This is a genomic window from Alkalimarinus coralli (assembly GCF_023650515.1).
Taxonomy (GTDB): Bacteria; Pseudomonadota; Gammaproteobacteria; order Pseudomonadales; family Oleiphilaceae; genus Alkalimarinus; species Alkalimarinus coralli.
In genome coordinates this window covers 2,350,690-2,408,360 of the sequence record NZ_CP096016.1, presented here as the reverse complement: position 1 = coordinate 2,408,360, position 57,671 = coordinate 2,350,690, and the positions used below count along the sequence as shown (strand labels likewise).

Below are 57,671 nucleotides of genomic sequence, written 5' to 3'. Positions count from 1 at the left end.
GGATAGCTTTTTAAGCGAACGTATAGGTGTGGCGACACCGTTGAATGATGTGTCGCTGGAGTCTGTGGTTGCCAAAGTACCTGCTTCTCGCATTCCAGAACACCCGTTAATTGTTACCACTGAAGAAGATCGGGTACGTCATGCGAGAGGGCAGAGCCTTCCCGATTTGCTTGCAACACGCAGTGGTGATTTCGGCGTCTTTCCTGATGGTGTTGCTTATCCAGAAACCAGTGATGAAGTGGCGGAGTTGCTCAAGTTCTGTAGCGAGAAAGATGTTCTGGTAATCCCTTATGGCGGGGGAACCAGCGTTGCTGGACATATTAACCCTTTCCAGTCTGAAAAACCTATCCTGACCATAGATATGGGGCGTATGAACCGCTTGATGGATCTTGATGAAGAGAGCCTGATTGCGACATTCGGTGCCGGGACTCCAGGCCCTCAAGTTGAAGCTCAACTGCATGCAAGGGGCTATACCCTCGGCCACTTTCCACAGTCATTTGAATTGGCAACGTTGGGCGGCTGGGTAGCAAGTCGTTCAAGCGGCCAGCAGTCATTACGTTATGGCCGAATTGAACAGCTATTTGCAGGGGGACGGATGGAAACCCCTAAAGGCCGAATGGATATACCCACGTTCCCAGCCTCGGCTGCGGGGCCTGATGTGAGAGAAATGGTGTTGGGTTCTGAAGGGCGCATGGGCATTATCAGTGAAGTGAAGGTGCGCGTCTCCAAGCTGGCTGACCAGGAAAATTTCTATGTGATTTTCTTCCCTGAGTGGACTAAAGCAAAAAATGCAGCAAAAGCTCTGGTGCAGTCTCGTATCCAGCTTTCAATGCTGCGTTTAAGTAATGCCATTGAAACAGAAACCCAGTTGGCACTAGCGGGCCACGAAACGCAAATTGCGTTAATGGAAAAAGCGCTTTCGTTTAAAGGCGCATCGACTGGGAAATGCATGATGACGCTGGGGCTAACTGGCTCTAAAGCGCAGTGTAAGGCGTCACTGTCTCAGCTTAAAAAGATTATTAAATCATTCGATGGTATTTATACCGGAACCATGCTGGGCAAAAGATGGGCAGAAAAGCGTTTCACCATGCCTTATCTACGTGAAGCGCTGTGGGAAAAAGGTTATGCGGTTGATACGCTCGAAACGGCAACCAACTGGGAGAATGTAGATAACCTGTTGAATAAAATGGAAGAAAACCTGAGAACCGCATTGCAAGATCAAAATGAAAAGGTTCATGTATTTACTCACCTTTCACACTTTTATGGTCAGGGTTGTAGCATCTATACAACCTATGTTTATCGCACGGCGGACAGTTATGAGAAGACGCTGGATTGGTGGGCAAAACTGAAGCATTCAACGTCTGACGTGATTGTTAACAACCGAGGCACAATCAGCCATCAACATGGCGTGGGTAAAGATCATGCACCTTTCCTTCCTGTCGAAAAAGGTGAGTTGGGTATGTTTGCTATTCGTACCTTGTGTGATGCGTTTGATCCGGAGAAAAGAATGAATCCCGGCACGCTATTGATGGACGAATAACAACACGAATTGACCTAAATGGCGAGGCGTTCTCGCCATTTAACGTTCGTTATTTAATCCGTTATTGAATAGAAGCCTCAAATTGAGGGTGTGCTTCACTTATCCAGCTCAAGGCACCGGAGATAAACATGAGTGAGTCGGTTTGGTCACCAGGGTGGCGGGAACAGCAAATAAGCAAGCTGCGACTACAGCCTGAAGAAAAACAGTGGGATCTAATTGTGATTGGTGGCGGGATAACCGGCGCAGGGGTGATGCGTGAGGCAACCCGGCGTGGTTTGAAGACCCTGCTGATCGAGCAAAAAGATTTTGCATGGGGAACATCAAGTCGATCATCGAAAATGGTTCATGGTGGTTTGCGGTATCTTGGGTCAGGCCAATTTGGGCTGACACTGGACTCGGTCAAGGAGCGACAGCGATTGCTCGAGGAAGCGCCTGGGTTGGTTGATCCCCTTAATTTTTTAATGGGACACTACAAAGGCGGGTTTCCTGGCCCCTTTATTTTTAATGTGCTGCTGACAATTTACGACTGGATGGCCGGCAAGAGAAACCATCGCTTTATTAAACGGGCAGTGAAGGATTTTTTTGCACCGGGCATGAAAAGCAGCAACCTTAAAGGTGCAACGCAGTTTGCTGATGCCGTAACTGATGATGCGAGGCTGGTGCTGAGAGTTCTGCATGAGGCTAACAGTGAAGGTGGCGTGGCGCTTAATTACGTATCCGCTCAAGATACCGTCCGAGAAGGCGGCCGCGTTAAAGGTGTGCGTGTTAAAGATGAGTTGAGTGGTGCCAGTTTTGATATTTATGCCAGCGCGGTCGTTAATGCGTCAGGAGCCTGGACTGATGAATTGCGTGCTCAAATGGGGGCTGAGTCGGTTATTCGCCCACTGAGAGGCAGTCATTTGGTGGTGCCATCCTGGCGTTTACCGACTGCCTATTCGGTGAGCTTTTTCCACCCCAAAGACAAGCGTCCTGTTTTTGCCTTTCCATGGGAAGGGGTTACTGTTATTGGCACCACTGACCTTGACCATAAGCAGGACATGAAAAAAGATGCCAGCATCACCCAGGAAGAAGTCACCTACTTGATTGATGCAGTGAATGAGCAGTTTCCCGGTGCGCATATTAACGAAAATGATGTTGTAGCGTCTTATTCCGGTGTTAGACCTGTGGTTGGCACAGGTTCGCTTAACCCCTCCAGCGAAAAGCGAGAACACTCCATTTGGGATGACCAAGGGCTTATCAGCGTGGCCGGTGGAAAACTGACCACATTCAGGTTAATCGCGTTAGACGTGCTTGATGCGGCAAAAGAGTATTTGCCTGCCCATACTGCAAATAGCAGCGACGCGGCAATTTTCAAAGAAATTACCCCCTATGTAGGCGATGTGCTCACCAAATCCAAATTAACTCCTCATCAGATCAGGCGGTTAAAAGGACGATACGGGCGTCATTATGGGGCTGTAACTACAGGAGTCTCCGAGGCAGAACTTGCGCTGGTTGAGTCAACAGAAACCTTGTATGCGGAGCTTCGCTGGTCACTTGAGAATGAAACTATCGTTCACCTTGAAGATCTTTTATTGCGCCGAACTCGGCTTGGTTTGTTGATTGGTAATGGTGGAGAGGCCATTTTTGACCGACTCAAGCCGCTTTGTCAGTCGATACTTGGCTGGGATGACGAGCGTTGGAATACTGAGTTGGCGAGCTATCAGAAACTCATTGAAGAGTGTTACTCATTGCCCGCGCGTAAAGCGGCAAGGGGGGCATTATGAGCGAGCGTTATATACTGTCTATCGATAATGGCACCCAGAGTATTCGCGCGCTGTTATTTGATACAGAAGGGAACCTTATTGGTAAAGGGAAATATGAGTTAGAAGCCTATTTTTCTGAAAAGCCCGGCTGGGCTGAGCAACATCCTGACTACTACTGGACATCTCTTAAAAAAGCCTGCGATAGACTTTGGTCAACGGTAGATATCGACCGTACCAAAATTAAGGGAATGTCAGTCACAACCCAGCGCGGAACGGTGATTAACCTTGATAAGGAAGGCAAGCCGCTAAGGCCTGCCATTATATGGCTCGACCAGCGACATGCGGAAATAGAAGGGCCGGTAAAAGGCGCTTGGGGACTGCTGTTTAAAATTGCTCGGGTAGGCGATGTGATAAAGCGTTTCCGTGAGAAATCTCAAGCAATTTGGATTAAACAAAACCAGCCTGAAATATGGGATAAAACTCACAAGTACTTGTTGCTATCGGGCTACCTAACCTATCAGCTGACAGGTCAGTATGTGGACTCTGTGGGTTGTCAGGTCGGCTATATTCCGTTTGATTACAAAAAACTCGACTGGGCGGGCAAGTCTGACTGGCGTTGGAACTTGCTGTCGTTAACACGTGATATGCTGCCCAAACTTGTTCAGCCAGGCGAAAAAATGGGCAACGTAACGGCTCAGGCTGCCTTACACACAGGTATTCCAGAAGGAACACCTGTATTGGCCTCTGCGTCTGATAAAGCATGTGAAATTATAGGCTCTGGAGGTAGCGCTCCGCATATTGGTTGTATGAGTTATGGCACAACGGCCACGATCAATACCACCAGTGATCGTTATGTAGAGCCTATTCCCTATATGCCCCCATATCCTTCAGCGATTCCCAAATTCTTTTGTACGGAAATCATGATCTATCGTGGCTTTTGGATGGTGAGCTGGTTCAAAAAGGAGTTTGGGCATCGTGAGCAAAAAATTGCAGATGAGAGAGGCATTGAGCCAGAGCAGCTGTTTGATGAACTGGTCAATCAGGTGCCAGCTGGTTCGATGGGCCTGATGCTGCAACCTTATTGGTCGCCGGGAGTAAGAGATCCGGGGCCAGAAGCGAAGGGCGGCATAATTGGGTTTGGTGATGTGCATACCCGCGCACATATCTACCGGGCTATTCTCGAAGGGCTTGCCTATGCACTTAGAGAAGGCAAAGAGAGAATCGAAAAAAGAAGTGGCCGTAAAATCACCAAGTTAAGAGTGGCGGGTGGCGGCTCCCAGAGCGATGCCGCGATGCAGCTAACTGCGGACATCTTTGGTATTCCGGCGGAAAGGCCTCATACCTATGAAACATCTGGTTTAGGTGCCGCGATTGATGTTGCAGTGGGGCTTGGTATCTATCCTGATTTTGATACGGCTATTAATAAAATGACCCGTGTCGGTCGAGTATTTGAGCCTGACCCGGAAACCGCTGAGAAGTATGATCGTTTGTATAAAGAGGTGTATCTGCAAATGTATAAACAACTGCAGCCACTATATCGATCTATTAGGGACATCACCGGTTACCCGAGTTAATAGTTTTTAAATAATCTATGCAGGCCGGACATTTTACGAAGAGGGGTTCAGAGTCGAGAATGGCGTGATGGTTCGTTTAGCATAGCGAACGGCATTTGCCATTAAGCAATATAAACGGCCGCTACTGCGGCCGTTTTTATTTGTCTGTAACGATGTAGAGTGCGTCTAAAGCTCGTATTGCAGGCATAAAAAAAGCGGGTGACCTGGGTCATCCGCTTAAAGAAATAAAAGGCATGAAAACAAAAACTGTCGGATTGTAGTCCTCATTATGCGCATCACTGCATAAGCCCATAAAAACAGCGGAGGTACTACTTAACCCTCCGCTTATGGGGGATACTACTCAAATCCACAATTAAAGAATAAGCGCTGAGAGCCGAACTTTCTACGATAGATTGGTAATCAACTGTTTTTAAACGTTAATGTAGTGTAACGCTGTGTAAGTTGAGCTGGCCTATCGACTTTACTTATATAGGGTGCTCCGCGCACCAGTGTGGGTAAGTAGAATGGCTTCGTTAGGTGCGCAAGCACACCCAGTAGGAGGTGGAGCTATTAGAACGTGGAGCCATGCATGATGTACCTTAAGGGGGGCGCATGCCTCCGTGTTGGCAATAACTCTAAGCTATTTCTTCGGGAGCGCTTTTCCACCGGTTGATAGAAATGGTGCCCGTATCGTAAGAGTATTGCAGCTTATTGAGTGCAGTGCGTTCAACCTCCTGAGCTTTTGGAGGGGATTGCTCGCTACTAACCGCACAAACGCTCGTACCCGCTTGTACTGATACAAAGCCGGCGGTTGTTTTAAATGCTTTCAGGTTGATGCCATCGTGTATTCGTCGGTAGCAGCTTGTTGTGCAGTGGTCGATATTATTAAAGTTTGCGATGACGGCAAACTGACTTTCACTGACCCTGCATACGGTATCAAGCGGTCTGATCAAGTGACGCAAGCGTCGAGCAATGCCTAACAGAATTTCTTCTTGCACGGTGTGGCTATAATTAGTCCTGATCTGAGCCCAGTTTTTCACACCGAGCAGCAAGTAACTGGTCGCGCCGCCTCTGGACTCTGCATGCACAAGGTTGCCGGATAGCTTCTGCTCTGCGAACTTCTGGTTACCGAGCCCGGTTTGCAGATCTATCACGTTTTTCGCCTCCAGCTCCCGGTTATTGTCAACCAGTAACTGATTTGCGATTAACAGTGAGTTTTGCAGGTCAACAATACGGTCCGCAGCATATATACGCGGCAGTAGCTGTTTGTTCATGTCAGACTTATAGATAAAATCATCGACGCCTCTGTCAAAGGCTTCTGAAAGTGCCTCGACGCCTTCTTTTGCTGTGAGGAGAATGATGTAGGTGTAATGGTTGATCTGCTCATCAAACTGTCTCACTCGACCAGCCATTTGCAGGCCATCCATTTCTGGCATGAGCCAGTCTGCGACTAAAACGCTGACCGCTCTTTCTTCCATCATTTTCAGCGCGGCAGCAGCACTATTGGCAAAGCGAATGTCTCTATAGCCAGCTAATTTAAGTGTTTTTCCAATAATAGTACTACTGAATTTTGCATCATCAACAACAAGAATGGGTAAGTCTAAATTAGGCATATTTAAAGCGTCTAAAAAGTGATCTATAGATAAGTTTTCAATGGGCAGATTTCTTTTGAGACGTTTTCTCGACTACTGCGCTCGCAAATACAGCGTTTAAAAACGGCATTGCTTCGCTCATGACGTCGTGCAAGGGTCTCTTTTTGGTATATCCAGGAAAACTAATTCAATACAGGTATTAATCTATTACCTCTAATACCCGCTTGGAATATAAACAAGTCCAACACAGCATAGTGGGATTATTGTTTTCTGTCTACGCTCAACTTTAATTGAAGTGAACTGTATCTCTCATATTAAAAAAAACAAACGATTCGTTATAATGCTTTATGCTAGTTAAATCGTATTTACTAATATCTATCGGAGTCATGGAATGCCATCATTTGATACTGTTTCAGAAGTAAACATGCACGAAGTCACCAACGCAATTGATCAGGCAAAGCGAGAGATGGGCAACCGTTGGGACTTTAAGAAAGTCGATTCAAATATCGAGTTTAAAGATGAGACTGTAATCTTAAGTGCAGAAGAAGAGTTTCAGCTCGATCAGCTATACGACATACTGTTAATGGCATTTGTTAAGCGCAAGCTGGATGGCCGCTCTCTGGCAGAAGGCGAAGATAGTAAATCCGGTAAACAGGTTAAGCGAAGCTATAAGCTCAAGCAGGGTATAGATCAGCCAACCGCTAAAAAAATTGTCAAAATGGTTAAGGATGCAAAAATAAAAGTGCAAGCCGCCATCCAGGGTGACAAGGTGCGTATGACGGGCAAAAAGCGTGATGATTTACAGGAAGTTATGGCTTTTTTACGCGAAGCGGATCTGGATACCCCCTTACAGTTTGACAACTTTAGGGACTAAAACAACCTTTACTGATCTTTGAACGCAGCATGACGCTGAATAAAATAGATTAGCAGTAAGACTGGAACCCCCATTAAGCTGGCGATTAAAAAGAACGTAGGGTAACCCAGATTATCAACCATGCTGCCTGAATAACCGCCAATCATTTTAGGCAGCAGTGTCATTAAAGAGCTGAATACGGCGTATTGCACCGCAGTGAATGAAATATTCGTCAGGCTCGAGAGAAACGCTACAAATGCCGCGCTTGCCAAGCCTGCGGTAAGATTGTCAGCGGAAATGACCAAGTATAATAATGGTAGATTGTGACCGGCCCCAGCCAGCAGCATAAACAAAAGATTGGTCGCGACGGTTAATGCCGCGCCTAAGTATAAAATTCGAATGATGCCATAGCGCATAGCCAGCAGCCCGCCTAAGAAACCTCCGGCAATGGTCATGAACAGGCCAAATGTTTTAACAACGGTGGCAATTTCTGACTTTGTAAACCCCATATCTTGAAAGAAAACATTTGAGATAACGCCAAGCACTATGTCTGATATGCGATAAAAGCCGATGAAGGTGAGCAGCAGAATGGCGAGTTTAATGCCGTAACGGCTAAAAAAGTCAGCAATGGGGTCTATGTAAGTCTCTTGAACCAGCTCGCGCTCATATAGTGGGGTGTGTGACATGGCTTTGATAAAGCCAATTACGAGTAAAAAACCAGAGATTAAGCGCCCAGCCTCAACCAGCAAGTTGGCGAGTACGCTATTGTGAGTGATCTCTTTAAACTGTATTTTTAGAAGCACTGCTTCACTCGCGGTATGAAGATAAGTCAGCACGAAAATAGTGACGCTCATGGCGAATATTGACAGGAATTTCAGGTACTGCTGAGTGCTATACTGGTGGGTTGCAGTCGGCTGGCTGCATGGCTCTTTAATGACAAATGTCGTGATAAGGCCAACCAACATAGATAAGCTCATACAGAGGTAGGTCACTTTCCAGGCATCATAGCTGTAGGCGCCCGAAGTTGACCCCAGATAGCTTGCCAGTACCAGAGCACCTGCTCCTGACGTTAGCATGCCTATCCGGTAGCCAGCAATGTATGTGGATGACATGAGTGCTTGCAGGTCTTGTTCTGCTGACTCAATTCGATAAGCATCAATAACGATATCTTGTGTGGCTGCGGAAAACCCCAATGCAACAACAGCTACCGCCATCAGTTCTAAGGCGTTCTCCTGCACAGGATTCACCATTCCGATCAAGGCGATAGATGACATTATGGCGAGCTGGGAAACCGCGAGCCAGCCCCGGCGACGCCCAAGTATGCGAGTCAGAAAAGGCAGTGGCATTCTGTCGATCAGAGGTGCCCACAAAAACTTGAATGAGTAGGCGAGTGCTGCCCAGCTGAAATAAGTCACCGTTGAGCGTTCTACACCGGCTTCGCGGAGCCATAAAGAAAGTGAGGAAAAAATCAAAAGTAGTGGAATACCAGCAGAGAACCCCAGGAACAACATCGTTATGACGCGAGGGTGCTGAAATGATTTTACTGATTGAAGCCAGTTATGATGCTGATGCATAAAGTTTTGTTCGCACACGAAAAAGTGCCGCTATCATAACCACTTTTACCAGGCTTTGCGATTGTCTTCACCACGGGTGGGCAGATAGACTGACCTTGCCTGTTGCGGAAAATGAAACGCCTTCAGACTCTAACCTTGATCTTTGTTCATTATATTTATCTGAGTTTGCCGGAAACGAAATCAGGCCTTTGGCATTAAGAACCCGGTGCCAGGGGATAGTTGTGTTTTCTGAAAGGTTGCGCAGGACATAACCTACATGGCGGGCGTAACCGGGAAGGCCCGCTCTTTTTGCTACGTCACCATAACTGGTGACTGAACCGTAAGGGATTTGACTGATGACAGTCAAAATAGATTGTGTCGCGTCGCTATTTGCCATGAAATCACTCATAGGCTTCATGAGGTTACCAATGAAGCCGCTTCAAGAATGAAGCGGCCTCTTTTGCTTTATAGACTAAACTCTCAACCCACCATCGACTTCGATAACCCGGCCGGAGAGGTAATCATTTTCGAGAATATACGCGATGGTTTGCGCTATTTCATCTGGCTCACCCATGCGACGCAATGGAATCTGGCTTGCCATCATTTCCAACGCTTCTGGTTTCATTGACGCGGTCATTTCGGTAGCGATGAAACCAGGAGCAACGGCCATTGAACGAATGCCATAACGGGCAAGTTCTTTTGCCCATGTTACGCTCATCGCCGAAACACCGGCTTTAGCAGCAGAGTAGTTGGTTTGTCCCATATTTCCTGCCTGTGAAATGCTGGAAATATTGATGATGCAGCCTTGGTTGTTATTCTGAATCATTTGGGTCGCGGCTTCTCTACCACATAGAAATACGCCAGTAAGGTTGACATCGATAACGGATTGCCACTGTTCAATCGACATGCGCTTTACAATTTCGCCATCTTTGGCTTTGATTAGCAAACCATCCCGCAGGATTCCAGCATTATTAACCAGTCCATTGAGCTGGCCAAAATCACGAGAGATAGCGTCGAAGGTTGAGATAACGTCATCTTCTTTGGCGACATTGCATAAATAGGATTTGGCCTCGCTGCCTGCCTTTTCACAGAGTGCAACGGCCTCATCAAGTCTGTCCTGATTTAGATCGATAAGTGCAAGCTTAACGCCTTTGCTGGCTAAATAGACAGCCATTGCGCGACCTAACCCTTGCCCGCCACCGGTAATTGCTACAACAGAATCTTGAAGTTTCATATTTGGCCTTAATATATAGAGATATATGGATTGAAAATATAATGAGACCTATGCACGGCTACTGCGCTTACAAATTCTTCGTTAAAAAATGACTCAAAATGCTCATTTATTTAATATAAACTGCGCTTTTTCGTCACTTTTTGCCTTGTCTTTGTTTCGCTCATAACACCGTACAAAGGCCTCAAAATGATGTTTGTGAACGTCACGCACGGCGCGGTATTATGTCAGTAATCTCCACATCTGGCCATACAATCAGGCTGCTTTAAACTATAGAGCATACTGAGGGGTTTGCCTTGCCTCTTGTTTGTGGGCTTCCACTTTATCTAACGCTAGGATTACTATGAAAATTTTATTTATTCTCTTTATCGTCATGCCCATTGTCGAAATGACTGTACTGATAAAGGTGGGGTCCTTGATCGGGGTTTGGCCAACCATATCGTTTGTTGTCTTAACAGCGGTTATTGGCGCATCAATGTTGAAACGCCAAGGGCTTAGCACCTTGATGCGTGCTAATCAGAAAATGAATGCCGGTGAAATTCCCGCTAAAGAAGTGGCAGAAGGCTTTATGTTGGCTGTTGGTGGTGCTCTATTACTCACGCCAGGGTTTGTTACCGATGCGATTGGGTTCTCGCTTTTGATGCCGGGTATCAGAGGCATAATGATTAATCAGTTGATGAAAAAAATGGTGGTAGCGGGAAGCCAGCAGTTTTCACAGACTTATACCTCAGCAGGTGGCCCTTTTACTCAAACACGAAGCACATATAGAACCTATCAAGATCAGGATGGCGTTATTATTGAAGGGGAGTTTGTTAAAGGGGAAGGCCAGGACGAGCCTTCGCAGCATGGCTCGCACTCAGAGCAGATAGAAAAAAAATAATTATTTTTTACCTTTCTCTATTGAAATGAATTTAAGCAACCCCATTTATAGAGCCACCACTGTTCAACTGACGTTAACTTGCTAACCGTGGCCTGATCAGTCAGTGCTTTTGGTGACTTGTTAACGTTAATCGTTGATTAGTTAATATTGATTTTTTTCGGATTAATAACCTAATTTTGGAGAATCTGTGAAATGAAGATCCGCCCGTTACATGATCGTGTAGTTGTACGTCGCAAAGATGAAGAAACTACGACCGCAAGCGGCATCGTACTTCCTGGAAGTGCAGCTGAAAAACCATCTCAAGGTGAAGTTGTTGCTGTAGGCACTGGACGCATTATGGATAATGGCGACGTTCGTCCATTAGCCCTTAAAGAAGGCGATACCGTTGTATTTGGTCAGTATTCAGGTAACACCGTTAAGGTTGATGGCGAAGAGCTGTTAATCATGAGTGAAAGTGAAATCTTTGGCGTACTTGAAGACTAATAAGTCCGGGTTTTTGAGCTTTTAACAGGTTATATATCAAAGGTTAATAGGAAGGATAAAATATTATGTCAGCTAAAGACGTTAAATTTGGTGATTCAGCACGTAAGCGCATGCTTGCTGGTGTAAATATTCTTGCAGACGCAGTAAAAGTAACGCTCGGACCAAAAGGCCGTAACGTGGTACTGGATAAGTCGTTTGGTGCACCTACCGTTACTAAAGATGGTGTTTCAGTTGCTAAAGAGATTGAACTGAAAGACAAGTTCGAGAACATGGGCGCGCAGATGGTTAAAGAGGTTGCGTCTCAAACTAACGATGCAGCGGGTGACGGTACGACGACTGCAACCGTATTGGCTCAGGCCATTGTAAACGAAGGTCTTAAAGCGGTAGCTGCGGGTATGAACCCTATGGATCTTAAGCGCGGCATCGACAAAGGCGTTCAGGTTGCTGTTGAAGAAATTAAGAGCTTTTCACGCCCTTGTGAGAACAACAAAGAGATTGCTCAAGTAGGTACGATTTCTGCGAACAGTGACACTGTTGTCGGCACTATCATCGCAGAAGCAATGGATAAGGTGGGCAAAGAAGGCGTTATCACTGTTGAAGAAGGTAGCGGCTTGGAAGATGAACTGGATGTTGTAGAAGGTATGCAGTTTGACCGAGGCTACTTGTCTCCATACTTCATCAACAATCAAGATAATATGTCTGCTGAGTTGGATAACCCATATATTCTTCTTGTTGATAAGAAAATCTCAAACATTCGTGAATTATTGCCTGTATTGGAGAATGTTGCAAAAGCGAGCAAGCCTTTGTTGATCATCTCTGAAGATGTTGAAGGCGAAGCATTGGCAACCTTGGTTGTTAATAACATGCGCGGAATTGTTAAAGTTGCTGCGGTTAAAGCGCCAGGATTTGGTGATCGTCGTAAAGAAATGCTTCAGGACATTGCAATCCTGACTGGTGCGACCGTTATCTCTGAAGAAGTTGGTCTATCGCTTGAGAATACGACGCTTGATGACCTGGGTACAGCTAAGCGAGTCAACATCAGCAAAGAAAACACCACTGTGATTGATGGTGTAGGTGCTGCTGCAGACATTGAGGCGCGAGTAGCTCAGATTCGCAAGCAGATCGAAGAAAGCTCTTCTGACTATGACCGTGAGAAATTGCAGGAACGCGTAGCTAAGTTGGCTGGCGGAGTTGCGGTTATCAAGGTGGGTGCTGGTTCAGAAGTAGAAATGAAAGAGAAAAAAGCACGTGTTGAAGATGCACTTCACTCAACGCGAGCAGCAGTAGAAGAGGGTGTTGTTCCTGGAGGTGGTGTTGCGTTGGTTCGTGCACTCCAGTCAATTGCTGATCTTAAAGGTGATAACGAAGATCAGAGCGTTGGTATCAACTTGCTACGCCGAGCAATGGAAGCACCTATGCGCCAGATCGTTGAAAATGCTGGAGGCGAAGGCTCTGTTGTAATCGATAAGGTTAAACAGGGTGAAGGCAGCTTCGGTTACAATGCCGGTAATGATGAGTACGGTGATATGCTTGAGATGGGTATTCTTGATCCTGCAAAAGTAACCCGTACCGCATTGCAATCAGCTGGTTCTATTGCTGGTCTAATGATCACGACCGAGTGCATGGTTACCGAGCACCTTGAAGAAGGTGGGGCTGCGCCTGCGATGCCTGATATGGGCGGCATGGGAGGCATGGGTGGCATGGGCGGCATGATGTAATTCATCCCCTTACCGCTTGATCTGATAAACGCACTTAGCCTGCGTTTGTCAGTCGCTCTTTTTAAAAGCCCCTTTAAATGTAAAGGGGCTTTTTTCGTTACGGCATCCCGCCCATAATGTAGCAAAAATGAGAAAGTTCTACTTTTAGGTATAAATATCTGATAAAAGCTGGATTTAACGTTAGAATTAGGCTGTAATTTATTGAAGTTAGACGCTCGCTTTGGGGCACTGAAGAAGAAACTGATCAAGTGTTTAAGAAAATATTGTTATTTTTACTGGTGGGGGTGATCTCTTATATCTCCTTTTTGATTGCAACTCTTCCTGCCAGTTTTGTATGGAAATATCTATCGCCTCAATTACCTTTGAAACCTCTACAAATTAATGTCAAAGGGCTCTCTGGCACAGTTTGGGATGGCGAAGCGTATGTTTCTTCAAAGGGGATAGAAGGAGTATTGGATTGGGATATATCGTTAACTGGGCTTTTTGCCGGCCAGCTACCGATTCAGCTTGCAGTAAAAAGCTCTGCAGGCACACTCAATACGGACATCAGTGTATTTTCGAATGGTGTGGAACTTAGTGGCACCAAAGGAAAAATTAATCTCCAGGCTCTAAATACGCTGTTTAAGAGACAACGAGTCACACTTAACGGCGATCTAACTATTAGTAGTTTGGAACTGGGGTATTTTGACCGCGCTGTGACATCAGCGACTGGGCAGTTTGATTGGAGTGGTGGAAGAGTAGAGTATCCGGCAGGAAGAGAGATGCATGGTAGTCAATTTCCGCCATTTATTGGCAAAATAAGCCAAAAAGGCGATATCGCACTCATGCACATTAGCGACACTGAATCTTCTGTGAATGCAATTGAAGCACAATTGGATCGAACAGGTACGGCGACACTCAGGGTTAAGCGGAGGCTGCTCGATTTAGCTAATGAACCATGGCCAAAAAACTCGTCAGAAAATGATGTTGTATTCAAAGCCAAAAGAAGGATTATGTAGTACGATCCTCCGTCGCTGTGAAACGAGCGATTACAGGTTGAAGAACGGGCCAGCGATGAAATAGTAATCCGCAGTTAGCTAAATGAGTTATTTAAAAACATAGCTATTTGAAAACATCGCTATTCGGATAAGCCATTAAAGAACAGAAAGAGTGAGCGCTAGAACGTGGCAACAGAGAAATACAGCAAATTAACGTCACAAGACAAGCTTCCACAATGGATGCTTGTTATCTTGCTGTTGTGCTTTGTGATTTATTGCTCCAAGCTGCTGGCAGAACTCACATGGAATGTATTAACGGAAGATCAGGCACTGGTAGGCGCGACAAGTTGGGTGAGTGATAATCGAGCACCCTCTTCACGCAGCACGGTAGACAGCTCTATACTGTTAACACAGAGTTTATTTGGGAAAGAGGACTCTTCACGGCCGACTCAGCAGTTGATGAAAAACGTTGAAGCACCTAAAACCAAGTTGCAGCTTCAGTTAAAAGGTGTCTTTACAGCTGAGCGCGAGGAAGAATCTAGTGCTATAGTTGCTGAGAGAGGAAAAAAGGGAGAGTACTTTAAGATTGGAGATAAACTGCCAGGAAACGCTGAACTTGTGGCTGTTTATAGTGATCGAGTACTGTTAAAACGCAATGGAAGACTTGAGACCCTTAGCTTTGAAGATACCAAGAAAGGTGGAATTGCTAAGGTTAAACCTAGCTTTAATAGAAAACAGATATCATCTCCTGAACAGTTTGTTGATGTAGCAGAAAAAAGGTTAGCTGAAAGCCCCGCGACGGCTTTAGCCTCGGTGGGATTGCGGCCTGTCAAAGAGGGTTCTGCTTCAGGTTATGTTTATGATGGCAATAACCCAATGTTAGCCGGGATGAACTTAAAACCTGGTGATGTGGTGCGTTCAGTAAATGGAAATCCACTGGGTGATATTAATAAAGATAAAGCATTGCTTAAACAGTTGTATCAAGAAGGTAGCCTGGAAGTCGAGGTTGAGCGAGATGGAACCAGTTTCTACATAAACTACCCATTACGCTAGAACAAGTTACAAGCAATAATAAAACAACCAAAATATTTAGAAACGTGGGAATACAGTTTTCGATGAAGCGGTTTATTTCAGTTAGTAGTGCAATTATTCTGAGCTTTTTGTTTATGTTCTCTCAGCCGACATGGTCTGAAGAGCAGACGTGGAAAGTGAATCTAAAAGATGCTGACATTCGAGCATTTGTAACTCAGATTTCTGACATTACCGGGTACAGTTTTGTTATTGACCCCAGGGTTAAAGGTAAAGTAACCGTAATATCTAATGCACCAATGGATCGCGATGCGGTCTACGAAATGTTCCTCTCGGTACTTCAGGTTCATGGCTTCTCAGCTATCCCATCCGCAGGCGTTATCAAGATCGTTCAACAAAATGAGGCAAAGCAGAAAGCAACTAATCTTAGGTTGCTTAAAAGAGTGCCTTCAGAGCAGCTAGTCACCCGTGTTATTCAGGTTAAAAATGCAAATGCGTTAGAACTTGTTCCAATTCTTCGCCCAATGGTCGCCAAATATGGCCACTTAGCAGGGGTCGCGGCGGCAAATGCGCTGATTATTAGTGATCATATTTCTAATATTAAACGAATTAGCCAGATAATTGATGAGCTAGACAGCCCATCGAAGTATGAGCTAGAAGTGGTTCAGCTGGATGAGGCATGGGTTGGTGATATGGTAAAGCTCCTGGAGGAGTTGGCACCATCCGAGTTGGGTAAGGCGGGTGCTAAGGCATCGACGAAGAAGTTCAGTGTTGTTGCAGATGAGAGAAGCAATCGCTTGATCATTAAAGGCGATGAAAACTTTCGTGAAAAAATTAAAAAGCTTATCACAAAGCTCGATCAACCAGCGGCTACCTCTGGAACAACCAAAGTTGTTCGGTTGAAGCATGCAGATGCAAAAGAGATGGCCGAATTGCTGAAAGGCTTGATGGGGGATATCAGTTCAGAAACCAAAGATCAGGGAAAGAAAAAGAGCAGCAGTACCTCAGCGACTGTTTATGCGGATGAAGGTATCAATGCGCTGGTGATACGTGCTGAACCGTCTGTATTGCAGGAAACAGAAGAGATTATTCGTCAGCTGGATGTTCGACGTGCCCAAGTGTTGATTGAGGCTGCGATTGTTGAAATTGGTGATGAAAATACAAAAGGGTTAGGCGTACAGTGGGCGCTTTATGATGCGGGGGGGACAGTTCCAGGAGCATTAACTAATTTTGGTGAGGTCGGCTTGAGCGCCTCAAGTGTGCTAAGCGCGATTGCTGCAGATGACCCTACAGCCATTAGTGGTGTCGCCCAAGGCGGCCTGACATTGGGTATAGGCCAGGAAAACAACGGAACCAGTTGGGGGGCATTGATTCAGGCACTTGACTCAAACACCGATGCTAACCTGCTATCGACACCTAAAATAATCACTATGGATAACCAAGAGTCTTCGATTATCGTGGGCCAGAATATTCCTATCAAAACGGGTGAGTCCACTACCGCAGGTGACGGGACGTCTAACCCATTTACCACCATTACCCGCGAAGATATTGGTGTCAAATTGGTCGTGACGCCGAGTATTAGCGAAGGGGACTTGGTCAGGCTGGAAATTACCCAGGAGATCTCTTCCATTGCAGACAGTGTGGAAGTTGCCTCTGATATTGTGACTCAAAAGAGAGAAATAAAAACCAATGTCCTGGCAGACGATGGAGAGACGATTGTATTAGGTGGGCTAATTACCGAAGACTACAGGGTTAAGGTCAGTAAGGTTCCATTTCTAGGCGATATACCGTGGCTTGGTGCACTGTTTAGAAGTACGGAAAACAAACGGGAAAAAAGGAACTTATTGATCTTTCTACGGCCCAGCATTTTAAGAGATAAGTTAAGAACTAAAGAGATTACTGAAGAGAAGTTTGACGCGCTTTGGGAACTCAATTTAGGTATTAAAAAGGATCGTGGTCGGATTAGAGAGCGGCCGCAGGGCGAGATTATTCCAAGGCCTGCCGTTGAGTCGTTATTTGATGGTAATCGACTGAATGACACGGTTGATGAAGAGCAGCCTGAGAGCGAGGAGTAGAAATACACTGCTTCGCTGCCATTACCGCTTAAACATTAGGCTAATACATAGAGCAGAACAGAATTAGCTTACCGGAAGCCAGATACTTTTCTAAAGTACCTGGCTTTTTGCGTTTAGGCCTGCTTGAAATAAGGACGTGTACGGTTAAGTTTGATTAGGCGATTATGCCTTTGTGGGAACCAGCAATGGAGGGATGGGGCAATCTAGCACAATGGCCACAAGTCTTAACAGCTCGTACTCTCGCGGTTTGATTTCGTTGTCTTCCATTACACACTCTACAAATGAGTCGATTAAGGGGCGCTTTAACAAAGGAGACAACAGCCTAAGTTTGTTTAACGCGTGGCTGACGCCCTTTACAGAACAAGGCAAGTCGTCTTCCCATCGAATATCGTCGGAATATGTTCGAACAGCGCGCCTAAAGTGCAACTGTTGCTCTGTTTTGTTTGGCGTTGACGCCATGGCAAATAACTTGAGCATTATTGCAACTTCGTTTGTAACACTCTTGAAGGAGTGATATTGGCTGATCACTTTGCGGCCAAAAGAGGGGTTAAGTTGCTGCTTGGTTAAAGTGATCAGTGCAAATTCATAGAATGTTATTTTTGCGTCGAGGTTGGCGATAGTCGACAGGTCATCAATAAAGCAGCTTCTTTGATCGGTACTGAGCTTTTTAAGCGAGGGAATGGCAAGCTCTAAAATGGGCGTTCGTTGATTAACTGTAATGTCCTTAAGTAACAGGGCAACCTCATTATAGGTGTTGGACTTGAGATTCGCTTGAGTGCTGGTTGATAGCTGGCTAAAGGCGTTTTTATCTAACGCTAGCTTTGCTTCGTTAAGCATCAGTGAAAGGATTAAGCTTTGTGCCCCACTAGATGAGTGTGCCAGCTGCTTAACTCTTGCGGGTATGCTTTGCAGCAGCGATGCTGCGTAATCAATATGAGCAGGGCTGACAGAGCCTATGCTGTACTCTATCGGTTGATGGGGAGCCGCTGCTTGAGTGTTAGTTGATGCCGCCATTTGGCTCGCTAGTGAATTAACATGCGGCGCAATATTGGTTGTATTAGTAATTTCTTGCGGGCTATTCGTGTAAATGCCTACTGGCTCTTCGGGAGACGACGCTGAGCGCTTTCTCGCTTTATGAGCACGTGCTTTGAACCGTACAAAATACGATGCGCCAATGGTCGTTATACGTTCTTTAAGGGGAGGGTGAGAGGCCAGAAGTCCACTCAGGTGCATCTTGACCGACTCTGAAAAGCATAAGTGATTAATATCTTCTGCATGGTGCGTAAAACGGAGCCTTGAGCCGTCCTGGTCGTCATAAATCTTATACAGCGCACCTGCAATACCTTCGGGGTTTCGGGTGAACTGGACAGATGCGGCATCCGCCAAAAATTCTCTTTGCCTTGAGATGGCCGCTTTAATTATTCGGCCAAAAAACAGGCCGGTGTATCCAATACAGATCATAACCAGGCCGACACCCAATAATGCCACATCACCCCGATTTCTTCCTGATCGGTATGAGTGTGAACGGTTGAATGCCGAGCTCACTAAGAATTGGCCAATTTGACCAATTAAAAGAATACCGGCTAGTACGGCGATTAGACGAATATTAATCCGCATATCACCATTCAATATATGGCTAAACTCATGGCCGATAACACCCTGGAGTTCATCTCGTGACAGCTTTTCAAGGGCTCCTTTTGTCACCACCAGCACACATTCAGTTGGCTCATAGCCTGCTACAAATGCGTTGATTGAATGCTCGTGATCCATAATGTAAAGCTCTGGCATCATAGTGCCTGAAGCAATTGACATCTCTTCAACCAGATTTATAAATTTTTGCTCAAGAAGGTCTGATGAATCGGTGTCAACTTTTCTCCCTCTGGCCATTTCTGCCACTGCCTGGCCGCCTTTAGACAAGTTAAAAAATTGATAAAGGCTACCCGAGACAATAATGGCGGTGAGAGTGGCAGAAATATAGATGCTGGGTCGGCTAACGAACCACTGTTGGAGTGATAACGGCTGGGCCTCAGCAAACGTCAAGGCATAGTAGCAGGCGAGATTGGTGATACCAACAATAAGGGTCACGGCTATTAAGAATAAAATGCCTAAAAGTAGTGATTTCTTGCGTGCTATCGCCTGGTGATCGAAGAAATTCATAGGGCCAAGTGACAATTGTTCAAATTGCTTAAACGCCTAAGCTCTAATCAAAGGAGACCTTGACTGCTTTCTTGGCTTCTATATCTTCAAGCTCAAATAGAGCGGTCTCTTTAAAGCCGAAAAAACCGGCAATAAAGTTGTTGGGGAACTGCTCTCGATAGGTGTGATAAGCCATTACAAAGTCGTTGTAAGCCTGTCTGGCAAACGAGACTTTATTCTCGGTGCTTGATAGTTCTTCCATGAGCTGCTGAATTGTCTCATTTGCTTTAAGATCCGGGTATGCCTCAGCCACGGCATAAAAATTAGCAAGTGCTTTGTTAAGAATGTTTTCGGCGCCAGACAGTTTTTTCACTGCCGTCGCATCTTCAGGGTGTTTAGCAGCAGATTTGGTTGCTTGTGTAGCTTGGTTGCGGGCAGAAATAACATTTTCCAGTGTCTCTTTTTCGTGGCTCATGAAGGCTTTTGCCGCATTGACCAAATTAGGGATCAGGTCGTGTCTGCGTTGCAGCTGTACGTCGATTTGCGAAAAGCCATTCTTGAAGCGGTTTTTTAATGTGACAAGCTTGTTGTAAATCGAGATTAGATAAAAAATCACGATTACTAACACTCCAAGTCCAATCATTGTACTGGTTGACATGGTTCACCTTTAATTTTCTGTTGATGTAAACGTTGTTGACGTAAAAAGTGTTGATGTAAAAATAGTTAATCAATTTGAGAGGGGGTTTTTGAGTAGGCCAAAAGATAGTCCAAAAACTCATCTGCAGGGGCCGGTTTGCTGTAATAATATCCCTGACCCATATCACACCCACGGCTTATCAGGTAAGCCTCCTGTTCCTCTGTTTCGACCCCTTCAGCAATAACGTTGAGGTGTAGGCTTTTACTCAACTGAATGATAGCGTTAACGATGCTGGTATCATCTTCGTCCACTAGTAAATCATGCACAAACTGTTTATCAATTTTGACTTTGTCTATAGGTAGTCTTTTAAGATAGCTAAGCGATGAATAACCTGTTCCAAAGTCATCGATTGCCGTTGTAATACCCGACTTTTTAATCTGAGTCAGTGTGCTGACTGCTTTGGCCAGGTTTTCCATTACGCCGGTTTCGGTTATCTCTACTTCAAGATATTGGGGCGCTATTCCGTGTTTTTCCAGCGTGCTCTGAATGTACTTCTCGATAGTAGAGTCTTTTAACTGCACGGCCGACAGGTTAATGGCCAGCTTAATAAAGTGGCCTTGCTTCTGCCAAATAGAGGCTTGTTTGCACGCTTCATCAAGCACCCAGTTGCCAATGTCAATAATTGATCCGTTGTCTTCTGCGATAGGAATGAAAATATCAGGAGGGACAAACCCTCGGGTAGGGTGAATCCAACGAATTAACACTTCAGCGCCAATGATTGAGTTATCTTTGTAGTCTATTTGAGGCTGAAATACGATGTGAAACTCATTATTTGTCAGTGCTTTGGATAGGTCCTTTTCCATTAGTTTGCGTTCACGCATCTCGCTGTCAACGCTTGCGACATAAAACTGGAATTGGTTGCGGCTGACCGTTTTGGCCAGAGTCATCGTTTGTTCGGACTTTTGCAGCAGTTCATCTGCGGTCTGTCCGTCATCAGGAAAAATCGTAATGCCAATAGTTGAGTACAGGTTGATGCTAAAGTTATCGATCTCAAAAGGTTCGCTAAGTCGCTTGAGCAAATCTTCAGCTAATTCGGCTACATTGTAGGCATTATGGATGTTGTATTGAATTAGCGAAAACTGGTCGCCCCCCAGCCTTGAAGCAGTGTGCAGTGAGCCGTGATTACTAGTGAGTCTTTCGGCGAAAGCCTGAAGCAGCTGGTCGCCAATAGTGTAGTTGAACTGACTGTTAATCGACTTGAAATCATCGATTCCACAGCATAACACGGCCACCTTGTGGCCAGCTCTTTCAGCATCATCCAGTGTGCTTTGCAAGTGGTTTCGAAACATCAACCTGTTCGGTAAACCGGTTAAAGGGTCGTACTGGGATAACTTCAGCACTCTTGCTTCAGCTGCTCGCCTTTTCTCCTGATTATCGGAAATCTCTTCTAGCAGATCATTAGCGGTACTAACCCATACGCCGAATTCGTCATTTTCATGATTTTTCGGTGCTATGATGGTTTGTCTTCCAGGCTCTGAGGGGTTCACTTTTAGCAGGGATTGAATAATATCTGAAAGAGGCCGTGTAAGGAGGTAGTGGTATACCAGAAATAAAATGGCAGCAAGTATGCCTGCCCTTAAAATGCCAGAAGCAAATACGACCACCGAGCGATCAAGAAATAGCTCGGCTTTATAGACGGTATCTACCGTTACGACCAAGTCACCATAATAAACGGGTTGTGGCTCATTTTTTATTAGTTTAACGCTGAATTCTTTTTCTTTGTCGAAAATCGGGTCTGTTAGCCATCTAAATGGGGCTTCGCGCAGTGATCGCGTTCGCTCTGCCAGTAGCGTGTCATCAGGGTGTCCTATACCTGCATATCTTATCTCGCGTTGCTGGAAGAGCCCTTCAACCACCTGTTCGGCTAGTTCCGGATCAATACTGTAAACTGCCTGGGTTGCTGGGTCTTTCACTACATCAAGAATTTGTGTTGCTTGGGTGTTTAGCTCTTCCATCGCCCTGAAGGCATCCAGTGCAATTTGCCCAATGCTCAATAGCCCCCCAGCGATAAGGGCCGTTAGAATGACCCAGCGAAGCAGTTTGATAGACAAGCGCTGGTTTTGTGGGTGCAATTCTGTCATTGGCAGTAATATTCTTATTGGCAAGAAGAACTTGGAGTAAAATCAATTGGCTACCAATCAGTGTAGCAAAAAAACAGCATCGGGGAAGTAGTCGATAGAAAGAAATGTTTATCGATGTCTAACGGGAGGTGAATAACAAAAAACGCCGCACTGAGGCGGCGTTTTTTTAGTGTAGAGGCGTAAGCTTGTAACGCTTAAGCTGCCAGGTTCTGGGCTACGAACTCCCAGTTTACGAGATTCCAGAATGCGTCCAGGTAAGCCGGGCGAGCATTTCGGTAGTCAATGTAGTATGCATGCTCCCACAAGTCTACCGTTAGCAGTGCAGTCTTTCCTTCTGTCATAGGTGTCGCTGCATTGCTGGTGTTTACGATCTCTAAAGAACCATCAGCGTTCTTAACTAACCAAGTCCAGCTTGAACCAAAGTTGTTAACTGCTTTGTCGTTAAGTTGCGCTTTAAATTCTTCAAAAGAACCAAATGCAGCATTAATGGCTTCGGCTACAGCGCCTTCAGGTGCTCCGCCGCCATTTGGGCTGAGGCAATTCCAGTAAAACGTGTGGTTCCAGATTTGTGCCGCATTGTTAAACACTGGGCCGCTTGAAGATTGGATGATTTCTTCCAGGGTCTTACCTTCGAATTCAGTTCCAGGAACCATTCCGTTCAGCTTATCAACGTAAGTCTTATGGTGTTTTCCGTGGTGATATTCTAAAGTTTCAGCAGAGATGTGTGGTGCTAATGCATCTTGTGCGTATGGTAGTGCTGGTAGTTCAAAAGCCATGCTGGTCTTCTCCGTTTTTTTCCATCAGGAATTGCATTTGTTTTGATTTGTCATTACCAAGGTATCAGGCAATGTTAAAGTATTGATGTCATTCTTGATTTACATCAAATTTACTTTGTGGGCGAGATAATAGCACTGAAATCCCTGCGTATCTATATATCTCCTTCAGATGATGCCCCGCGATCAGAAAAATCTAACCGCGGAAGGCGGCATTAGCTAATCGATGATATAAAGTCGGGGCTACCAGGTAAAAATGATGCGACATTTTTAACTCTCCAAGCGAGCTCTTCATAGCTGTCTGCCTGAACGGTTACATGCCCTAGCTTCCTTCCTTTACGTTCCTCTTTTCCATAGAGGTGCAGGTGGGCGTACGGGAGCTTTAGAATGGCTTCTTTATCGCCTTTTTCTGCAATAATATTGATCATGCAGGTAGGCTTGTTTGCCTGGGTGTCACCCAGTGGCAGTCCGGCAATTGCTCTCAGGTGGTTCTCAAACTGGCTACTGGCCGCTCCTTCGATTGACCAATGCCCTGAATTGTGGACTCGGGGAGCCATCTCATTGGCCATGAGCCCTTCTGGCGTCTCAAAAAGTTCCAGCGTGAGAATACCTACATGCCCAAGTTCGCTAATCAACGCTTTGATATGGCTTTCCGCTTGCTGCTGTAGTTCTGCGGAAATGTGGGGGGCTGGCGCCACGGAGTATCTGAGTATACCGTCGTGGTGGTTATTTTCTGCTAACGGGTAAAACGCAATTTCACCGGTTGTCGAGCGTGCGGCAATAATAGATAGTTCTCGGGAGAAATTAATAAAGGACTCGACTATAACGGCATCATGATTGATGGCTGCCCATGCTTTTTCTGCATCTGATGCCTCTTTCAGTACTGCCTGACCTTTTCCGTCATAGCCTTCGGTAACTGATTTAGCGACCACCGGGCACCCTAGCTCCTGAGCCGCTGCTTTTAGTTCTTCAGCGTTGGTAGCGATGCGGTATTCGGCTGTTGGAATACCTAGCTCTTTGAATAGCGCCTTCTCTTTGGCTCTATTTTGGCAAACCTCAATTGACCTTGACGAAGGGTATAGCGGTTTTTGGTTTTCAATCGTTTGAGTCAATTTCAGTGGCAGATGCTCAAACTCATAGGTGACGATATCAACTTCTTTGAGAAACTCTTCCAACTTTTCGCCTGCACCGCCTTTATCAACCAATATGTCACCAAATCCTACGCTTGGTGCTCCGCTGGTGTCGTAAAAACAAAATGACATTTCGAGCGGGTAGCCTGCTATTGCTAACATCCGCCCCAATTGGCCTGCACCCAATATGCCTATTTTCATTTTGCGGTCTCCTCAGAGTCGCCTTTAGGGTCAGGGTTATCGAGTATGGTTTGGGTTTGGTTGTTGCGGAAATCATCGACCGCTTTCTTGATATTTGAATCTTGTAACGCGAGTATTTGTCCCGCTAGTAGCCCTGCGTTTGTCGCCCCTGCATTGCCTATTGCAAGCGTTCCCACTGCGACCCCGCCAGGCATTTGGGCAATTGATAATAGAGAGTCGATGCCGTTGAGCGTTTTGGACTTAACAGGCACTCCTAATACTGGCAACGATGTTTGAGACGCCACCATACCCGGGAGATGAGCGGCTCCTCCTGCCCCTGCAATGATTACTTGAATTCCTCTGGACTCGGCGCTTTTGGCGTAATCAAATAACAAGTCAGGTGTACGGTGAGCTGAAACAACTTTGGTTTCGTAGGCAATGCCTAGTTTTTCAAGCATTGTTGCAGCATTTTCCATAGTGGGCCAGTCTGACTTGGAACCCATGATTAGGCCAACAAGTGGTTGCATTTTGTGTCCTCAAGATAAATCAATGCATATTACGGCGACTATTCAGTATCATTCAGAATTGCTTAGAATGGTACTACCGTTACGAAAAACTTGGTCTTGCGCTTCGATTGAATGAATATTAGCCAGAAAAAGGGGCATATATTAGTGATTCAGCGATTACCATGCAAACTCAATTTACTTTGAGTCCATTGAATCAGATAATTGTTAGCAGTAAGCAAATTATTTCCCATTAAAAATTAAAGTTAAGGAGTCTAAATGGAAAGTTTGCGACCAGATAGAGATGAAGTCGATAGCTTTCAACGAAGCCGTAATAAGACTGCGAAGGGAGGCGGAAAAACGCCTGTTAGTCCTGCAATTAAAGCAGACAAACAGTCTGCTGCCACGGCAAAGGCTTCCAAGACGAATACCAGCATTAGTGTTTGGTTAATGATGCTGGTGCTCGCTGTCGTTGTTTCTATATTCGGCTGGGAAGGTTATAAGCAGCAGCAGAAGCTTGATGCGATGGGGGCCGAGCTTGACGATGCACTGGCTTTTCTTAGGCAGAGCAAGCTGTTGATGGCCAGATTTGAAGGTCAGTTGAGCGAAACTGGAGCAGAATTGATTGAGACGGGGACTGACGCTCAGAAAAAAATGAATTTTCTTGAGTCGGAGGTTCGTAAACTTTGGGGTGTTGCATATGACCGCAACAAGAAGGCGATTGCAGCTAATGACAAGCTTATACAGCAATATGGTGGAGATCTGAAGTCAATCAAGTCAACCCTCAAACAACAAGAAAAAAGTTTGGCAGGGTGGTCTGCTAAAGCTAATAAGAGCGTTACGTCTATTGCTGCATTGCAAGGCGAAATAACGTCACTGCAGGCTGAGTTAAACAGATCAAAAGAACTAAATAGCACCCTATCTGCTCAGTTGAAGTCCGTTGAAGAAGCGTCAGGTAGCGCCATAGTAGAAATTAGACAAAGCATTGCAAAGTTAAAGAGTGATGAGGGTGTTGAAAACCGGGTTAGGCAAAATGAAGTAGCCATTGAGGCAATAGATGCGTCAAGGTTGCAGTTAAACGAGCGAATCGTAGCGTTAGATCGTCGCTTAAATGACCTCCAGCTATCCATTAAGTCGGCTCAGCAATCTCCAGCTTCGGTTCAGTAGGGCAGTAGTGGCGTGAGTCGATGTGATAGGCGATCGCTAATCGCCATTAAGGGCATAATCGCCAATGCTAAAGGACGCAAATGAATAAGTTCCTAAAGATCAACCGGTTACTTGAAAACCTGAAAAAAATTAATGACGCTGGCGATTGCAGGGTAGAGCCCATTCTTGATTGGTATAAACACACCAGAAAAATAGCCAATGGCACGGCCTTTGACTTAAATGCGCTGCAAGGTGGTTTTTTGGCAAATAGCGTAGGTCAGGCTTTTATTTATGGTTACGAAATAGCTATACAGCAACTTACCAAGCTGGATACAGCGCAGCATTTGGCTGCTTTTTGTGTTACTGAAAACAAAAGTACACATCCTCAGGATATGCAGGCCGTGTTGTCAGAACGCAATGAGGGGGGCTTTGTTCTGTCAGGACGTAAAGACTTTGTGACGCTGGCGGGGAGTGCTCAATGTCTGCTTGTCGCCGCTAAGTTCGGCATATCAGATCTTGGCCGGAATCAAATAAAAATGGTTAAGGTCGATGCCTCTTTGTCTGGAGTTGGTATTACGCAACTACCGGCCTTACCTTTTATTCCCGACATCGGCCATGGGGTTGTTGCATTTGATTCGGTTGTGATTAATCCGGAGGATGTGTTTTCGGGAGATGGTTACCAGGACTTCGTAAAGCCATTCCGCTGGTTTGAAGACATTAACGTATTTGTATCGCTGTCAGCGTATCTCTTAAAAATAGCATTGACCTATAAATGGCCTGTAGAAGCGAAGGTGGAGCTTGTCTCTATACTAGCGTCACTGGTTAGTTTGCAGGAGGCTGCGGCTGACGAGCCGGTCGCTCACATTGTCATGTATGACCAGGCAAGCCGGCTCGCTTCTTGGTTGGCGCATCACGAACAAGCTTGGGAGAAGGTTCCTTCAAAGATCGCAGCTGGCTGGAAGAGGGATAGTGCGATATTAAAAATTGCTAGCCATCCTCGATCTGTTCGCTATAAAAAGGCCGCCTCACTATTGGGGCTGGAAGCGTAGGCTATACAGGTAAGGCAGCCTGGTTTAATGCGCTGGCTGCCATAACTTGGCAATGCGGGTGTTTATGGTTCTGAGCGCTACTGAAGTGCTATCCCCACTTCCAGTGATTCAAACCAATCCAGGAACTTGCCCACATTCTCACCTCTGAAAATTCGCCCATGCTGAGGTACCATCATCTCTATATCTAGCTTCCTCACCCTGCGTATCCAGTCTTGCTTGGCTCTGTTCGAGGGCATCCAGCGTTGGTGAAAGAGCTGCATTTTACCTATCTGATCACTGAAACGCTCTATTTCAAAAGGTGCCTCTGGTGCTTCAAGAGATGCGCCGATATCGCCTGAGAATAGTATTTTTGCAACAGGGTCGTAAACGTTAAAGTTTCCTGAGGAGTGCAGGTAGTGTGCAGGGATAAGTTGAAGATCAATGTTTCCAACCTGGATCGTTTCTCCCTGGTCTCTGATCGGGGCGTATTCAATATTGTTCATGCCAAAATGGCGAACAAACCCCTCCCAAAGCCAAGGGCAGTGTAACTTGGCATTGGGCAGAACCTGATCCCATAGGCCAAGAGAAGATATAATATCCGGGTCTTGGTGTGATGCAAATAAGTGAGTAATGTTCTCGATCGGAACATATTTTAGGGTTGCTGCAAGCATGGGAGCAAACAACTCAATACCACCTGGATCAAGTAATATTGACTGGTCTCCCGAAGTAATTAAGAACTGGTTGGTATCAATGATTTTTTCTGGCTTGCCAGGGTCTCTGCCAAACATAATCCATCGATGTTTGTCACTGTAGAGTGTTGTTGCTTGCATAATCTTGAGTTCTCTGTCTGAACTATTATTTCGGGGTTCCCAATAATGAAATTGAGTGAGAAACGTGTTCTTTTATTTTGTTGGCCATCACCTGAATGCCATCAGCCATCTCAACAAGGTGACCTTGAAACTCTCCAGTTTGAACGGCCTCTAGCTTTGAGGTGACGGCGATAACGTCGATTGCTCGCATGTGTTGCTGTATTTCGCCAAGCTGATTTCTCAAGCCGTTCATTAACTGGCCAAAACTATAGTCTAAGGATTTCTGTGTAGAATTAAGCTCTGACATAAAAGATAAAATGCCATTTTTATAGGGCGCGCCTTCTGCTAGCTGGTAGGCATCATTAAGGTTGCTAAGTGCAGCACTGTTCCTCCACTCGACAACGGAATGTGTGGAAATTTCAAGTGCCGTTGTATTAATAGACTTGGCCAGCGTTATTGTTTCATTGGCGAGTTCGTCATAAAAGTTGGCGATAACAGCAAGACCTGCCGCTTGGCTGCCAGCTCTTAAGACAATAGCTCGTGCATTTTTTGAGGATATTGCTAGCTGCCGCGCAACTTGCTGAGCCTGATGCAGTTCTGAAGCAATTCTAGCAGCCGCCACTGTTTGCTTGGCGTGATTATCTGACATAAAGCCCTTTATATCCCTACTTAAGTAATACGGTTTATCGATAACTGATTGTTTAAACTCGAAGTATAGACGAAGGATTTTGATTGCCTAGTAATTACATACAAGGTAATTGATAGATGTCTTGCATTCAATTAACGATTGGGTTGAACAATTATTAACAGAATTGTTTCAAAATGTATTCTACGACTTGAGGTGTTTCTCAATTTTAAGCGTTTAAGTTTGTTAATATGACTGTTCTATCCCTGATACTGATGTTTAATCGAAAAGTATTGGTGCGTTGATTTTGGAGCTTACAGACATGTTAAAAAGAATATTACAAATTGTGTTTATTGCCGTGATGGCCTCTTCTCAGACGGGGTGTCTCTATATGGCATTCGAGAAGCACGGAGGTGCGTTTTTAGTGCCTGTATCGGGCGAGCAATTTGTTCATATCCCGAATGATAAGTGGGACTCAAGCAATAATGCACTGGTATATTTTTATCGCCCGGATAGCCGCTGGGCTTCTGAAGAAATTGATGCGCCTAGCGTATTTATTGATGATCACCGCTACGTAAGTTTGCGGGCCAATGGGTTTACCTGGCTGGAAATGGCACCAGGGCCAAAACAAATTACGATGAGAAGGCCTATTGGTCTGTTGCTCGGTTTTGAAGGTGTCGGTGATTTCGCACTGAGCAAAATCGTAGATGCAGAGTTTCAAGTGGAGGCAGGAAAGGTCTACTATTTTAGATACTCTGAAATAGAGGCGCCCTCACTGCCTAATCCGGAGTTGGACTCAGACGATGCGTTAGCGCAAGGTGACATGCAGCTCGTTACTCGTGACGTCGCAATAAAAGAAATTGTGAAAACTCGATTTATAGAAAACCAACCTCCTTTTGCAAAAAATTCAGCGGGTACGTCGATTGTTGAGCAAAATAAAGAGGACGCTTACGAGAAAGAGAGGGCACGGCTCGAAGCTGAGAAAGAGGAGGAGTTGGCTCAACTAAAAGAGGATGGCTATTGGAGAAGCCCTAAATGGTATTGGCCTTTTGGTGGTGGCCCAACGAAAAGAACGGAAGCGGATATAGAGCTAAAAGCGTTGGAAAAGGAGCGTGAGAACTATCTCTTGGCGCTTGCTGAAGAACAAAATAAAGGAAAAGGGTCGTGGTGGTGGCCATTTGGAGAGGGGCAATCTGAGGAATAGTTGGCTGCATACCGCAATCAGTGCAGTCTGTTCCAATATAATTGACTACAATAATAAGAGTGAGCGGGAAGTATAAAGTGACCGTATGGTTGATCTGATTATAGGGATGTTTTGGGGTAATGGAGATAGTGATGAGTGTGAAAAACGTGGTTGCGGGGCAGTTGGAAAAGGCGAAAGAGTTTGCTGATAGTGTAAGGTCTGTTTATGACAGCGCTTACAGCAAGGCGATGGATATGCGGAAAGATAGTCTGAACGGCCTGATTAATGATATTCAGCCAAAGGTTCGTGCAGCGGTTGAGAGCCGGATTCATAGCGCTCAAACCGCTCTTGACGACTTCAACCAAGCCTTGGCTGATAAGGCTGTGCCTGCATTTAGAAAAGGTGCCGTAACCAAAGAACAATTCAGTCAGAAAGCTGAGAAAGTTAAGCGGCGGGCTGGACAAACTACATCTCAATCAACGGTTAAGAAGGGTAGCGCAAAGAGCCCTGCTTCGGTTAGCAAATCAGGCAGAACGTCTCAGGCAAAAAAATAGCTATGAGTTCTTTGGGGTGGGGAAGTCTTAATACTTAAGTGTTGAGGCTTTTTGTCCATGAACGGAGTTATTCACCGTGCCGCTTTATTGAGCACTTAATTTAGGTGTTTTTCATTCTTTCAAGCTGTCGCAAAATGTTGGCTCTGGCATCGATCATATCCTGATATGTTTTTATCAGATTGTCCTGGCCTTTCAGTGAGGCTCTTTTGATAATCGTCAGCCGCCGCTCATAAAGGTTGATTTCTTCAACCAGCATTTTTTTTACGATGTCTACTTGGTAGTGCTGTCCTTGGAAATGGATTTCTTGCGCGCGACCCATCCTTTTCTCCTTGAGCGTGTCACGGGGGATCCTGACTACTTCATAGAAATAATATATCTCTATTACACAGAGTTAACTCAGCACGGAAAATATTAATAGCGCAGAGCTGCTTACAGAAATATAGTTGGTGAAGTCGATATTTTCCAACTGCCGCACATATTTTATTAGTTATGCTTATGTCATTCTTAGACGCTTAAAATATAAGCAAATATTCGGTTTTTTAATCATATTCTAAAAAATGCTCTTTTTTTTAAAAAAGTTCGAAGAATGCATTTGACACTTTGCCAAGAATCAGTAGAATGCGCATCTCCAATACGGGTTGGGGTGGTTAGCTCAGCTGGGAGAGCATCGCCCTTACAAGGCGAGGGTCACAGGTTCGATCCCTGTACCACCCACCAATATTGGAAGCTAGTGAGTGTTTTATATTGTAGCGGACCGGTAGTTCAGTTGGTTAGAATACCGGCCTGTCACGCCGGGGGTCGCGGGTTCGAGTCCCGTCCGGTCCGCCAATTTAAAATAATCCACTGGGTGGTTAGCTCAGCTGGGAGAGCATCGCCCTTACAAGGCGAGGGTCACAGGTTCGATCCCTGTACCACCCACCAATTTAGCATATTGCTAAATATAAAATTTGATGCGGACCGGTAGTTCAGTTGGTTAGAATACCGGCCTGTCACGCCGGGGGTCGCGGGTTCGAGTCCCGTCCGGTCCGCCATTCAAATTTAATCCAATCGAGCATATCTGCAGTTTTATTCTTTTGTTTATCTTCGATGTAATAATTCTTTAATATAAGTTTAATTTTTCTGAAATACTCTTCTATTAGTCTATCTATCATCAAGCGGCGATTGTCTACTCCTCAGTAGTGTTTTAGGGCTTGGTAATGTTAATTATTGCCTGTCTGAACAGGTGTTTGGTTATTTGAGAAATATTATAGATAGAGATAAATGGTATGAGTGAATACGAAGAAGATATTTTAGAATTAATGTTTGATGAAATGGATGATGATGAGGTTGATGACGCTGTTGAGATGTAAATACGTTATTTAACACTGGTGAACGCTTTCGTTATTGTTTTGATTTGTCTCCCCCTGCTTTCTAGCCTCCCTAAAGAATATAAGGTGATTTTAAATCACCCATCTGTACATCCTTTATAGTGCCAATTGTTGCTTTCTGTTTGTGGTGAACGAACTGATAGCAATTATTATTTTATTAATAATTGTTAGTGTGCATTACTCATCACAGTGAGATAAGTAAAACTGTTCTAAACTATTATTTAATAACACTAGGCTTGCGGAATACTGCTTTATCGGTGCTCCGGCTGAAATTAATGATGCTTTTTGAGGAAGTTATGGGAAGTCTTAAGTCGGATAAATCTGTTGCAGTTTTCTTCATGGAGGGTAACTCCGTCAGTCGGCAGATGTTGTTTTCTGAATTTGAGGCGCTATTGGATGGCTATGTAGGTTTGTCTGATATGGCAGATCAAGAAGCAAAAGCAGTTTACGTTGTGCTAAATAGCCAGTTGCAGGTTGAGGCGCTGGTCTTCTTTCTTATCTATTTCGATGATGAGGGGAGGGCAGACCCTGAATGGAATATACCTGTTGAAAGGTTAGCAGGTATATCGGGTAGCGGGCCTGATATGGGGGGGGGCGCAATTCGTTTGTCCTGTCGTAGTCAGTGCTCGATTAACTGGCATCAAAAAGAGCTGTGGGATCCGGATATGACTCCGGGATCAAGCCATTTTTCGGCCATCAAGAAAGCGGTAGATAAAAACAAGTTAGGGTTTAAAAAGGTTGAACCTGAAGAGATTGTCCCTACATTGCAGCCTGTTGAAATCAATGATGACGCCATCCCGACTGTTACAGCGGCTGTGGATACTGCCAAGGCCACAGAGGAAAACGAGCACCGGTTGAAGCTTGCCCGGTTGATTAAAAATCAGCGTTTGAGAATAAAAACACTTGAATCTCATCGTGAAACCCAGAAAGAAGAATATCAGAGGCAAATGGCATTAAAGTCACAAGCCTACAAGACTAAAATTCAGAGCCTTGAGCAGAGTGTTGAAAAGCTGAGAGTCATTAATGATCAGCTGCAAGAGAAGCTCTTTAATCGCAATGAGCAATTTCTTGGGTTGCAGGATAAAGTGTCCTCCCAGTCTTCCCATTTGTCAGATCTTGAAGAAAAACTCAAGCATGCAGAGGTGGCGGAAGTTGAAGGGTTGGAGCGGCAGAAGTTAGAGGCAGAGCTTGTTATCCTTAAAGAGCAGTTGGACAGGCGCGATATTGAGTCGGTCTACCGAGAGGAAAAAGAAGAGCTGCTACGGGCAGAACTCGAAGAGCTCAAAACAGCCCTTGCTGATGCTGAGCACGAAAGCATGATGACTAAACTCAAGGATCTTGAAGTTGTCTTTGTCGCATATCATGCAGGTGCTGGCCATGTCACTGTCCCATTTACGGATATTTATCGTTATGTGGAAAGCCCCATAAAGTATGCTGCTGCAAAATGTTATGTCACCGAAGAGGTTTACCGAAAGTGGCTTGAGCATCAGGATAACCCGGTTTGCTGTTTTCAGAAAGATGATGGTGAGCTGTGTGGCGAATCTTTAGATGTTGTTGGCAATCCAGGAGACTTTGAAGTTGGCAGTAGTGATCGATGTGGAAAGCATAAGGGCGTGTAACGCACCTCGTTGCTTTCCGTATCAGTTTATTGCTTAGTCGTAATAGTCTCATTAAGGTGTTGGATTTGGTAATTTGAGTACGAAAATATAGTGTCTGAACGCATCATACATGCTGAGGGTGTTTCATGGTTGCTAGAGCCCCCTGCTATCCCGCTGGAAAAATTAGAACACGACTTGCTAGACTCATCTGGTGTTGAACTCTGGGTTGCACGCTTGGATCTTGTTGACCCTCTGATATCAGGCAATAAGTGGTTTAAATTAAAATACAATCTTATTCAAGCTTGCGAACAGGATGCTTCTCATATTGTCAGCTTTGGCGGGGCGTTCTCAAATCACTTGCACGCGCTGGCAGCGGCTTGCTATCGCTTAAAGCTGAAATCCACTGGCGTGCTGAGAGGGGAAATTGTATTACCCTTAAACCCAACGCTAAGTGAATGCCAAGCATGGGGGATGAATTTCTACCCTGTAACCCGCGCGCAATATCGTGAAAAAACATCGCCTGAATTTATACAGCGCTTACGTGATCGGTTTGGCCAGTTCTATCTGGCTCCAGAAGGAGGGAGTAATGTTCTGGCTGTAAAAGGTATGTCTGAAGTTGCCTTGGATGTGCATGGCAAGCTGGATAGATGTGATTATTTGTGTTGCGCTGTTGGTTCAGGTGGAACGCTTGCGGGCTTGGTTGCAGGCTCAAGCGCAAGCACAAAGTGTATTGGTTACAGTGCACTAAAAGGTGCGAATTACCTTAAGCATGATATAGATGCTTTAATTAATCAGTATCAATCGTTGTCTGGAGAGGTGTCTTTACCAGACTATAGTATTGATCACTCTTATCATTTTGGTGGCTTTGCTAAGGTTAAGGAAGAGTTATTGACCTTTATTGAGTGGTTTGAAGGCCAGTTTGATATACCGCTCGAGCAAATATACACGGCAAAAATGTTCTACGGTATTTTTGATCAGATCAAAGCAGGGTATTTTAAGAACGGTCAGCGAGTGGTTGCTGTTCACACCGGAGGGTTGCAGGGACGGCGAGGCATAGAAAGGGCGCTCGGTTCCCGTCAATGAATATCTGCTACAGATACTCACTCGTCATATAGATGTGGCCAATCATCGGGCACTATAAACTGTCGGTGAATTTCAGTGTAATAGCCCTTGGACTCCGTTAGGTATGCAATCATCCAAGGGCGTTGCTCATTCAAAACCTTTTCTCTGGCGGTTCTTAGAATGTCTGGTTTTTTAAAAAAAATGTTGCTTTGATTGTGCTCTATACTTGAACTGAAGGGGCTTATCCACTCAGGTTTCGTCAGCAGGGCCCATGCGTCAGACGAGTCTTTTTCAATGTGCTCGACGAAGTCGTTTAATGTGAGCCAGCTTCCCTTTAGCTGGTTGGGGTTGCAAAATTTGGGAGGCGTTACTGGCTGTGTTTGGGGGTAGAAAAGGTAGCCCTTCAAAACAAGCTGAGGTGTTAGCTTATCTGTGTCTACATCAATTTTTATTGACTCAAGCGCCTGCTTCCCTTGTATTGTTTCTGACAGTTTCGCTTGATGGTTAATCATCTTGGCTAGTTTTATATCTAGTCTATCTCTGCATTGTGGACCCAGCCAGATATGTTTCCCATCTGAAAACTCGTGAATATTCTGTTTATTAAATCCAAGGTAAAACTTTATAGCGACTTCTTGATGAATAAAGCCTCCGGTAACCTTATCCCTCAAAATAAAATCAAACTCGCCCACTGTTCTTGCTTTAGAATTCACTTGAAGGTTCCTGGAGATCAGCTCGTATTGCGGGTTGGAAGCCAGATAAAAAGCCCAAAGAGACTCAAAGTAGGTGCCAATAAAATGGGATTTTTCTTTAGCTAAGTGCTGTTGAAGTGGGGATGGGTCTGCATCGAGTGATGATAGCCATTGAGTCACCCAGGTATCCTTCGATGTGTCAACTATGTTGGGCCAGCCAGGTTGCTCGTTAACCAGTGAGGGGCTGCTGATTGCCCACGCTAAGTCTTTAATATATTTGTTTTGCATATTTGTTTGTAAACCGAATTTAGTTTTGAGTACTCCCTCTTTTGTGAAGGCCTATTCATTGCTGCTCTTTCTATAGATGTGTACTTCAGATGTATAGATATTTCCGTTGCATAGTTGTTTCCGTTGCATAGTTGTTTCCGTTAAGATGGAGACAATACACCGCTGGAGGTATACAAAGAAACTATGGACCACTTTCGTAATATTGGGCTGATCGGCCGAATGGGAAGCGTAAAGGTTGTTGAAACGCTTCGAAATCTCAAAAAATATCTCCTCAATGAAGGCTACCACATGATTGTTGAGGAAAATACGTCCACCCTGTTGCCCGGGCATGGATTGCAGGTCAGCAGCGTAAAGATGATGGGGGAGGTGTGTGATCTTGTTATTGTTGTTGGTGGTGATGGTAGTTTGTTGGGGGCTGCAAGGGAGCTTGCAAAGTCGAATGTGCCGCTTTTAGGGGTAAATAGAGGGCGGTTGGGGTTTTTGACTGACATTTCACCGAAAGAATTAGAAGAGAAAGTGGGTGAGGTTTTAAGTGGAGAATATATTGAAGAGCGCCGATTCCTGCTTGAAGTGACTGTAAAGCGCAATGGAGAGCCTGTTGCTTATGGAGCTGGCCTTAATGACATCGTGCTTCACCCAGGTAAATCGACGCGAATGATTGGCTTTGACTTGTTCATTGAAGGCCAGTTTGTATACAGTCAGCGATCTGATGGCTTGATCGTGTCAACGCCAACAGGATCAACCGCATACGCATTATCTGCCGGGGGGCCTTTATTGCACCCCAAGCTTGATGCGATCGCTCTGGTACCTATGTTCCCACACACACTTAGCAGCCGACCTATTGTCGTAGATGGGAATAGTGAAATTAAAATTATTATCGGCGAAGCCAACGAGATTTACCCTCAAGTAAGTTGTGATGGGCAAAACGATATCCCCGTTGCTCCAGGCGATACAGTCAATATTTATAAACGGCCCTATAAGGTCAGGTTAATACATCCGACAAGCCATAACTTTTATGAGACATGTCGGGAGAAGCTCGGTTGGGCTCATAATCTGGGTACTAGCTAACGATGTTAGCGCAATTTTTGGACTTACACATAATTACTGCACTGTTAATAAGTGGCGTTAGAAATAGACGTATTAGAGTGCTGGAGGGGTAGTGGCGAAATCGCAAGGTTATGATCTGATAGGTGATGTGCATGGTTGCATGATGACACTGGTTAAGTTGCTGGAGCAGCTTGGATACAGCAAGAGAAACGGCATTTATCAGCACCCTAGCAGAAAGGTCGTTTTTATTGGTGATATAGTGGATCGTGGGCCTCGAATTCGAGAGGCGTTGCACATTGTTAGAGATATGGTAGAACATGGTTTTGCGCATATTGTAATGGGGAACCATGAATATAATGCGTTGGGCTATTGCACGAGAGCTCGGCCGGGGAGTGGCCATACCTTCCTGAGAGAGCATAATGAGCGACATGAACGCCTGATTCGGGAGACCCTGGATCAGTTCGAGTCCTACTCTACAGAATGGAATGACTTTCTTGACTGGTTTTACCAGATGCCACTTTTTTTAGACTTTGAAGACTTTAGAGTGGTGCATGCTTGCTGGGATCAGCAGTTAATAGCAACGTTTAAAGAACGATATGGCGGAAATTTAATTGATGAAGATTTTTTGCATGCATCTGCGGTTAAGGATAGCTTCGCAGGGCAGGTAATGGATAGACTTTTGCGGGGCACCGACATGCGACTTCCAAATGGAGAGAGTATTGTTGGCAAGGATGGTTTTACCCGCCACTTTTTTCGAACCAAGTTTTGGAATAATAATCCGGAAATATATCAGGATATTGTATTTCAGCCCGACCCGCTTCCCGAGCATATTGCCCAACACCGGTTGACCGAAGATGAAAAACGACAGTTATTAAGCTACGAATCTCACTTACCGCCGGTGTTCGTCGGGCATTACTGGATGTCTGGTACCCCTACCCCCATTCAACCGAACATTGCGTGCCTGGATTATAGCGCAGTTAAATACGGGAAGTTGGTGGCCTATCGTATGGATGGAGAGAAGACTCTCTCGAAAGACAAATTTGTATGGGTTGATGTTGTTAAGCCTGAAATGTGAGAGCGGGCAGGCTGGCTGTTCAGAAATGATATTTAAGTGGTTGTTATGCCATACTTGAAAAGGTTGATAGCGTGATAAAAGTAAGTGAAATTGATATCGATATTGATCTCTCTCTTTTTAGCCGCTGGCTTAATAGTCAACGAGTTCTTCATCGAATCGCGGAAGAAAACGGCTTTCAAGTGGTATGGGTTGAAGACATTAATGCGGAAGAGCCTGTAAGGTCGGCACTGGCGCGCTATCTCAGCGACAAGGAGTTTAAAGAGCAACTCGACAACTACAGCGCTCAACTGACATTTTCGTTTCAGCCAAAGGGCGCAGCGTTCCCCAGACCTACACCGCAGCAGGCACCAATGACAATGGCACTGATATGCATTTCTGTCATCGTAGCGTTCCTCACTGGCTTTGGAGAGGGCGGCCCTATCCTGCGTTCGCTGATGATTGTTAACCCAATGGCGAGTGAGATTTCGCTGTTATCCTCAAAGCTTGACATGCTGGTGATGACCTTTGCCCAGTTTGAACTCTGGCGAGTGATTTCCCCTGACTTTCTTCACTTTAGTGCAGCACATCTTATCTTTAATATGCTTATGTTCTGGTTTCTGGGGGGGCAAATAGAGCGTTCACAGGGGCGGTTGCGCTTTGTTGCTCTTTTTTTGGTCTGCTCAATTATTCCGAATATTGCCCAGTATTTAGAAGCTGGGCCTTTATTTGGCGGAATGTCCGGTGTTGTATATGGGCTCGTTGGCTATTGTTGGTTGTGGAGTCGCGTTAGGCCGGGTGAATTGGTGTTTCCGCCCGCGTTGATGGGGATTAGTGTTGTTTGGTTAATCATTGGTTATACGCCGCTGACAGAGGCGTTGCTAATAGGGCGAATGGCTAACTCTGCGCACCTGTTTGGGTTGTTGATGGGGCTTCTTTACGCCTTTATCGCGCTATCCTCTCACTCAAGAAAAGGCTTTGGAACATAAAAAGCCCCTCTATTAAAGAGGGGGTCACAATCCGTGAAGTTCCTGATGAGAGAGATCAGTTGAGCTTTAACACTCAACACAAATGATAATGATTATCATTTGTGTTGTAAATAGCTTATTTAATTAATTTTCCGGCTTGCCGAAATTAGTTGTGTTTTGACAGGTTGTATAGGTCGTTGGGTTGCCTGCTTTTATTGCTCACGGGTCATCAGGGCATTACTGACGGTAACAGTGAAACAATGGCTCAGGCCTTGTCTCATATGATATAGTCCGGGCTCGCTTTTTATGGATTACTATCATGACATTTGAAGAGATTATTCAGAAAATAGACCCCCAAATATACCAAAATCTGCGCACGGCTATTGAGCTGGGCAAGTGGCCGGACGGCAGAACACTGACTCGAGAGCAAAAAGAGATTTCTATGCAGGCAGTCATTTATTATGAGAACCAGGCAAACATCGATGAGTCTGACCGGATTGGTTTTATTGACAGGGCTAAGGTTGAGGCAACACCTTGTGCGTCCTCTGCAGAGCCAAAAGCAGTCGATGTAATTAATGTGGGTTAGCGTTTTTTTATCATGACAGGTAAAAATAAATTTTGATATCAAGGAGTTGGAGTGACATTATTAGGTGAAGGCCCTTTGTCGAAGATGGCTGTTAAATTAGAACAGCCTGTTAACTACACATTGGCATTGGGTGATTCCTCATTGAGTCTGAATGAGCTTGTGGGTCATAAAATCAAGATTCAGTATCAGGGGAAAATATCCTGCTGTCACTGCGGTAGAAATACGAGAAAGAGCTTTGCACAGGGTTATTGCTACCCTTGCTTTTCAAAGCTGGCATCATGCGACACATGTATTATGAGTCCAGAGAAATGCCATTATGCTGCGGGTACCTGCCGTGAACCCGAATGGGGCTTGAAGCATTGTATGACGCCGCATATCGTTTACCTGGCAAACTCTTCGGGCATAAAAGTCGGGATAACACGAGAAACGCAAGTACCGACCCGGTGGATAGACCAGGGCGCGATTGAAGCCATCCCTGTTTTTCGCGTATCGACCCGGCATTTGTCCGGCTTGGTTGAAGTCGCATTCAAAAAACATGTGACAGATAGAACAAATTGGCGCGCAATGTTAAAAGGGCAGGTACCTGAACTTGATATTGTCGAGGAGCGTGATCGTTTACTGGCGTTAGTCGAGGATGACATCAACCGTATACGGGATGACTTCCCTGAAGAGCTCGTGGAGCTTGTTGATGATAAGCAGACGCAGATGCAATATCCTGTTGACGTATGGCCCCAAAAAGTAGTGTCACTAAACCTGGATAAGGAGCCAGAAGTATCCGGGACGTTAATGGGGATAAAAGGGCAGTACTTGATACTTGACACCGGGTGTATCAATATTCGAAAGTTTGGTTCATACCATGTTGAAATTTCCGCCGCTTAACCCAAGCTATATAAATTGCATTGCTGTTACCGCCCGGAACGATAATATGCGGCTATGTTAGCAATCTGTTTTTCACACTAAAACATATCTATTAATTCTAAAAGTAGGCCAGGGAATGAAAGAAGCTCAGCCACGCACCATTTTTCTTAAGGATTATAAAAAACCACCATTCTTGATTGATGAAACCGTACTTCATTTCGATCTTAACGAGAAAAATGCGATTGTCAGATCTCGTTTGGATGTGAGGCGAAATCCTGATGCGGACTCAAGACCGAAAGATCTATATTTAGATGGTGTAGAACTTGAACTTAACTCTGTTGCTGTTGATGGTGTGCTGCTGAACAAGGGACAGTATGAAGAGCTCTCCGAGGGGCTGAAAGTTTTAGATGTTGCAGATACGTTTGTCCTGGAATGTGAAACCTTGATAAGGCCTCAAGAAAATACCTGCTTGGAGGGGCTCTATAAATCTTCATCGATGTTTTGCACGCAGTGTGAGGCGGAAGGGTTTCGCAGAATTACCTATTATCTTGATCGGCCTGATGTTATGTCTCGCTTTAAGACAACTATTTGTGCGGATAATTCTCTTTACCCTGTGTTGTTATCAAACGGAAATGAGACAGATAAAGGCGACCTGGATAATGGGCGGCACTTCGTTACTTGGGAAGACCCATTCAGAAAACCCTGTTACCTGTTTGCATTGGTCGCTGGTAACCTGCTGAATATTGATGATCAATATACCACAATGACCGGTCGCAAAGTCGATCTGCGTATGTTTGTGGAGCCTCAAAACAAAGATAAGTGTGAGCATGCGTTAAACTCTCTTAAAGCCTCTATGAAGTGGGATGAGGAGGTATATGGCCGCGAGTATGATCTTGATATCTTTATGATTGTTGCGGTTGATGACTTTAATATGGGGGCGATGGAGAACAAAGGGCTAAACATATTTAACTCATCCTGTGTTCTGGCCAAACCGGACACGGCCACCGATGCAACGTATCAGCGTATTGAAGCAATCGTGGCTCACGAGTACTTCCACAACTGGTCTGGAAACAGGGTCACTTGTCGAGACTGGTTTCAGCTCAGCTTGAAAGAAGGTTTTACTGTTTTCAGGGATGCTGAATTCTCAGCAGATATGAACTCTCGCACAGTGAAAAGAATTGAAGATGTAAATCTGCTAAGAACGGCGCAGTTTGCAGAAGATGCCGGCCCAATGTCTCACCCCGTCAGACCTGCATCTTTCATCGAGATATCAAACTTTTATACGCTAACGATTTATGAAAAAGGCGCTGAAGTTGTCGGTATGATCCATCGCTTGTTGGGTGCTGAGCTGTTCCGCAAGGGGAGTGATCTTTATTTTGAACGCCATGATGGTCAAGCGGTAACAACGGATGATTTTATACAGGCAATGCAGGACGCGAGTGGTAAAGACCTGACGCAATTCAAACGCTGGTACGATATTGCAGGAACACCGGTAATTGATGTTGATTATAGTTATGACAAGTCAGCTCAGACTTTTACGCTAACACTTAAACAGTCTTGTCCGTCAAGTAATGCTGGAGATGCAGTCGAGCCGTTTCATATACCTTTTGCATTTGCGCTGCTTGACAGTAATGGGTGCAACATTCCTTTAATACAACAGGATGATGCTGTGTTTGCTAACGCACCAACGGAGCTGGTTCTGGATTTTGTCGAGCAGGAACAGACCTTTGTGTTCCAGCATATAGAAAAGACGCCTGTGCCCTCTCTGCTTCGAGGCTTCTCTGCCCCGGTTAGGTTAAAAGAGACTCATAGCCGTGACCAGTTGCTGTTTTTAATGAGCAACGAAACGGATGGTTTCAATCGTTGGGATGCAGGGCAAAAGCTCGCGGTTGATATCATTCGTTCAATGTCAGAAGACTACATAAAAGGAGAACCACTCTCCGTGGACTCCCGGTTAATAGAGGCGTATAGAGGTTTGCTAATAAGTAAATCAATTGACAAGGCGCTGTTGTCAAAAATGCTATTGCTGCCATCTGAGTCTTACCTGATTGAGTTGTCAGAGGTTGCGAATGTTGATGCGATCCATCATGCGCGTAACTTTGTCCGGGACACGCTTGCCAATCAGCTAAAACCTGAACTTATGCAATGCTATCACGATAACTCTGATCTTGATGTGCCGTATAGTGCGGACTTTACATCTATCGCCAGAAGGTCGTTGAAGAACACCGCGTTGGCGTTGTTGCTGTCAGCGGGTGACCCTGATGCTTTAGCCTTGGCTGAATCTCAGTACGCAAACGCTGAAAATATGACCGATCAAAGTGCTTCATTGATCGCGTTGGTTAACTCTGACTTTTCAGAGCAGCGTGAGGCCGCTTTAAAATCTTTCTACGCAAGATGGAGCAAAGACCCTCAAGTTGTTGAGCAGTGGCTGTCTATTCAGTGTGGAAGCCCCAAATATGGGACGTTGGAGAACGTAAAAAGCCTTATGTCTCACGAGGCGTTCGATATTAAGAATCCAAACAAAGTCCGCTCTGTAATTGGTGCATTTTGTAATCAGAGTCTGGTGAATTTCCACATGGCGAGCGGGGCAGGGTATGAGTTTCTTGCAGATAATGTAATTAAACTCAACACGCTTAATCCGCAAATAGCCTCAAGATTAGTTACGCCCTTAACTCGCTGGAAAAAGTTTGATCAAGACCGTCAGGCGCTTATGCAAGGACAGTTAAAGCGAATATTGGGTGAGGAAAGCCTGTCTAAAGATGTTTACGAAGTCGTTTCAAAAAGCATTAAGTAACAAAAATAGCACTTTGGACTGATAGACAGATACTGGGAATATGCTAAAAATATATAGGGTAAGCAGTGCTTTCTCGATTTTTCTATAAGTTGATGCCATTAACTCTTAATGGCAGAACGAATAATTTATAGCAGAAGTATGGTTTTGCGCATCGAGGGCAGGGACGTATCAAATGTGTATTTCAAGAAGGGAGTGCTGGCTTCCAGCTTGATTTCAATTTGGCCGTAGTTATAAAAATAAGTGTGACAGAATAATAATAAATTTGCTTACGGAAAAAATATAACCGTGGACTTACATCCACAGGTGTTAGGTTTTTATGCCGATCATCAACTTTGATTTGTACTAGGTAATAATATGCAGAAAAGAAATATACTGCTAAGCGGTTTGATTATATTCTCGCTTTTCTCGGCAGGCGCTAATGCGAAAGTCTCTTCTCAGGAGGCTCAGAAACTGAAAGGTGAGCTTACACCCTTCGGTGCTATCAAAGCCGGAAATGAAGATAAAACAATTCCTGAATGGACTGGAGGGCTGACGGAAGCGCCGGATGGGTATAAGAAGTCTGGCCAGCACCATATTGACCCGTTTCCCAACGACAAAATATTATTTACTATTACTGCGCAAAACGTTGAAAAGTATAAAGATAAGCTAACACCTGGACAGTTAGCGCTTTTCAAAACCTACCCAACGACTTATAAAATGCCGGTGTATCAATCGAGGCGTACGCACGCTGCACCAAAGTGGGTTGAAGAGAACGTATTTAAAAATGCAACCACAGGAGAGTTGGTAAGAGGTGGTAGCGGTATTAAAAATGCCTACGGCGGGGTACCTTTCCCAATCTTAAGTGGTGATGAGAGTCAGAAGGGGCTTCAAGCCATATGGAATCATGTTACTCGCTGGCGTGGCGTGTTTGTTACTCGTCGTTCATCTGAAGTGAATGTGCAGCGAAATGGTGACTTTACACCAGTGACATCTCAGCAAGAGGTGTTTTTTAACTACTACAACCCTGAAGGGAATGAAAAGAAGTTAAAGAACGTTCTGTTTTATTATCTGTCTTTTACGAAGTCTCCAGCTCGTCTGGCGGGTGGGGCGGTACTGATTCATGAAACAATGGATCAGATTAAAGAACCGCGCCAAGCCTGGGGGTACAACTCAGGGCAGCGACGTGTAAGACGAGCGCCAAACCTGGCATACGATTCTCCTATTGCGGCATCTGATAATCTGCGTACGGCTGATGATACCGACTTATATAATGGTTCGCCTGATCGGTACGACTGGGCTTATAAAGGGCTTAAGGAAGTTTATATTCCTTACAACAGCTATAAATTGAGCCAGGGTGATGTCGAGTACAAAGATCTGCTAGGGGTCTCGCACATCAATCCAGACCTTACTCGCTGGGAATTGCACCGAGTGCATGTGGTTGAGGCAAATCTGAAGAAGGGTTCACGTCATATCTACAAGAAACGAGTATTTTACCTCGATGAAGATAGCTGGAATGCTGCAATGGTTGACCAGTACGACAACCGAGGCGAATTATGGCGTGTAAGTGTGGCATTTTTGAAAAACTTCTATGAGCTTCCTGGTGTCTGGACTGCATTAGATGTTTTTTATGACTTGCAGGCTCGTCGTTATCATGTCCAAGGGTTGGATTCAGAAGAGCGTGAAACACGAATCTTTGAAAATAAAATTCCTAATAAGCGATACTTTAAGCCATCATCCCTCCGAAGAAGAGGGCGTTAATTACCAAGAGGTAGCTGAGGGAGGGTTTAAGAATTCTTCCTCAATTTTTTTATTTAGAGCAAGGGATTAGTTGCGAACGAAACGGTTTTTACTATCCTGAATGATACTATCGTTATAACAAAGGCTTCTCTAATGAGACACTGCTTTCATAAATTACTAACGCAGTTATTGGTTTTTTTCCTACTTTCTGTATTTATCTCGTCTACCAGTCATGCATTAGAAGATGTATTAGATGCGCCTGCAATGCAGACTGAGATAGCTCATGAGTCCCTGTTGCTTGATGTCGCAGAGGCTGGAAAGCGACTCGTTGCGGTTGGTGAGCGCGGGCATATTATTTATTCTGATGACCAGGGTAGTAGCTGGACTCAGGCAAGTGTTCCTGTATCTGTAACCTTAACTGCGGTTCATTTTCCTACTGAAACACATGGTTGGGCTGTAGGGCATGGAGCGATTATTTTGCACTCGAGTGATGCGGGTGTGACATGGAAAAAACAATTTGACGGAAATCTGGCTAATCAGCAAGTTATAGATCACGCCGAAAAGAGGGTGTCTGCTCTTGAGGAAAAGCTTGAATCCGCCCCGGAAGACCAGCAGGGAGATATAGAGTTTCAATTAGAAGAGGCCCAGTTTGGATTAGAAGATGCGCAGTTTGATGCTGAAACCGGGCCAAGTAAGCCTCTGCTTGATGTTTGGTTTGCTAACGAAAATAAAGGGTTTGCTGTTGGCGCATATGGCTTTTTCTTTGAAACTGAAGATGGTGGAAAGAGCTGGTTTAACGTATCAGACCGGATTGAGAATCAAGACCGGTTTCATTTGAATGCAATCACAGAAGTTGTGGGTGGTTCTCTCTTCATTGTTGGCGAGGCGGGTAATATTTTTAGAAGTAATGATGCCGGTGAAACCTGGGATAGTCTTGATAGCCCTTATGAAGGGTCGTTTTTTGGTGTGAGCGGCACGGGTAATGTCAACGAAGTGTTAGTGTTTGGGCTGAGAGGAAACCTCTATAGATCAACTGATCTTGGTGCCAGGTGGACACGTATAAACAGTAATAATGAAGCAACTTTAATTGCTGCCCAGCATAGCGATGATGGCATTATTGTTGTTGTAGGCAATTCCGGTATTGTCATGGTTAGCGGAAATTCTGGTGAGTCTTTCCAGCCGGTTATTCGAGAGAATAGACAGGCGTTGGCCTCTGTTCATGTGCTTAAAAACGGAAATCTTCTGTTGGTGGGTGAGCATGGTGTCGATATTAGCGGGCCTACAGGGCGAAAATTATAGTTCGCTAGTACTTTTTAAATAATTATTGTTGTCATATTAGACGTTTTTAACACAGATAACCTGAATGAATCATTCGTTTTTTGATTGACGGTGGGGTGTGTTAAAAATGAATTTGTCGCTTTTTGAGCAAGAGGAATAGTGAATGTCAAACCCCAAGCATGATAAGGGTGAACACTATCTACTAACACCGAAGGCAGAGCCTTTCCTGGAACGAGTTATTTTTAATAACCGTTTTTTTATTCTGGTTATGTTTCTATTTTTGACCGCGTTTTTGGGTTACAACGCCGTCAATATAAAACCAGATGCATCGTTTGAACGATTGATCCCTCTAGAGCACCCCTTCATTGTTAATATGATGGAGAACCGAGAGGATCTGGAAAACCTTGGAAACTCCATCAAAATAGCGGTTGCAGTAGAAGAAGGCGATATATTCACCGAAGAATATATGAGCACGCTTCAAAAGATCACAGATGAGATGTTTTATCTATCTGGGGTAAATCGAGCTGGGCTTAAATCGTTATGGACCCCCAATGTGCGTTGGGTTGAAGTGACAGAAGAAGGGTTTCAGGGTGGGCCGGTTATCCCTGATGGCTATAACGGTTCAAGGGATAGCTTAGAAAGCCTTCGACAGAACATTCTTAAGTCTGGTCAGGTGGGGAGCCTCGTTGCGGATGACTTTAAATCGACCATTATTTATGCACCTCTTTTCGAAATCAATCCGGAAACTAATGAACCGCTAGACTACAAAGCGTTCTCGTTGGAGGTGGAAGAGAAAATCCGTGAGAAGTACGGCAAACCTAATCCAAATATTAATATACACATTATCGGTTTTGCTAAAAAAGTAGGTGACTTGATCGAAGGTATTGGCTCTATTGCAATGTTTGCTTTGGTGACCATTACACTAACGACAATCTTTTTGTTTTGGTATTCGCGCTGTTTTGCAGGAACGATAGTCCCGGTTATAACCTCAATTGTGGCGGTATTGTGGCAACTGGGTATCTTGAGATTACTGGGGTATGGAATGGATCCATACTCAGTATTAGTGCCGTTCCTGGTCTTTGCTATCGGTATAAGTCACGGGGTTCAGATCGTTAACCAAATGGCTGTAGAAGCGGCTAAAGGTTTTGACGCCATGACCTCTTCAAGGCTCGCATTCAGGCAGCTCTATATTCCCGGAATGTTAGCGCTGGTGAGTGATGCAATTGGCTTCTTAACGCTTCTATTTATTCAGATCGATGTAATAAGAGACCTCGCTGTCGCAGCAGGTGTTGGGGTTGCTGTGATTATTATCACAAACCTTGTTTTGCATCCGCTTATTATGTCGTATGTAGGTATTAGTAAAGGTGGCATTAGGCATGTTCAAAACCATGGGGAGAAACAAGATCGAAAATGGCGCTTGATGTCGTTCTTCTCGCATCCCAGTGTTGCACCAATTTCCATTCTAATAGCGATTCTAGGGTTTGGCCTCGGAATCTATTATCAGAAGGACCTTAAGATTGGTGACTTGGATAAAGGTGCACCTGAGCTTCGCCCCGACTCACGGTACAATGTCGATAATGAGTATATTATCAGTAACTACAGTACCAGTGCTGATGTACTGGTTATTATGGTCGAAACGGAGAAAGAGAAGTGTACTGACTATCGCGTTATGGACGCAATGGACAGGCTTCAGTGGACGTTGGAAAACTCTCCAGGTGTCGAATCAACTGCATCTCTTGTAACTGTTTCAAAGCTGGTTACCAAAGCGCTTAACGAAGGTAACTTCAAGTGGTTTGACTTATCCCGAAACCAGACCATCATCAACTCGTCTATACAGCGCGCACCGTCAGGTCTAATTAACACAAACTGTGACATGACACCTGTTTTGGCATTTTTGAAAGATCATAAAGCTGAAACGCTGGACAGTGTTGTTGCAACGGTAGAAAAGTTTGTTGAAGAAAACCCAAGTGAGGACTACACCTTCTTGCTTGGTGCAGGAAATGCGGGTGTAGAGGCAGCGACAAATCAGGTTATATCAAAAGCTAAAGATATGATGCTGTTTTTTGTCTATGCTGTTGTGAGCACCCTTTGCTTCATAACTTTCCGTTCGATCCGTGCTGTTATTTGTATTGTTACGCCTCTCGGCTTAACGTCTGTATTGTGTGAAGCGTTGATGGCTCAAATGGGGATTGGTATCAAGGTTGCCACACTACCCGTGATAGCGCTGGGTGTGGGGATTGGTGTTGATTACGGCATCTATATTTACACCCGCTTAGAAAAATTGCTGATCGAAGGGAAGCCTCTTCAGGAAGCTTATTTTGAAACGCTACGTACTACGGGTAAAGCGGTAGCATTCACTGGCGTGACTTTGGGTGTGGGCGTATTCACCTGGATATTCTCGCCGATTAAATTTCAGGCCGATATGGGCATACTGCTGTTCTTTATGTTCATCTGGAATATGATTGGTTCTCTCTGGTTGCTGCCTGCATTAGCCAGGTTCTTGCTAAGACCAGACAAAATGGTGGCAAAGGCGAAGCTGTCTGAGGCCAATGCCAGCTAAAAAGAAAATATCCTGAAAAGCCCGCTTTGCGGGCTTTTTCTGTTTTATAACCCATGATATAAGGCTAAAAGAGTGCCTGTTTTTGGGCTTAATTATCAGTAACTACTTTATTTTATTGTATTTATAAGCTAGTTTTTAAATTGTTTAATGTTGTGAACTTATGTATTAAGACCAATTTTGTTCTCACTGGATGTAAGGTGAGGGGAATATAGATAAAGGGAAATCAGTATGGCTCTAAAAACGAAAATAGCTTCAGTTATTATGGCGGCTACCGTTGGTATCGCAGCTTCAGCGGGTGTGAATGCAACACCTAAAGAACAACGCTTCATTACTATCGGAACAGGAGGGGTGACAGGGGTTTACTATCCGACAGGTGGTGCAATATGTCGCTTGGTTAATAAATCTCGTAAAGAGCATGGCATCCGCTGTTCAGTTGAAAGTACCGGTGGTTCAATTTATAACCTGAATACTATTCGTGAAGGCGAGCTTGATATGGGGATTGTTCAGAGTGACTGGCAGTTCCACGCATATAATGGAACAAGCAAGTTCTCAGATTCAGGGGCAAACAAAGACTTGCGCGCAGTTTTCTCTGTTCACCCAGAGCCGTTTACAGTAGTCGCTCGTAAAGATTCTGGTATTAAAACCTTCGAAGACCTAAAAGGTAAGCGAGTTAATGTAGGTAATGCCGGGTCTGGTCAACGTGCGACGATGGAATTGCTGATGTCCGAGAATGGCTGGACAATGGATAGCTTTAAGCTTGCTTCTGAGCTTAAGCCTTCTGAGCAGTCAAAAGCGCTTTGTGATAACAAGATTGACGCGATGGTTTACGTGGTCGGCATCCCATCCGGGGCGATTAAAGAGGCTACCACTTCGTGTGACAGTGTAATTGTGCCGGTTAGCGGTGGTGCAGTAGACAAGCTTATTTCTGAGAACCCATACTTCCGTAAGGCAACTATTCCTGGTGGCATGTACCGTGGAACGGATAGTGACGTGACTACATTTGGTGTAGGCGCCACGTTTGTGACCTCATCAAACGTGCCTGAGGATGTAATCTATCAAGTGACTAAAGCCGTATTTGAGAACTTCGATAGCTTCAAGCGCCTCCATCCTGCTTTTGAAAACCTTGAAAAAGAAGCAATGGTTAAAGACGCCCTTTCAGCGCCGCTCCACCCCGGTGCAGTGAAGTATTACAAAGAAGCCGGTTTAGTTAAGTAACCAGGCTTGAATAAAACAAAAGGAGGTTTCCTCCTTTTGTTTCCAATTATTTGTTTACAGTTATGCGAAGTGTTTTTTGTAGTTTCTTTTAACGAGAGGCTTCTAAAAACGTTTTAGCAAATTCTTGTTTATCCAGCAGAGTATTTCTCAGTTATGAATGACGAAAGACCAGACGCAGATAGTGTGACTGATTCCGAAAATAGAGAAGTGATAGATAATATTCTTCAAGCTGAGACAGGGGGGAGAGCTTCTACGGGTATTCCCGCAAAAGTCCTGCTTATAGTGCCATTTTGTTGGTCACTGTTTCAGCTTTGGGTTGCTTCTCCTCTGCCGTTTGAATTCAACTTTGGTGTTTTTAACGAAGATCAGACGAAGTATATTCATTTAGCGTTCGCTCTGTTTTTAGCATTTACTGCGTTTCCGATGTTTAAAAATAACACTGGTCGCATTCCTGTTATTGACTGGGTATTTGCATTGCTGGGTGTGGCGAGTGCGCTCTATTTGCTGGTATTTAAAGACCAGCTGGCAGGGCGGTCTGGTGCGCCTATTGCCTTTGACCTGGTTATCGGCGTTATTGGTATGGTATTGCTTCTTGAGGCAACAAGAAGAAGCTTGGGGTTACCGTTAATGGTGGTGGCGATGGTTTTTCTGGTCTACACCTTTGGCGGCCCTTATATGCCAGACGTTATCGCCCATAAGGGAGCCAGTTTAAGTAAAACGATATCTCACCAGTGGTTAACGACGGAGGGGGTTTTTGGTGTTGCTCTCGGCGTATCTGCAAGCTTTGTGTTTCTATTTGTACTTTTCGGTGCGCTATTAGAAAGGGCTGGTGCGGGTAACTATTTTATTAAAGTTGCCTACTCATTGCTCGGGCATATGAGAGGCGGCCCAGCAAAAGCGGCAGTTGTATCGAGTGGTTTAAGTGGTTTGATATCAGGTTCTTCAATAGCGAACGTTGTGACGACCGGTACATTTACCATTCCACTAATGAAACGAGTTGGCTTTCCTGCTACCAAAGCAGGGGCAGTGGAAGTGGCGGCATCGACTAATGGCCAGTTAACGCCTCCAATCATGGGAGCCGCAGCATTCCTTATGGTTGAGTACGTCGGGATTTCCTATCTGGAAGTTATCAAGCATGCAATCTTGCCAGCATTAATTTCGTATGTAGCCTTGGTTTATATTGTTCACTTGGAGGCACTCAAGCTAAATATGCAGGGCATCCAGAGATCGGTAAAAACAACGGTGAGTCAAAAGCTACTTTCGTTTATGACTGTATTTGTCGGGCTGATGGTTCTCACGCTCCTGGTCTATTACGGTATGGGCTGGATAAAGGTGTTGGCCGGGGACTCTACGGGCTATATCGTGACGCCATTACTCCTGATCGCGTATATTGCGCTGGTTAAATATGCTTCAAAATATCCAGAGTTGGAAATAGATGATGAAACCTCTGACATGACTCGGCTACCTGAAGTGGGGCCAACCGTAAACGCAGGGCTTCACTTTCTGTTGCCCGTTGTTGTACTGGTTTGGATGCTGGCGGTAGAACAGCGCTCGCCAGCTTTATCCGCGTTCTGGGCAACATTGGTCATGGTGTTTATTGTATTAACCCAAAAGCCACTATTTAGCTTCTTTAGAAAGCAGAAAGAATACACGAGTGCAGTGCTTGAGGGTATTGATGACTGCTTTCATGCGTTGGTGACTGGTGCTCGAAATATGGTAGGTATTGGCGTGGCAACGGCAGCCGCCGGAATAGTCGTAGGAACTGTCACGTTAACTGGCATAGGCTTGGTGATGACTGAGTTTGTCGAGTTTATTTCGGGTGGCTCTATGATTATGATGCTGGTTTTTACAGCCGTTATCAGTCTTATACTTGGCATGGGGTTGCCAACCACCGCAAACTACATTGTTGTTTCGACACTCATGGCACCCGTTATCGTCTCTCTGGGTGCTGAGCATGGGCTGATAGTGCCTCTTATAGCTGTTCATTTGTTTGTGTTTTATTTCGGTATTCTTGCTGATGACACGCCGCCTGTTGGTTTGGCGGCGTATGCAGCGGCGGCAATATCGGGGGCAGATCCAATCCGCACCGGGGTGCAGGGGTTCACATATGATATACGAACCGCGATTCTGCCATTTATGTTCATCTTTAATACTCAATTGCTGCTCATAGGCATTGATCACTGGTATCAACTGGTACTCACGATATTTTCAGCGGTCATTGCAATGCTTGTCTTTTCCGCTGCAACTCAAGGGTACTGGTTGGTTAAGTCCCGTATATGGGAGTCTCTAGTGTTAGTGCTGATTGCGTTTACGATGTTTCGACCAGGTTTTTGGTGGGACATGGTCTACCCACCCTTGGAGCAGCTGGGGGCGCAAACAATATACGAGCAGATTGATCAGACGCCAATTGAGGGGCAGTTGAGAATCATCGTGGAGGGTGAAACACTCGATGGTGATCACGTTAATAAGCGTGTCATGCTCACAATGGGAGAGGGGGAGACCGCACAAGACAGATTGAAAGAGTCAGGTTTGGAGCTGAGAACTGAAGAGGGTAGAGTCTTTGTTGACAGCATGGGCTTTGGCTCACAGGCAGAGCAGGCTGGCATTGACTTCGATTGGGAAATTATGGCGATAGAAGCTAAAACAGATCGTCCAACCAAAGAGTGGGTGTTTATCCCGGCACTGTTACTGCTTATGGCGTTAGGTTGGAATCAGTGGCGGCGAAGGGACGTTGATTGACCGATTATATAGGGATATAAAAAAGCAGGCGCTACAAGCCTGCTTTTTTGTTTGACCGTAACTAAAACGCCCTCTCAATAGCTGCATTTCTTATACGCGCATCATCTATTTGTATATTAACGAGTTCTTTCTGATGGCAATCGCTATTTCATCTTGCTAGAATCGCCCGTTCGAATTTTTAATCATGTGATCTTTAGTGGGGATCACCACTGAAAGGGGTTTTATAGTATGCCAGTCATCACTCTTCCGGATGGAAGTCAGCGCGCTTTTGATAGCGCCACAACGGTTGCAGGTGTTGCAGCTGATATTGGTCCCGGGCTCGCTAAAGCAGCTTTAGCTGGCAAGGTTAATGGGGAGCTGGTTGACACATCATATGTCATCGAAAATGATGTGGATTTAGCGATCATAACGGATCGTGATGAAGAAGGGTTAGAAATAATCAGGCATTCCACCGCTCACCTTCTGGCTATGGCAACTCAACAGCTATTTCCTTCTGCGCAGGTCACAATAGGCCCGGTTATCGAAGATGGCTTTTTCTACGATTTTGCCTTTGAGCGCCCCTTTACTCCTGAAGATTTAACTCAAATTGAAAAGAGAATGAGTGAGCTGGCGAAAGCGGCTTTGCCCGTAAGTCGTTCGGTCATGTCTCGCGACGAGGCTATTGCCTTATTTGAGGAAAAAGGAGAGAAGTACAAGGTCGAGATTATTCGTGATATTCCGGGTGATGAAGATCTGTCATTTTATAGTCAGGGAGACTTTATTGACCTCTGCCGTGGCCCGCATGTTCCTTCGACTGCGAATATAAAAGCCTTCAAATTAATGAAGGTGGCAGGAGCATACTGGCGTGGAGATTCCGATAATGAAATGCTTCAGCGTATCTACGGCACTGCCTGGTCAAACAAGAAAGACCTAAAAGCTTATGTTCACAGGCTTGAAGAGGCAGAAAAGAGGGATCACCGAAAGATAGCGAAGAAGTTGAACCTGTTTCATACCCAGGAAGAAGCGCCGGGAATGGTGTTTTGGCATTCCAAAGGTTGGACTATTTACAATGTTCTCGAAAGCTACATGCGCAACCTTTTAAATCGCCAAGGCTATGAAGAGGTTAAAACCCCGCAGCTGGTTGATAGAACACTTTGGGAGAAGTCGGGTCACTGGGATAAATTCAGCGACATGATGTTTACCACGCATTCAGAAAGTCGTGATTTTGCAGTTAAACCCATGAACTGCCCATGTCATGTACAGATATTTAACCAAGGCTTAAAAAGTCATAAAGACCTCCCTTTGCGCCTTGCGGAGTTTGGGTCCTGTCACAGGAATGAACCTTCAGGAACGCTGCACGGTTTGATGCGCGTTAGGAACTTTACTCAGGATGATGCTCACATATTTTGTACTGAAGAGCAGATGCAGGAAGAGGTGAGCCGCTTCATCGATCTGTTGTTTGAGGTTTATCGCGATTTTGGTTTTGAGGATGTGCTGCTGAAGTTGTCCACTCGACCAGAGAAACGAGTGGGTTCTGATGAGGTTTGGGATCGTTCCGAAGCAGCACTTGAAGAAGCGCTGAATAGCAAAGGGCTTGATTGGGAATTACTTCCTGGTGAAGGTGCTTTCTATGGTCCTAAAATTGAGTTTTCATTGAAGGACTGTATTGGGCGTGTTTGGCAGTGTGGAACCATACAGGTTGATTTTTCAATGCCGGGCCGACTGAGTGCACAGTATGTATCTGACGATCAAAGTCGACAAACGCCTGTTATGTTGCATAGGGCTATTTTAGGTTCGTTTGAGCGATTTATTGGTATCTTGATTGAGCACTATGAGGGCGCATTTCCATTTTGGTTGGCGCCTGAGCAAGTTGCGATTCTCAATATTACCGACCGTCAAGACGATTATTGCCTAAAATTGTCAGAAAAATTGCAAGATCTTGGATATCGAGTACATATAGACTTGAGAAACGAGAAGATTGGATTTAAAATCCGTGAGCACACATTAAACAAGATTCCTTATCTATTGGTTATCGGTGATAAGGAAGTAGAGAATAAAACGGTCGCTATTCGCACCCGCACAGGTGAAGACTTGGGTGTTATGACGTTGGAAGAGCTTGAAGTGGTATTCCAAAAAGAAATGGCGAAAAAAGGTCGGATAACAACGGAGTAATAACAATTAAGCGTAATAGTCAGGGTAGCCGAGCAAAAAAAGCTCCAATTAACCAAAATATTACAGCTACAGAGTGCCGCCTAATAAATGCGGACGGTGACCAGGTTGGGGTTGTAGCGATGGAAGAAGCCTTGGATATGGCTCAGAAAGCCAGTCTCGACTTGGTTCAAATAGCCGACTCTGATCCGATAGTCTGTAAAATTATGGACTACGGAAAAAAGGTTTTTGAAGAGAAGAAGCAGAAAGCGGCACAGCGCAAGAAGCAAAAACAGACCCAGGTTAAAGAAATTAAATTAAGACCAGGGACGGAAGAAGGGGATTATCAGGTAAAACTGCGCAACCTGATACGTTTCCTTGAAGCCGGGGATAAGGCTAAGGTAACTATTCGTTACCGAGGTCGCGAGATGGCTCATCAGGAGATTGGCATGCAGCTGCTTAACCGAATCGAAAGTGATTTGGAAGAGTATGGTGCTGTTGAACAAAGGCCGAAGATGGAAGGTCGGCAGATGATGATGGTAATCGCCCCGAAAAAGAAAAAGTAACGTTGACGTTAATAGATCTCTCTGAAGAGTATCTGAATTACAGATATGCACTTGGAGGGATTTTCTATTTTCTGAGTTGCTCCTTTTATTAACGAATGCGGAGTTATGTATTATGCCAAAAATGAAAACCAAGCGCGGGGCAGCAAAGCGCTTTAAAAAGACAGCTAGCGGATTCAAGCACAAGCAATCCTTCACCAGCCATATTCTGACTAAGAAAAGCACCAAGCGTAAGCGTCAGTTACGTGGTTGTAAGCAAGTAGCAGCGAGTGATCAGCCATTGATCAAGCGTATGTTAGCTTAATAATCGCCTTATTAAAGATTAGATAGAAGGATTGTAATATGCCTCGCGTAAAACGTGGTGTGAACGCACGTCGTCGTCACAAAAAAGTTCTAAAGCAAGCAAAAGGTTACTATGGAGCTCGTAGTCGAGTATTTAGAGTAGCTAAACAGGCGGTTATTAAAGCAGGTCAGTATGCTTACCGTGACCGTCGTCAGCGTAAGCGTCAGTTCCGTGCTCTATGGATCGCTCGTATTAATGCTGGAGCTCGTATCAACGGTTTGTCATATAGCCGTTTGATTGCAGGACTGAAAAAAGCAAATGTTGAGATTGATCGTAAAGTGCTAGCTGACTTGGCGATGAATGAGAAGAATGCATTTGCAGCAGTTGTAGAAACCGCTAAAGCAGCGCTTGCTTAAGTCGATCTTCTCGATTGTAGAAGTATGCAATAAGCATAAATTTATCAGTGCAAAGTTTTATTGCTAATACTGTTTTAATAGTAGACGCTATCCAAAGCAAGCACTTTTAAATTAATGTGGTCGAACAATAGGGGAAGAGTCAGCTCTTCCCCTATTTTTGTTTTGGAGCAGGTTAGATGGATAATCTTGATCAATTAGTTACACAGGGCCTAGAAGCCGCAGAAAAAGCCCAAACGGTACAAGAGTTAGACCAGGTTCGCGTAGACTTTCTTGGAAAGAAAGGTCAAATCACTCAGCAATTAAAAACTCTGGGAAAACTCTCTCCAGAAGATCGACCTAAAGCTGGCGCCCTTATCAACAAGGCGAAAGAGAAAGTCCAGGCTGTTATCGTAGAGAAAAAACAAGGTTTAGAGCAACAACAGCTTAACGCAAAGCTTGAATCAGAAGCGGTTGATGTGACGTTACCTGGGCGTAGTCAGGAACTTGGTGGTTTGCATCCTGTTACAAAAACAATGCAACGTATTGAGCAGTTCTTTTCTCAGTCAGGTTACTCTGTTGAAGTGGGGCCTGAAATTGAAGATGACTACCATAACTTCGAAGCGCTTAATATTCCAGGGCACCACCCTGCAAGAGCGATGCATGACACCTTTTACTTTAATGCAAACTCATTATTGAGAACACACACTTCACCAGTCCAGATTCGGACGATGGAGTTAGGCAAGCCTCCTTTTCGAATGATCTGCCCCGGCAGAGTCTATCGCTGTGACTCTGATCAAACGCATACACCGATGTTTCACCAGGTAGAAGGCCTGCTTGTTGAAGAAAATGTTAGTTTTGCAGATCTTAAAAGCACTATAGAAGAGTTCTTGAGAGTATTCTTCGAAAAAGACTTGAAAGTCAGGTTCAGACCCTCTTATTTCCCGTTTACAGAGCCATCAGCAGAAGTCGATATTGAGTGGGGACAGGACGCAGAAGGGAATACCAAGTGGCTGGAAGTAATGGGATGCGGCATGGTTCACCCTAAAGTATTTGAAGCGAGCGGTGTGGATGCGGAAAAATATTCAGGTTTTGCATTTGGCTTGGGTGTAGAACGTTTGGCTATGCTCCGTTACGGCGTAAATGACTTGAGAATGTTCTTTGAGAACGACTTACGCTTTTTAAACCAGTTTAAATAGATCAATACTTGCCAAAAATTAGGTTGGGTTGTTAAAGGCGGATGGTTTATCTCCGTTCGTCATTAGTAATATTTTTGTCGTTTGTATTTATATATCGAAAAGGGAGCGGGTAATGCTCGCCCAGAATTAAGGCAAATAGACTTTTCGATACAACAGCATATTAGTGAGAAGATAATGAAATTCAGCGAACAGTGGCTTAGGGAGTGGGTTAATCCCAATATCAATACAGAGGAGTTGGTTTCACAGATTACCATGGCTGGTTTAGAGGTTGATGGTGTAGAGCTGGTTGCCGGTGAATTTGTTGGTATTGTTGTTGGTGAGGTATTGTCTGCTGATAAACACCCGGACGCTGATAAGTTAAGTGTCTGCCAGGTTAACGCCGGCGATGAGACCTTCCAGGTTGTATGCGGCGCACCAAATGTTAGAGCCGGACTAAAAGTACCTTTTGCAATGGTTGGTGCAGTACTGCCTGGTAATTTCAAAATCAAAAAAGCGAAGCTGAGAGGGGTAGAGTCTCAGGGAATGCTTTGTGCCGAGTCTGAACTTGGGATGGCAGAATCTTCTGACGGTTTAATGGAGCTACCGGCTAATGCGCCTGTTGGTCAAGACTTTAGGGAATACATGAAGTTAAATGACCGGATGATTGAGGTGGATTTAACCCCCAACCGGAGTGACTGTTTATCTATTGCTGGGTTGGCCAGAGAAGTGGGTGTATTAAACAAGACTCTGGTAGAGCAGCCCAAGATCAACACATTAGAGCCGAGCATTAACGATTCGTTTGCGATCAACATCGATGTGCCTGCTTTCTGCCCGAGGTATATAGGACGTATTATCAATGGCATTAATGTAAATGCCGAAACTCCGCTTTGGATGAAAGAGAAGTTGAGGCGGAGCGGGTTGAGAAGCATTGACCCGGTTGTTGATGTGACTAATTACATTTTGCTTGAGTTTGGTCAGCCAATGCACGCTTTTGACTTGGATAAGCTATCTGGGTCTATTAATGTACGAATGGCAAGCGAGCAAGAAAAAATTACGTTGCTGGATGGGCAGGATGTAGAGTTGCGCTCTGACACCCTCGTTATTGCAGATGAAGAAAAAGCACTGGCAATAGCCGGTGTAATGGGGGGAGAGTCTTCAGCAGTTAGTGACAGCACGGTAAATATCTTTCTCGAATGTGCCTACTTTGATCCAATAAGCATCGCTGGTAAGGCTCGTTCTTA

At 44.9% G+C, this 57,671-nt stretch carries 47 protein-coding genes and 4 tRNA genes (2 of these 51 only partly in view); 37 read left to right on the top strand and 14 right to left on the bottom strand.

The window, feature by feature from the left end; translation table 11 throughout:
• The 3 genes from MY523_RS10670 to MY523_RS10660 form a co-directional block, all read left to right on the top strand.
• Positions 1–1,540, top strand: partial view of an FAD-binding oxidoreductase gene (locus MY523_RS10670; RefSeq protein ID WP_250658745.1) — the 3' portion only. Its footprint begins 59 nt before the window's first position; the window shows 1,540 of its 1,599 coding nt (coding positions 60–1,599); its start codon lies off the left edge, out of view; the stop codon is at positions 1,538–1,540.
• A gap of 128 nt (positions 1,541–1,668) precedes the next feature.
• On the top strand, positions 1,669–3,303 hold the full coding sequence (locus MY523_RS10665) for a glycerol-3-phosphate dehydrogenase/oxidase (RefSeq protein ID WP_250658744.1): 1,635 nt from the start codon (positions 1,669–1,671) through the stop codon (positions 3,301–3,303).
• The gene (locus MY523_RS10660; RefSeq protein ID WP_250658743.1) at positions 3,300–4,856 is read left to right on the top strand and encodes an FGGY-family carbohydrate kinase; all 1,557 of its coding nucleotides are present in this window, start codon (positions 3,300–3,302) and stop codon (positions 4,854–4,856) included. Before MY523_RS10665 ends, MY523_RS10660 begins: the two co-directional genes overlap by 4 nt.
• A 614-nt stretch (positions 4,857–5,470) precedes the next feature.
• Here the strand turns inward: MY523_RS10660 and MY523_RS10655 are convergent.
• On the bottom strand, positions 5,471–6,448 hold the full coding sequence (locus MY523_RS10655; RefSeq protein WP_250658742.1) for a response regulator: 978 nt from the start codon (positions 6,446–6,448) through the stop codon (positions 5,471–5,473).
• 370 nt (positions 6,449–6,818) lie between these two features.
• Here MY523_RS10655 and MY523_RS10650 point away from each other — a divergent pair, with 370 nt between their 5' ends.
• Positions 6,819–7,301 carry a YajQ family cyclic di-GMP-binding protein gene (locus MY523_RS10650; RefSeq protein ID WP_250658741.1) on the top strand — a complete coding sequence of 161 codons (483 nt, stop codon included), beginning with the start codon at positions 6,819–6,821 and terminating at the stop codon, positions 7,299–7,301.
• Between the two features lie 8 nt (positions 7,302–7,309).
• On the opposite strand, the gene MY523_RS10645 is transcribed toward MY523_RS10650, so the two are convergent.
• The 3 genes from MY523_RS10645 to MY523_RS10635 form a co-directional block, all read right to left on the bottom strand.
• Positions 7,310–8,872: an AmpG family muropeptide MFS transporter gene (locus MY523_RS10645; RefSeq protein ID WP_250658740.1), complete on the bottom strand. Its 1,563-nt coding sequence runs from the start codon at positions 8,870–8,872 to the stop codon at positions 7,310–7,312.
• Positions 8,873–8,921: 49 nt separating this feature from the next.
• Complete coding sequence (locus tag MY523_RS10640; protein ID WP_250658739.1) at positions 8,922–9,230, bottom strand: MGMT family protein; 309 nt, start codon at positions 9,228–9,230, stop codon at positions 8,922–8,924.
• A 75-nt stretch (positions 9,231–9,305) separates the two neighbouring features.
• The gene (locus MY523_RS10635) at positions 9,306–10,067 is read right to left on the bottom strand and encodes an SDR family oxidoreductase (protein WP_250658738.1); all 762 of its coding nucleotides are present in this window, start codon (positions 10,065–10,067) and stop codon (positions 9,306–9,308) included.
• A 340-nt stretch (positions 10,068–10,407) separates the two neighbouring features.
• Between MY523_RS10635 and MY523_RS10630 the strand changes: the two genes are divergently transcribed.
• The 6 genes from MY523_RS10630 to gspD all read left to right on the top strand — a co-directional run bounded on the left by MY523_RS10630 (position 10,408) and on the right by gspD (position 17,226).
• Complete coding sequence (locus MY523_RS10630; RefSeq protein ID WP_250658737.1) at positions 10,408–10,944, top strand: FxsA family protein; 537 nt, start codon at positions 10,408–10,410, stop codon at positions 10,942–10,944.
• A 192-nt stretch (positions 10,945–11,136) separates the two neighbouring features.
• Complete coding sequence (locus tag MY523_RS10625) at positions 11,137–11,427, top strand: co-chaperone GroES (RefSeq protein WP_250658736.1); 291 nt, start codon at positions 11,137–11,139, stop codon at positions 11,425–11,427.
• A 65-nt stretch (positions 11,428–11,492) separates the two neighbouring features.
• Positions 11,493–13,145, top strand: a complete 1,653-nt coding sequence (gene groL / locus MY523_RS10620) for a chaperonin GroEL (RefSeq protein WP_250658735.1) — start codon at positions 11,493–11,495, stop codon at positions 13,143–13,145.
• 248 nt (positions 13,146–13,393) lie between these two features.
• Positions 13,394–14,143 (top strand): type II secretion system protein N, encoded by a 750-nt coding sequence (gene gspN, locus MY523_RS10615; protein WP_250658734.1) that lies wholly within the window; start codon positions 13,394–13,396, stop codon positions 14,141–14,143.
• Between the two features lie 165 nt (positions 14,144–14,308).
• Positions 14,309–15,175, top strand: coding sequence for a type II secretion system protein N (locus MY523_RS10610; RefSeq protein WP_250658733.1), 867 nt, complete (start codon positions 14,309–14,311; stop codon positions 15,173–15,175).
• A gap of 62 nt (positions 15,176–15,237) precedes the next feature.
• Positions 15,238–17,226 (top strand): type II secretion system secretin GspD, encoded by a 1,989-nt coding sequence (gene gspD / locus MY523_RS10605; protein WP_250658732.1) that lies wholly within the window; start codon positions 15,238–15,240, stop codon positions 17,224–17,226.
• 162 nt (positions 17,227–17,388) lie between these two features.
• On the opposite strand, the gene MY523_RS10600 is transcribed toward gspD, so the two are convergent.
• From MY523_RS10600 to purE, 6 genes are all read right to left on the bottom strand, one after another.
• Positions 17,389–19,383, bottom strand: a complete 1,995-nt coding sequence (locus MY523_RS10600; RefSeq protein ID WP_250658731.1) for a M48 family metallopeptidase — start codon at positions 19,381–19,383, stop codon at positions 17,389–17,391.
• 43 nt (positions 19,384–19,426) lie between these two features.
• Positions 19,427–20,020 (bottom strand): LemA family protein, encoded by a 594-nt coding sequence (locus MY523_RS10595; RefSeq protein ID WP_250658730.1) that lies wholly within the window; start codon positions 20,018–20,020, stop codon positions 19,427–19,429.
• Positions 20,021–20,085: 65 nt separating this feature from the next.
• Positions 20,086–22,140, bottom strand: coding sequence for a putative bifunctional diguanylate cyclase/phosphodiesterase (locus MY523_RS10590; protein ID WP_250658729.1), 2,055 nt, complete (start codon positions 22,138–22,140; stop codon positions 20,086–20,088).
• A 194-nt stretch (positions 22,141–22,334) separates the two neighbouring features.
• A complete protein-coding gene (gene sodB, locus MY523_RS10585) occupies positions 22,335–22,916 on the bottom strand; it encodes a superoxide dismutase [Fe] (protein WP_250658728.1) in 582 nt (193 codons plus the stop codon).
• A gap of 212 nt (positions 22,917–23,128) precedes the next feature.
• Positions 23,129–24,244 (bottom strand): 5-(carboxyamino)imidazole ribonucleotide synthase, encoded by a 1,116-nt coding sequence (locus MY523_RS10580; RefSeq protein ID WP_250658727.1) that lies wholly within the window; start codon positions 24,242–24,244, stop codon positions 23,129–23,131.
• Complete coding sequence (gene purE / locus MY523_RS10575) at positions 24,241–24,750, bottom strand: 5-(carboxyamino)imidazole ribonucleotide mutase (RefSeq protein WP_250658726.1); 510 nt, start codon at positions 24,748–24,750, stop codon at positions 24,241–24,243. Before purE ends, MY523_RS10580 begins: the two co-directional genes overlap by 4 nt.
• Before the next feature lie 255 nt (positions 24,751–25,005).
• Here purE and MY523_RS10570 point away from each other — a divergent pair, with 255 nt between their 5' ends.
• Together MY523_RS10570 and MY523_RS10565 are read left to right on the top strand one after the other, a co-directional pair.
• On the top strand, positions 25,006–25,893 hold the full coding sequence (locus tag MY523_RS10570) for a hypothetical protein (protein WP_250658725.1): 888 nt from the start codon (positions 25,006–25,008) through the stop codon (positions 25,891–25,893).
• Between the two features lie 80 nt (positions 25,894–25,973).
• Positions 25,974–26,921: an acyl-CoA dehydrogenase family protein gene (locus MY523_RS10565; RefSeq protein ID WP_250658724.1), complete on the top strand. Its 948-nt coding sequence runs from the start codon at positions 25,974–25,976 to the stop codon at positions 26,919–26,921.
• A 77-nt stretch (positions 26,922–26,998) separates the two neighbouring features.
• Here MY523_RS10565 and MY523_RS10560 read toward each other — a convergent pair whose 3' ends face one another.
• Together MY523_RS10560 and MY523_RS10555 are read right to left on the bottom strand one after the other, a co-directional pair.
• A complete protein-coding gene (locus MY523_RS10560; protein WP_250658723.1) occupies positions 26,999–27,730 on the bottom strand; it encodes an oxygen-binding di-iron domain-containing protein in 732 nt (243 codons plus the stop codon).
• Between the two features lie 25 nt (positions 27,731–27,755).
• The gene (locus MY523_RS10555; protein WP_250658722.1) at positions 27,756–28,358 is read right to left on the bottom strand and encodes a hypothetical protein; all 603 of its coding nucleotides are present in this window, start codon (positions 28,356–28,358) and stop codon (positions 27,756–27,758) included.
• Positions 28,359–28,656: 298 nt separating this feature from the next.
• Between MY523_RS10555 and MY523_RS10550 the strand changes: the two genes are divergently transcribed.
• Both MY523_RS10550 and MY523_RS10545 read left to right on the top strand, forming a co-directional pair.
• Entirely contained in the window at positions 28,657–29,538 is an 882-nt protein-coding gene (locus MY523_RS10550) for a DUF2846 domain-containing protein (protein ID WP_250658721.1), read from the top strand.
• Positions 29,539–29,669: 131 nt separating this feature from the next.
• On the top strand, positions 29,670–30,071 hold the full coding sequence (locus tag MY523_RS10545) for a hypothetical protein (RefSeq protein ID WP_250658720.1): 402 nt from the start codon (positions 29,670–29,672) through the stop codon (positions 30,069–30,071).
• A 100-nt stretch (positions 30,072–30,171) separates the two neighbouring features.
• On the opposite strand, the gene MY523_RS10540 is transcribed toward MY523_RS10545, so the two are convergent.
• Positions 30,172–30,390, bottom strand: coding sequence for a hypothetical protein (locus tag MY523_RS10540; protein WP_250658719.1), 219 nt, complete (start codon positions 30,388–30,390; stop codon positions 30,172–30,174).
• A gap of 322 nt (positions 30,391–30,712) precedes the next feature.
• Here MY523_RS10540 and MY523_RS10535 point away from each other — a divergent pair.
• The 6 genes from MY523_RS10535 to MY523_RS10510 all read left to right on the top strand — a co-directional run bounded on the left by MY523_RS10535 (position 30,713) and on the right by MY523_RS10510 (position 34,119).
• Positions 30,713–30,788, top strand: a tRNA-Val gene (locus MY523_RS10535).
• A 34-nt stretch (positions 30,789–30,822) separates the two neighbouring features.
• Positions 30,823–30,899, top strand: a tRNA-Asp gene (locus tag MY523_RS10530).
• Between the two features lie 17 nt (positions 30,900–30,916).
• Positions 30,917–30,992 (top strand) — tRNA-Val (locus MY523_RS10525).
• 33 nt (positions 30,993–31,025) lie between these two features.
• Positions 31,026–31,102: transfer RNA gene (locus tag MY523_RS10520), tRNA-Asp, on the top strand.
• A gap of 611 nt (positions 31,103–31,713) precedes the next feature.
• Positions 31,714–33,057 carry a hypothetical protein gene (locus tag MY523_RS10515; protein ID WP_250658718.1) on the top strand — a complete coding sequence of 448 codons (1,344 nt, stop codon included), beginning with the start codon at positions 31,714–31,716 and terminating at the stop codon, positions 33,055–33,057.
• 90 nt (positions 33,058–33,147) lie between these two features.
• Positions 33,148–34,119 (top strand): 1-aminocyclopropane-1-carboxylate deaminase/D-cysteine desulfhydrase, encoded by a 972-nt coding sequence (locus tag MY523_RS10510; protein ID WP_250658717.1) that lies wholly within the window; start codon positions 33,148–33,150, stop codon positions 34,117–34,119.
• Positions 34,120–34,136: 17 nt separating this feature from the next.
• On the opposite strand, the gene MY523_RS10505 is transcribed toward MY523_RS10510, so the two are convergent.
• The gene (locus tag MY523_RS10505; RefSeq protein ID WP_250658716.1) at positions 34,137–35,075 is read right to left on the bottom strand and encodes a DUF1853 family protein; all 939 of its coding nucleotides are present in this window, start codon (positions 35,073–35,075) and stop codon (positions 34,137–34,139) included.
• Between the two features lie 183 nt (positions 35,076–35,258).
• Here MY523_RS10505 and MY523_RS10500 point away from each other — a divergent pair, with 183 nt between their 5' ends.
• The 17 genes from MY523_RS10500 to pheT all read left to right on the top strand — a co-directional run.
• Positions 35,259–36,143 (top strand): NAD(+) kinase, encoded by an 885-nt coding sequence (locus tag MY523_RS10500; RefSeq protein WP_250658715.1) that lies wholly within the window; start codon positions 35,259–35,261, stop codon positions 36,141–36,143.
• Positions 36,144–36,234: 91 nt separating this feature from the next.
• Entirely contained in the window at positions 36,235–37,197 is a 963-nt protein-coding gene (locus MY523_RS10495) for a metallophosphoesterase (protein WP_250658714.1), read from the top strand.
• A gap of 71 nt (positions 37,198–37,268) precedes the next feature.
• Complete coding sequence (locus MY523_RS10490; RefSeq protein ID WP_250658713.1) at positions 37,269–38,162, top strand: rhomboid family intramembrane serine protease; 894 nt, start codon at positions 37,269–37,271, stop codon at positions 38,160–38,162.
• A 298-nt stretch (positions 38,163–38,460) separates the two neighbouring features.
• Positions 38,461–38,727, top strand: a complete 267-nt coding sequence (locus tag MY523_RS10485) for a YeaC family protein (protein WP_250658712.1) — start codon at positions 38,461–38,463, stop codon at positions 38,725–38,727.
• Between the two features lie 84 nt (positions 38,728–38,811).
• A complete protein-coding gene (locus tag MY523_RS10480) occupies positions 38,812–39,606 on the top strand; it encodes a DUF2797 domain-containing protein (protein ID WP_250658807.1) in 795 nt (264 codons plus the stop codon).
• Positions 39,607–39,721: 115 nt separating this feature from the next.
• Positions 39,722–42,379 (top strand): aminopeptidase N, encoded by a 2,658-nt coding sequence (gene pepN, locus MY523_RS10475; RefSeq protein ID WP_250658711.1) that lies wholly within the window; start codon positions 39,722–39,724, stop codon positions 42,377–42,379.
• Positions 42,380–42,733: 354 nt separating this feature from the next.
• A complete protein-coding gene (locus tag MY523_RS10470) occupies positions 42,734–44,116 on the top strand; it encodes a DUF1329 domain-containing protein (protein ID WP_250658710.1) in 1,383 nt (460 codons plus the stop codon).
• A 132-nt stretch (positions 44,117–44,248) separates the two neighbouring features.
• On the top strand, positions 44,249–45,394 hold the full coding sequence (locus MY523_RS10465) for a WD40/YVTN/BNR-like repeat-containing protein (protein WP_250658709.1): 1,146 nt from the start codon (positions 44,249–44,251) through the stop codon (positions 45,392–45,394).
• Between the two features lie 142 nt (positions 45,395–45,536).
• Positions 45,537–47,933, top strand: a complete 2,397-nt coding sequence (locus MY523_RS10460) for an efflux RND transporter permease subunit (RefSeq protein WP_250658708.1) — start codon at positions 45,537–45,539, stop codon at positions 47,931–47,933.
• A 228-nt stretch (positions 47,934–48,161) separates the two neighbouring features.
• Positions 48,162–49,148, top strand: coding sequence for a TAXI family TRAP transporter solute-binding subunit (locus MY523_RS10455; RefSeq protein ID WP_250658707.1), 987 nt, complete (start codon positions 48,162–48,164; stop codon positions 49,146–49,148).
• 153 nt (positions 49,149–49,301) lie between these two features.
• Positions 49,302–51,887 carry a TRAP transporter permease gene (locus tag MY523_RS10450; RefSeq protein ID WP_250658706.1) on the top strand — a complete coding sequence of 862 codons (2,586 nt, stop codon included), beginning with the start codon at positions 49,302–49,304 and terminating at the stop codon, positions 51,885–51,887.
• Positions 51,888–52,115: 228 nt separating this feature from the next.
• Positions 52,116–54,038 carry a threonine--tRNA ligase gene (gene thrS / locus MY523_RS10445; RefSeq protein ID WP_250658705.1) on the top strand — a complete coding sequence of 641 codons (1,923 nt, stop codon included), beginning with the start codon at positions 52,116–52,118 and terminating at the stop codon, positions 54,036–54,038.
• Positions 54,038–54,580 (top strand): translation initiation factor IF-3, encoded by a 543-nt coding sequence (infC, locus tag MY523_RS10440; protein WP_370301525.1) that lies wholly within the window; start codon positions 54,038–54,040, stop codon positions 54,578–54,580. The genes thrS and infC overlap by 1 nt, the downstream gene beginning before the upstream one ends.
• 112 nt (positions 54,581–54,692) lie before the next feature.
• Positions 54,693–54,881: a 50S ribosomal protein L35 gene (gene rpmI, locus MY523_RS10435; protein ID WP_250658704.1), complete on the top strand. Its 189-nt coding sequence runs from the start codon at positions 54,693–54,695 to the stop codon at positions 54,879–54,881.
• A gap of 38 nt (positions 54,882–54,919) precedes the next feature.
• A complete protein-coding gene (gene rplT / locus MY523_RS10430; protein WP_250658703.1) occupies positions 54,920–55,276 on the top strand; it encodes a 50S ribosomal protein L20 in 357 nt (118 codons plus the stop codon).
• A 176-nt stretch (positions 55,277–55,452) separates the two neighbouring features.
• Positions 55,453–56,451 carry a phenylalanine--tRNA ligase subunit alpha gene (pheS, locus tag MY523_RS10425; protein WP_250658702.1) on the top strand — a complete coding sequence of 333 codons (999 nt, stop codon included), beginning with the start codon at positions 55,453–55,455 and terminating at the stop codon, positions 56,449–56,451.
• A gap of 171 nt (positions 56,452–56,622) precedes the next feature.
• Positions 56,623–57,671, top strand: the 5' end (the start) of a protein-coding gene (gene pheT, locus MY523_RS10420; protein WP_338021779.1) for a phenylalanine--tRNA ligase subunit beta. It continues 1,327 nt past the right edge of the window; 1,049 of the gene's 2,376 nt are visible here — the first part of the coding sequence; it begins with the start codon at positions 56,623–56,625; its stop codon lies off the right edge, out of view.

Excerpts from the sequence above, each read along its gene's own strand:
- MY523_RS10665 (WP_250658744.1), top strand. The coding sequence starts at position 1,669 with ATGAGTGAGTCGGTTTGGTCACCAGGGTGGCGGGAACAGCAAATAAGC.
- MY523_RS10660 (WP_250658743.1), top strand. The coding sequence starts at position 3,300 with ATGAGCGAGCGTTATATACTGTCTATCGATAATGGCACCCAGAGTATT.
- MY523_RS10655 (WP_250658742.1), bottom strand. The coding sequence starts at position 6,448 with ATGCCTAATTTAGACTTACCCATTCTTGTTGTTGATGATGCAAAATTC.
- MY523_RS10650 (WP_250658741.1), top strand. The coding sequence starts at position 6,819 with ATGCCATCATTTGATACTGTTTCAGAAGTAAACATGCACGAAGTCACC.
- MY523_RS10640 (WP_250658739.1), bottom strand. The coding sequence starts at position 9,230 with ATGGCAAATAGCGACGCGACACAATCTATTTTGACTGTCATCAGTCAA.
- MY523_RS10635 (WP_250658738.1), bottom strand. The coding sequence starts at position 10,067 with ATGAAACTTCAAGATTCTGTTGTAGCAATTACCGGTGGCGGGCAAGGG.
- MY523_RS10630 (WP_250658737.1), top strand. The coding sequence starts at position 10,408 with ATGAAAATTTTATTTATTCTCTTTATCGTCATGCCCATTGTCGAAATG.
- MY523_RS10625 (WP_250658736.1), top strand. The coding sequence starts at position 11,137 with ATGAAGATCCGCCCGTTACATGATCGTGTAGTTGTACGTCGCAAAGAT.
- groL (WP_250658735.1), top strand. The coding sequence starts at position 11,493 with ATGTCAGCTAAAGACGTTAAATTTGGTGATTCAGCACGTAAGCGCATG.
- gspD (WP_250658732.1), top strand. The coding sequence starts at position 15,238 with ATGAAGCGGTTTATTTCAGTTAGTAGTGCAATTATTCTGAGCTTTTTG.
- MY523_RS10600 (WP_250658731.1), bottom strand. The coding sequence starts at position 19,383 with ATGAATTTCTTCGATCACCAGGCGATAGCACGCAAGAAATCACTACTT.
- MY523_RS10595 (WP_250658730.1), bottom strand. The coding sequence starts at position 20,020 with ATGTCAACCAGTACAATGATTGGACTTGGAGTGTTAGTAATCGTGATT.
- MY523_RS10590 (WP_250658729.1), bottom strand. The coding sequence starts at position 22,140 with ATGACAGAATTGCACCCACAAAACCAGCGCTTGTCTATCAAACTGCTT.
- sodB (WP_250658728.1), bottom strand. The coding sequence starts at position 22,916 with ATGGCTTTTGAACTACCAGCACTACCATACGCACAAGATGCATTAGCA.
- MY523_RS10580 (WP_250658727.1), bottom strand. The coding sequence starts at position 24,244 with ATGAAAATAGGCATATTGGGTGCAGGCCAATTGGGGCGGATGTTAGCA.
- purE (WP_250658726.1), bottom strand. The coding sequence starts at position 24,750 with ATGCAACCACTTGTTGGCCTAATCATGGGTTCCAAGTCAGACTGGCCC.
- MY523_RS10570 (WP_250658725.1), top strand. The coding sequence starts at position 25,006 with ATGGAAAGTTTGCGACCAGATAGAGATGAAGTCGATAGCTTTCAACGA.
- MY523_RS10565 (WP_250658724.1), top strand. The coding sequence starts at position 25,974 with ATGAATAAGTTCCTAAAGATCAACCGGTTACTTGAAAACCTGAAAAAA.
- MY523_RS10560 (WP_250658723.1), bottom strand. The coding sequence starts at position 27,730 with ATGCAAGCAACAACACTCTACAGTGACAAACATCGATGGATTATGTTT.
- MY523_RS10555 (WP_250658722.1), bottom strand. The coding sequence starts at position 28,358 with ATGTCAGATAATCACGCCAAGCAAACAGTGGCGGCTGCTAGAATTGCT.
- MY523_RS10550 (WP_250658721.1), top strand. The coding sequence starts at position 28,657 with ATGTTAAAAAGAATATTACAAATTGTGTTTATTGCCGTGATGGCCTCT.
- MY523_RS10545 (WP_250658720.1), top strand. The coding sequence starts at position 29,670 with ATGAGTGTGAAAAACGTGGTTGCGGGGCAGTTGGAAAAGGCGAAAGAG.
- MY523_RS10540 (WP_250658719.1), bottom strand. The coding sequence starts at position 30,390 with ATGGGTCGCGCGCAAGAAATCCATTTCCAAGGACAGCACTACCAAGTA.
- MY523_RS10515 (WP_250658718.1), top strand. The coding sequence starts at position 31,714 with ATGATGCTTTTTGAGGAAGTTATGGGAAGTCTTAAGTCGGATAAATCT.
- MY523_RS10505 (WP_250658716.1), bottom strand. The coding sequence starts at position 35,075 with ATGCAAAACAAATATATTAAAGACTTAGCGTGGGCAATCAGCAGCCCC.
- MY523_RS10500 (WP_250658715.1), top strand. The coding sequence starts at position 35,259 with ATGGACCACTTTCGTAATATTGGGCTGATCGGCCGAATGGGAAGCGTA.
- MY523_RS10485 (WP_250658712.1), top strand. The coding sequence starts at position 38,461 with ATGACATTTGAAGAGATTATTCAGAAAATAGACCCCCAAATATACCAA.
- MY523_RS10480 (WP_250658807.1), top strand. The coding sequence starts at position 38,812 with ATGGCTGTTAAATTAGAACAGCCTGTTAACTACACATTGGCATTGGGT.
- pepN (WP_250658711.1), top strand. The coding sequence starts at position 39,722 with ATGAAAGAAGCTCAGCCACGCACCATTTTTCTTAAGGATTATAAAAAA.
- MY523_RS10470 (WP_250658710.1), top strand. The coding sequence starts at position 42,734 with ATGCAGAAAAGAAATATACTGCTAAGCGGTTTGATTATATTCTCGCTT.
- MY523_RS10465 (WP_250658709.1), top strand. The coding sequence starts at position 44,249 with ATGAGACACTGCTTTCATAAATTACTAACGCAGTTATTGGTTTTTTTC.
- MY523_RS10460 (WP_250658708.1), top strand. The coding sequence starts at position 45,537 with ATGTCAAACCCCAAGCATGATAAGGGTGAACACTATCTACTAACACCG.
- MY523_RS10455 (WP_250658707.1), top strand. The coding sequence starts at position 48,162 with ATGGCTCTAAAAACGAAAATAGCTTCAGTTATTATGGCGGCTACCGTT.
- MY523_RS10450 (WP_250658706.1), top strand. The coding sequence starts at position 49,302 with ATGAATGACGAAAGACCAGACGCAGATAGTGTGACTGATTCCGAAAAT.
- thrS (WP_250658705.1), top strand. The coding sequence starts at position 52,116 with ATGCCAGTCATCACTCTTCCGGATGGAAGTCAGCGCGCTTTTGATAGC.
- rpmI (WP_250658704.1), top strand. The coding sequence starts at position 54,693 with ATGCCAAAAATGAAAACCAAGCGCGGGGCAGCAAAGCGCTTTAAAAAG.
- rplT (WP_250658703.1), top strand. The coding sequence starts at position 54,920 with ATGCCTCGCGTAAAACGTGGTGTGAACGCACGTCGTCGTCACAAAAAA.
- pheS (WP_250658702.1), top strand. The coding sequence starts at position 55,453 with ATGGATAATCTTGATCAATTAGTTACACAGGGCCTAGAAGCCGCAGAA.